49 protein-coding genes, 1 tRNA gene and 1 pseudogene are annotated in these 55,135 nt (G+C 67.4%); 32 read left to right on the forward strand and 19 right to left on the reverse strand.

From position 1 onward, the window contains the following. The 3 genes and pseudogenes from ABZW74_RS11625 to ABZW74_RS11635 all read left to right on the forward strand — a co-directional run. Positions 1-549, forward strand: a pseudogene (locus ABZW74_RS11625) (F420-dependent methylene-tetrahydromethanopterin reductase); the annotation flags it as partial. Positions 550-640: 91 nt separating this feature from the next. After that, complete coding sequence (locus ABZW74_RS11630) at positions 641-1,087, forward strand: DUF350 domain-containing protein (RefSeq protein ID WP_240859905.1); 447 nt, start codon at positions 641-643, stop codon at positions 1,085-1,087. 75 nt (positions 1,088-1,162) lie between these two features. After that, complete coding sequence (locus ABZW74_RS11635; RefSeq protein WP_240859869.1) at positions 1,163-1,621, forward strand: SRPBCC family protein; 459 nt, start codon at positions 1,163-1,165, stop codon at positions 1,619-1,621. A 373-nt stretch (positions 1,622-1,994) separates the two neighbouring features. Here the strand turns inward: ABZW74_RS11635 and ABZW74_RS11640 are convergent, their stop codons facing one another. Continuing rightward, positions 1,995-2,792, reverse strand: a complete 798-nt coding sequence (locus ABZW74_RS11640) for an HAD-IIA family hydrolase (RefSeq protein WP_240859871.1) — start codon at positions 2,790-2,792, stop codon at positions 1,995-1,997. Between the two features lie 51 nt (positions 2,793-2,843). Beyond that, entirely contained in the window at positions 2,844-4,064 is a 1,221-nt protein-coding gene (glp, locus tag ABZW74_RS11645) for a gephyrin-like molybdotransferase Glp (RefSeq protein ID WP_355276328.1), read from the reverse strand. 95 nt (positions 4,065-4,159) lie between these two features. On the opposite strand from glp, the gene ABZW74_RS11650 reads away from it, so the two are divergent. Genes ABZW74_RS11650 through ABZW74_RS11660 form a run of 3 tightly spaced genes read left to right on the forward strand, consistent with a single transcriptional unit; the run spans position 4,160 to position 8,192 of the window. After that, positions 4,160-4,903 (forward strand): phosphatidylserine decarboxylase, encoded by a 744-nt coding sequence (locus tag ABZW74_RS11650; RefSeq protein WP_240859874.1) that lies wholly within the window; start codon positions 4,160-4,162, stop codon positions 4,901-4,903. A 38-nt stretch (positions 4,904-4,941) separates the two neighbouring features. Beyond that, positions 4,942-5,970: a phosphatidylcholine/phosphatidylserine synthase gene (locus ABZW74_RS11655; protein WP_355276330.1), complete on the forward strand. Its 1,029-nt coding sequence runs from the start codon at positions 4,942-4,944 to the stop codon at positions 5,968-5,970. Beyond that, positions 5,967-8,192, forward strand: a complete 2,226-nt coding sequence (locus tag ABZW74_RS11660; RefSeq protein ID WP_355276332.1) for an AAA family ATPase — start codon at positions 5,967-5,969, stop codon at positions 8,190-8,192. The genes ABZW74_RS11655 and ABZW74_RS11660 overlap by 4 nt, the downstream gene beginning before the upstream one ends. Before the next feature lie 28 nt (positions 8,193-8,220). Here ABZW74_RS11660 and mbtM read toward each other — a convergent pair whose 3' ends face one another. The 3 genes from mbtM to ABZW74_RS11675 all read right to left on the reverse strand — a co-directional run bounded on the left by mbtM (position 8,221) and on the right by ABZW74_RS11675 (position 10,973). Further along, positions 8,221-9,834 carry a long-chain-fatty acid--ACP ligase MbtM gene (gene mbtM / locus ABZW74_RS11665; RefSeq protein WP_355276375.1) on the reverse strand — a complete coding sequence of 538 codons (1,614 nt, stop codon included), beginning with the start codon at positions 9,832-9,834 and terminating at the stop codon, positions 8,221-8,223. A gap of 148 nt (positions 9,835-9,982) precedes the next feature. Then, the gene (locus ABZW74_RS11670; protein WP_355276334.1) at positions 9,983-10,393 is read right to left on the reverse strand and encodes a hypothetical protein; all 411 of its coding nucleotides are present in this window, start codon (positions 10,391-10,393) and stop codon (positions 9,983-9,985) included. A 151-nt stretch (positions 10,394-10,544) separates the two neighbouring features. Continuing rightward, a complete protein-coding gene (locus ABZW74_RS11675) occupies positions 10,545-10,973 on the reverse strand; it encodes a hypothetical protein (RefSeq protein WP_240859885.1) in 429 nt (142 codons plus the stop codon). A 74-nt stretch (positions 10,974-11,047) separates the two neighbouring features. On the opposite strand from ABZW74_RS11675, the gene ABZW74_RS11680 reads away from it, so the two are divergent. The 8 genes from ABZW74_RS11680 (at position 11,048) to ABZW74_RS11715 (ending at position 19,131) form a co-directional block, all read left to right on the forward strand. After that, a complete protein-coding gene (locus ABZW74_RS11680) occupies positions 11,048-13,966 on the forward strand; it encodes a Na+/H+ antiporter subunit A (RefSeq protein WP_355276336.1) in 2,919 nt (972 codons plus the stop codon). Beyond that, positions 13,963-14,577: a Na(+)/H(+) antiporter subunit C gene (locus ABZW74_RS11685; RefSeq protein ID WP_355276338.1), complete on the forward strand. Its 615-nt coding sequence runs from the start codon at positions 13,963-13,965 to the stop codon at positions 14,575-14,577. Before ABZW74_RS11680 ends, ABZW74_RS11685 begins: the two co-directional genes overlap by 4 nt. Continuing rightward, the gene (locus tag ABZW74_RS11690; RefSeq protein WP_240859892.1) at positions 14,574-16,187 is read left to right on the forward strand and encodes a Na+/H+ antiporter subunit D; all 1,614 of its coding nucleotides are present in this window, start codon (positions 14,574-14,576) and stop codon (positions 16,185-16,187) included. The genes ABZW74_RS11685 and ABZW74_RS11690 overlap by 4 nt, the downstream gene beginning before the upstream one ends. Continuing rightward, positions 16,184-16,954, forward strand: a complete 771-nt coding sequence (locus ABZW74_RS11695) for a Na+/H+ antiporter subunit E (RefSeq protein ID WP_355276340.1) — start codon at positions 16,184-16,186, stop codon at positions 16,952-16,954. Before ABZW74_RS11690 ends, ABZW74_RS11695 begins: the two co-directional genes overlap by 4 nt. Beyond that, positions 16,951-17,214 (forward strand): monovalent cation/H+ antiporter complex subunit F, encoded by a 264-nt coding sequence (locus ABZW74_RS11700; protein ID WP_240859895.1) that lies wholly within the window; start codon positions 16,951-16,953, stop codon positions 17,212-17,214. The genes ABZW74_RS11695 and ABZW74_RS11700 overlap by 4 nt, the downstream gene beginning before the upstream one ends. Further along, positions 17,211-17,543 (forward strand): monovalent cation/H(+) antiporter subunit G, encoded by a 333-nt coding sequence (mnhG, locus tag ABZW74_RS11705; RefSeq protein ID WP_240859897.1) that lies wholly within the window; start codon positions 17,211-17,213, stop codon positions 17,541-17,543. Before ABZW74_RS11700 ends, mnhG begins: the two co-directional genes overlap by 4 nt. A 279-nt stretch (positions 17,544-17,822) precedes the next feature. Continuing rightward, positions 17,823-18,092 carry a hypothetical protein gene (locus ABZW74_RS11710; RefSeq protein WP_355276343.1) on the forward strand — a complete coding sequence of 90 codons (270 nt, stop codon included), beginning with the start codon at positions 17,823-17,825 and terminating at the stop codon, positions 18,090-18,092. Between the two features lie 145 nt (positions 18,093-18,237). Next, positions 18,238-19,131, forward strand: coding sequence for a DUF222 domain-containing protein (locus ABZW74_RS11715; protein ID WP_355276345.1), 894 nt, complete (start codon positions 18,238-18,240; stop codon positions 19,129-19,131). A gap of 140 nt (positions 19,132-19,271) precedes the next feature. Here ABZW74_RS11715 and ABZW74_RS11720 read toward each other — a convergent pair whose 3' ends face one another. Both ABZW74_RS11720 and ABZW74_RS11725 read right to left on the reverse strand, forming a co-directional pair. Next, positions 19,272-20,279: an NAD(P)/FAD-dependent oxidoreductase gene (locus tag ABZW74_RS11720; protein WP_355276347.1), complete on the reverse strand. Its 1,008-nt coding sequence runs from the start codon at positions 20,277-20,279 to the stop codon at positions 19,272-19,274. Then, positions 20,276-21,154 (reverse strand): class I SAM-dependent methyltransferase, encoded by an 879-nt coding sequence (locus tag ABZW74_RS11725; protein ID WP_240861967.1) that lies wholly within the window; start codon positions 21,152-21,154, stop codon positions 20,276-20,278. The genes ABZW74_RS11720 and ABZW74_RS11725 overlap by 4 nt, the downstream gene beginning before the upstream one ends. Before the next feature lie 47 nt (positions 21,155-21,201). Here ABZW74_RS11725 and ABZW74_RS11730 point away from each other — a divergent pair, with 47 nt between their 5' ends. After that, positions 21,202-21,780 (forward strand): XRE family transcriptional regulator, encoded by a 579-nt coding sequence (locus ABZW74_RS11730; protein ID WP_240861969.1) that lies wholly within the window; start codon positions 21,202-21,204, stop codon positions 21,778-21,780. A 32-nt stretch (positions 21,781-21,812) separates the two neighbouring features. After that, positions 21,813-23,078: an Ig-like domain-containing protein gene (locus tag ABZW74_RS11735; RefSeq protein ID WP_355276349.1), complete on the forward strand. Its 1,266-nt coding sequence runs from the start codon at positions 21,813-21,815 to the stop codon at positions 23,076-23,078. Positions 23,079-23,203: 125 nt separating this feature from the next. Here the strand turns inward: ABZW74_RS11735 and ABZW74_RS11740 are convergent, their stop codons facing one another. Next, positions 23,204-23,980, reverse strand: coding sequence for an SDR family NAD(P)-dependent oxidoreductase (locus ABZW74_RS11740; RefSeq protein WP_355276351.1), 777 nt, complete (start codon positions 23,978-23,980; stop codon positions 23,204-23,206). Between the two features lie 65 nt (positions 23,981-24,045). On the opposite strand from ABZW74_RS11740, the gene ABZW74_RS11745 reads away from it, so the two are divergent. The 3 genes from ABZW74_RS11745 (at position 24,046) to ABZW74_RS11755 (ending at position 27,182) form a co-directional block, all read left to right on the forward strand. Continuing rightward, the gene (locus ABZW74_RS11745) at positions 24,046-25,170 is read left to right on the forward strand and encodes an ROK family transcriptional regulator (protein ID WP_240861975.1); all 1,125 of its coding nucleotides are present in this window, start codon (positions 24,046-24,048) and stop codon (positions 25,168-25,170) included. Positions 25,171-25,238: 68 nt separating this feature from the next. Continuing rightward, on the forward strand, positions 25,239-26,048 hold the full coding sequence (locus ABZW74_RS11750; RefSeq protein WP_355276353.1) for a transglutaminase family protein: 810 nt from the start codon (positions 25,239-25,241) through the stop codon (positions 26,046-26,048). Between the two features lie 21 nt (positions 26,049-26,069). Then, complete coding sequence (locus ABZW74_RS11755) at positions 26,070-27,182, forward strand: putative zinc-binding metallopeptidase (RefSeq protein WP_355276355.1); 1,113 nt, start codon at positions 26,070-26,072, stop codon at positions 27,180-27,182. Between the two features lie 267 nt (positions 27,183-27,449). Here ABZW74_RS11755 and ABZW74_RS11760 read toward each other — a convergent pair whose 3' ends face one another. The 5 genes from ABZW74_RS11760 to ABZW74_RS11780 all read right to left on the reverse strand — a co-directional run bounded on the left by ABZW74_RS11760 (position 27,450) and on the right by ABZW74_RS11780 (position 32,879). Further along, on the reverse strand, positions 27,450-28,685 hold the full coding sequence (locus ABZW74_RS11760) for a DUF4185 domain-containing protein (protein ID WP_240861981.1): 1,236 nt from the start codon (positions 28,683-28,685) through the stop codon (positions 27,450-27,452). A gap of 15 nt (positions 28,686-28,700) precedes the next feature. After that, on the reverse strand, positions 28,701-29,486 hold the full coding sequence (gene otsB, locus ABZW74_RS11765; protein WP_355276357.1) for a trehalose-phosphatase: 786 nt from the start codon (positions 29,484-29,486) through the stop codon (positions 28,701-28,703). After that, positions 29,483-31,036, reverse strand: coding sequence for a trehalose-6-phosphate synthase (locus tag ABZW74_RS11770; protein WP_240862037.1), 1,554 nt, complete (start codon positions 31,034-31,036; stop codon positions 29,483-29,485). The genes otsB and ABZW74_RS11770 overlap by 4 nt, the downstream gene beginning before the upstream one ends. A 121-nt stretch (positions 31,037-31,157) precedes the next feature. Then, positions 31,158-31,319 (reverse strand): hypothetical protein, encoded by a 162-nt coding sequence (locus tag ABZW74_RS11775; RefSeq protein WP_240861986.1) that lies wholly within the window; start codon positions 31,317-31,319, stop codon positions 31,158-31,160. A 123-nt stretch (positions 31,320-31,442) separates the two neighbouring features. Next, positions 31,443-32,879, reverse strand: coding sequence for a threonine/serine exporter family protein (locus ABZW74_RS11780; protein ID WP_240861988.1), 1,437 nt, complete (start codon positions 32,877-32,879; stop codon positions 31,443-31,445). A 4-nt stretch (positions 32,880-32,883) separates the two neighbouring features. On the opposite strand from ABZW74_RS11780, the gene ABZW74_RS11785 reads away from it, so the two are divergent. Next, positions 32,884-32,958: transfer RNA gene (locus ABZW74_RS11785), tRNA-Thr, on the forward strand. A gap of 90 nt (positions 32,959-33,048) precedes the next feature. Further along, positions 33,049-33,408 (forward strand): hypothetical protein, encoded by a 360-nt coding sequence (locus ABZW74_RS11790; RefSeq protein WP_355276360.1) that lies wholly within the window; start codon positions 33,049-33,051, stop codon positions 33,406-33,408. Here the strand turns inward: ABZW74_RS11790 and ABZW74_RS11795 are convergent. Next, positions 33,379-34,236 (reverse strand): formylglycine-generating enzyme family protein, encoded by an 858-nt coding sequence (locus ABZW74_RS11795; protein ID WP_240862038.1) that lies wholly within the window; start codon positions 34,234-34,236, stop codon positions 33,379-33,381. The genes ABZW74_RS11790 and ABZW74_RS11795 overlap by 30 nt on opposite strands. Before the next feature lie 192 nt (positions 34,237-34,428). Here ABZW74_RS11795 and ABZW74_RS11800 point away from each other — a divergent pair, with 192 nt between their 5' ends. The 3 genes from ABZW74_RS11800 to ABZW74_RS11810 all read left to right on the forward strand — a co-directional run bounded on the left by ABZW74_RS11800 (position 34,429) and on the right by ABZW74_RS11810 (position 38,656). Beyond that, a complete protein-coding gene (locus ABZW74_RS11800; protein WP_355276362.1) occupies positions 34,429-36,018 on the forward strand; it encodes a carboxylesterase/lipase family protein in 1,590 nt (529 codons plus the stop codon). Between the two features lie 200 nt (positions 36,019-36,218). Further along, positions 36,219-37,043, forward strand: coding sequence for a hypothetical protein (locus ABZW74_RS11805; RefSeq protein ID WP_240861994.1), 825 nt, complete (start codon positions 36,219-36,221; stop codon positions 37,041-37,043). Between the two features lie 290 nt (positions 37,044-37,333). Then, positions 37,334-38,656 carry a lipase family protein gene (locus tag ABZW74_RS11810; protein WP_355276378.1) on the forward strand — a complete coding sequence of 441 codons (1,323 nt, stop codon included), beginning with the start codon at positions 37,334-37,336 and terminating at the stop codon, positions 38,654-38,656. A 247-nt stretch (positions 38,657-38,903) separates the two neighbouring features. Here ABZW74_RS11810 and ABZW74_RS11815 read toward each other — a convergent pair whose 3' ends face one another. Further along, on the reverse strand, positions 38,904-42,677 hold the full coding sequence (locus ABZW74_RS11815; RefSeq protein WP_240861995.1) for a hypothetical protein: 3,774 nt from the start codon (positions 42,675-42,677) through the stop codon (positions 38,904-38,906). Between the two features lie 458 nt (positions 42,678-43,135). Here ABZW74_RS11815 and ABZW74_RS11820 point away from each other — a divergent pair, with 458 nt between their 5' ends. The 5 genes from ABZW74_RS11820 to ABZW74_RS11840 all read left to right on the forward strand — a co-directional run bounded on the left by ABZW74_RS11820 (position 43,136) and on the right by ABZW74_RS11840 (position 47,801). Next, positions 43,136-43,582, forward strand: a complete 447-nt coding sequence (locus tag ABZW74_RS11820; protein ID WP_240861998.1) for a RidA family protein — start codon at positions 43,136-43,138, stop codon at positions 43,580-43,582. Then, positions 43,579-44,778 (forward strand): winged helix DNA-binding domain-containing protein, encoded by a 1,200-nt coding sequence (locus ABZW74_RS11825; protein ID WP_355276365.1) that lies wholly within the window; start codon positions 43,579-43,581, stop codon positions 44,776-44,778. Before ABZW74_RS11820 ends, ABZW74_RS11825 begins: the two co-directional genes overlap by 4 nt. A 63-nt stretch (positions 44,779-44,841) precedes the next feature. After that, complete coding sequence (locus ABZW74_RS11830) at positions 44,842-45,519, forward strand: DUF899 family protein (RefSeq protein ID WP_355276367.1); 678 nt, start codon at positions 44,842-44,844, stop codon at positions 45,517-45,519. Between the two features lie 87 nt (positions 45,520-45,606). Next, positions 45,607-46,338: a response regulator transcription factor gene (locus ABZW74_RS11835; protein ID WP_240862005.1), complete on the forward strand. Its 732-nt coding sequence runs from the start codon at positions 45,607-45,609 to the stop codon at positions 46,336-46,338. Beyond that, positions 46,338-47,801, forward strand: a complete 1,464-nt coding sequence (locus ABZW74_RS11840) for a HAMP domain-containing sensor histidine kinase (RefSeq protein WP_355276369.1) — start codon at positions 46,338-46,340, stop codon at positions 47,799-47,801. Before ABZW74_RS11835 ends, ABZW74_RS11840 begins: the two co-directional genes overlap by 1 nt. 282 nt (positions 47,802-48,083) lie before the next feature. On the opposite strand, the gene ABZW74_RS11845 is transcribed toward ABZW74_RS11840, so the two are convergent. Together ABZW74_RS11845 and ABZW74_RS11850 are read right to left on the reverse strand one after the other, a co-directional pair. Further along, positions 48,084-48,923, reverse strand: coding sequence for a hypothetical protein (locus tag ABZW74_RS11845; protein ID WP_240862010.1), 840 nt, complete (start codon positions 48,921-48,923; stop codon positions 48,084-48,086). 12 nt (positions 48,924-48,935) lie between these two features. Beyond that, positions 48,936-49,934, reverse strand: a complete 999-nt coding sequence (locus ABZW74_RS11850) for a DNA adenine methylase (protein WP_308221086.1) — start codon at positions 49,932-49,934, stop codon at positions 48,936-48,938. 185 nt (positions 49,935-50,119) lie between these two features. Between ABZW74_RS11850 and ABZW74_RS11855 the strand changes: the two genes are divergently transcribed. Further along, positions 50,120-50,548, forward strand: a complete 429-nt coding sequence (locus ABZW74_RS11855; protein ID WP_240862014.1) for an HIT family protein — start codon at positions 50,120-50,122, stop codon at positions 50,546-50,548. Between the two features lie 5 nt (positions 50,549-50,553). Here ABZW74_RS11855 and ABZW74_RS11860 read toward each other — a convergent pair whose 3' ends face one another. Next, positions 50,554-51,411 carry an alpha/beta fold hydrolase gene (locus ABZW74_RS11860; protein ID WP_240862016.1) on the reverse strand — a complete coding sequence of 286 codons (858 nt, stop codon included), beginning with the start codon at positions 51,409-51,411 and terminating at the stop codon, positions 50,554-50,556. A gap of 69 nt (positions 51,412-51,480) precedes the next feature. Between ABZW74_RS11860 and ABZW74_RS11865 the strand changes: the two genes are divergently transcribed. Beyond that, complete coding sequence (locus ABZW74_RS11865) at positions 51,481-52,071, forward strand: TetR family transcriptional regulator (RefSeq protein ID WP_240862017.1); 591 nt, start codon at positions 51,481-51,483, stop codon at positions 52,069-52,071. Positions 52,072-52,085: 14 nt separating this feature from the next. Here ABZW74_RS11865 and ABZW74_RS11870 read toward each other — a convergent pair whose 3' ends face one another. Then, complete coding sequence (locus ABZW74_RS11870) at positions 52,086-54,197, reverse strand: DEAD/DEAH box helicase (protein WP_240862019.1); 2,112 nt, start codon at positions 54,195-54,197, stop codon at positions 52,086-52,088. 146 nt (positions 54,198-54,343) lie between these two features. Between ABZW74_RS11870 and ABZW74_RS11875 the strand changes: the two genes are divergently transcribed. After that, the coding region (locus ABZW74_RS11875) for a glycosyltransferase (protein ID WP_355276373.1) at positions 54,344-55,135 on the forward strand (792 nt) is incomplete at its 3' end.

Below are 55,135 nucleotides of genomic sequence, written 5' to 3' on the forward strand. Positions count from 1 at the left end.
CTGCTGATCCTCCCGGCGGCCACCTTCGTTCTCGGCGACACGGACGCCGAGGCCGCCGAGCTCGCACACGAGGTGCGCCTCGCGCAGGTGAGCGGGCAGACCGCGATCAAGTTCCTCGAGCAGCTGTGGAACCGCGACCTCTCCGACCACGATCCGGACGGCCCGCTACCCACCGTCGACCCGCTACCGGGCGAGAACACCGTCGCCAAAGGTCGTGCGAGCGTGCGGATTCACCGCGACCCGCGCGACGTCGCCAATGAGTGGCGCGATCTCGCCGCCGCCAAGAACCTCACCACCCGCGAGGTGATCATCGAGGTGACGGGCCGCCAGGCGTTTGTCGGGTCGCCGACCACCGTCGCACACGCGATCAACGACTTCGTACAGGCGGATGCGAGCGACGGATTCATTCTCGTCCCGCACATCACGCCCGGCGGACTCGACAGATTTGTCGCCGACGTCGTCCCCGTGCTGCAGGAACTCGGCGTCTATCGGCGCGAGTACCCCGGTTCGACGCTGCGGGATAATCTCGAACTCCCCTTGCTCGCCTGACGCGGCACGCCCATCGGCGGCAAAGCATCCCGTCGGCGTTCCATGCTCGATAGGGTTCTAGAGTCCGCCCTACCGCATGGGAGAGATCGACATGGTCGCATTGCTGCGCGACAACCTCGGCCACGCCGCCGCGTTCAGCCTCGCGGGCATCGTCGCGCTGATCATCGGGTTCCTCGCGCTCGATCTCGTCACCCCCGGACGCCTGCGCAATCTGGTGTGGCTCGACCACAACCGCAACGCCGTGATCCTGACGACGTCGATGGTGATCTCGGTGTCGGTGGTGATGATCTGTGCGGTGGTCGACACCGCCGACCTCATCCTGTGGCGGGCCGTGCTCTACACCGCTGCCTACGCGGTCCTCGCGATCGCCGTGATGATGTGGTCGTTCGTCCTCATCGACTGGCTCACCCCCGGCAAACTCGGCACGCTGCTGCTCGAGGGCGGAACCCACCGCGGCGACGACCATCCGGCCGGCTGGATCACCGCGGCCGTGTTCGTCGGGATCGGCGCGGTCATCGGGGCGACCCTGCTCGTCTGACGTCACCCGCTTATTGACGGTTAGACAGTAGGCCCATAGGGTGACCACAAATCGCACCCAATGGAGGGGAACAGCATGCCTGCAGAACTCATCGAGGAATCCGTCGACATCGACGCCACGCCGGAGAAGGTGTGGGCGGTGATCTCCGACCTCAAGCGGATGGGCGAGTGGAGCCCGCAGTGCGTGAAGATGATCATCCGCGGCGGCGACGTCGACCTCGACACCAAGACGATCAACATCAACCGGCGCGGCGCGCTCGTCTGGCCGACCACCTCGAAGGTCGTGCGCTTCGAGCCGAACAAGACCATCGGCTGGCGTATCACCGAGAACAACACCGTGTGGAGCTACTCCATCACACCGTCGGAGAATGGCGTCAAGCTCACCGAACGGCGCGAAGCACCGGGCGGCAAGACCAGCAAGATCTCGTTCACGCTCGTCGAGCGCTTCATGGGCGGCAACGACAACTTCGACGTCGAACTCAAGGCCGGCATGGCCGAGACGCTCGGGAAGATCAAGAAGGCCGCAGAGGCCTGACCCGAACAGTACTGCCTTGGGCCTCCTGACCTGCGGTAACGCGTTCGACGCCCTCCGCTCCCGGAGGTGCCCGAGGCGCTAGCCGACTGCCTCGAAGGGCTGGTGAGACCACAATGTCAGTTCGCCTGGCCTTCGAGGCTCGCTCCGCTCGCACCTCAGGCAGCGTGGGGTGGCTCTTCCCGCGTCCATGACGTCGGCAACGCCGACGGAGGGACGCTGACTCGAGAGTTACGGGACCACCGCGCTGACCTGGGGAGATGCAGTCTGCCGCGGAGGCGCTCCGGACACTCTGTGTCCTGTCGGAGAGTCTGTGTGCTGCAGCACCCAGTTGACCCGATTCGACACAGGGTGTGGGCGGGCCGGGGTGCGGTGGCTATCCGCTGATCTTGTCCAGCAACGCCGGGAGATCGGCGAGCGAGTCGATGATGTGGTCAGGCACCGGACCGAATTCGTCGCGCTGCAATGCCCGGAGCGCTTCCTCGCGAAACTTGCCGGTCTTCACGAGCACCCCGATCAGCGCCGACGCCTGGGCGCCGAGGACGTCGTTGTGCATGTCGTCGCCGACCATCACCACCTGGGTCGGTTCGAGCGCCATCAGTTCCACAGCGGCCCGAAAGCCGAGGGGCGACGGTTTGCCGATCGCCTTGATCTTGCGGCCGACCGCTTTCTCGAGGCCTTCGAGGTACACGCCGGTGTCGATCTTGAGGCCGTCGGCGGTCGACCACGTCATCGACCGGTGCATGGCGATCGCCGGCACGCCGTCCATCATCATCTCCAGCACCTTCGACAACGCGTCGTGGCTGAAGACCGGACCGGCGCCGCCGAGCACGATCACCTCCGCGGCGGACGGGTCGTCGGTGAGTTCGACGTCGGACATGTCCTCGGCGATCGGACCTTGGTTGAGCACCCACACGCGTTTGCCGGGGAAGGTCGACGACACGTATTCGGCGGTCAGCTTGGCCGCTGTGAGGATCTCCTTCGCGTCGACCTCGAACCCGCACTCACCGAGCGCCTCGGCGATCTCCCCGCGCGACCGGGACGTGGTGTTGGTCAAGAACATTCGCGGGATGCCGCGGTCGGCGAGTTCGGCCACCGCGTCGACAGCGCCGGGCAGCGCCTTCCACGAGGTGACCATCACCCCGTCGATGTCGAGCAATATGCCCAAAGCCATGGCACCGAATGTAGTGCGACGCCCGGGGAGTTGCAGCGCGGCGGACGGAGCTCACCCCAGCCGGAGGACCTCGACGTCGTCGTCGGGAGCCAGCTCGGTCACCTCGGGAGGAATGTCGATCAGCGCGTCGGCCGCTGCGAGATAGCGGAGATGATGCGACGCCGGCGGACCGATCGGATCGATGATCGGCGCAGCGCCGTCGTCCGAGCGGATCACCCCGCGCAGGAACTGCCGCTTGCCCGGCGTCGAGCGCACCGCCGAGCCGAGCCGAGCATGCACGCGCGGTCGGTGTGGTGACATCTCCGCGGCCGCCCGCAGCGGAGGCCGGATGAACACCTCGAACGACACGAGCGCGCTGACCGGGTTGCCGGGCAGCGTGACGATCGGCACCCGACGTCCACCTGGCGCGGCGATGTGACCACAGCCCTGGGGCATGCCGGGCTGCATCGCGACCTTCACGAACTCGACGTCCGGGTTGCGTGACAGCGCATCCTTGACCACCTCGAACGCGCCCGCACTGACGCCACCGGAGGTGATGATCGCGTCGGCGTCGTCGGCGACGGTGTCGAGCCGGGCGAGGAAATCGTCGACGTCGTCCGGGACGAAATGCAGATGACGCGCGATGGCCCCCGCCTCGGTCACCGCGGCCGTGAGCATCGCGCCGTTGGATTCGTAGATCTGTCCGTGCTCGAGTTCGGTTCCGGGAGCGACGAGTTCGGACCCGGTGGACAGCACCACGACCCGGAGTCGCCGAGCCACCGTCACCTCGGCGATCCCGAGCGCAGAAAGCAGCCCCACCTGCGACGCTCCGATCACGGTGCCGCTCGGCAGTGCTCGTTCGCCGTGCAGGATGTCGGAGCCCGCAGCTCGAATGTGCTTGCCGACCTCGACAGCAGCGGTGATCGACACCGTGCTGGTCGAGCCGTCGGTGAGCTCGACCGGTACCACCGCATCCGCCCCCTCGGGCAGCGGCGCACCGGTCATGATCCGATGTGCGGTGCCGGGCGCGAGGACCAGCGAGTCGGTGCGGCCGGCAGGGATGTCGTGGGCCACCGGTAGTGCGACAGGATGCTCTGGGGTGGCCGACGCGATCTCTGCAGCACGGACGGCGTAACCGTCCATCGCGGAGTTGTCGAAACCGGGAAGCGAGATGGGCGCATGAACGTCGCCCATCGTGACCAGACCCAAGGCATCGGGCGTGGGCAGGCGGACCGCTTCCGGAGCCGGAAACAGTGCCGCGACGACAGCTTGGTGCTCGACGACCGAACGCATGATGCTCAGCATGCCACCCCGCCCCGCGGACACCCACGGGATCTAAGCTGTAGCCGTGCCCGTTGGCACATTCATCGACGCAACAGGAGGCAGTGGTGGCCAGACGTCCGCGACCGGACGGATCGACCAACAGCCCGGCGGGTGAGATCAACCCGTTCGCCCACCTGCTCGACCTGGCACGCGAGACGATCCCGCCGATTCATCGCGCCGGACTGCCCTTCGTTCTCGGACCCGCTGCGGTGGCGCTGCTCGGGCGGCGACATCCCTGGATCGCTCGGCCCGCCGCCCTGACCGCGGGGGCGTGCGCCGCGTTCTTCCGGCATCCGAGTCGGGTGCCGCCGACCGGGAACGGCATCGTCGTGGCACCCGCCGACGGAACGATAGCGCTGGTCGACGAAGCGGTGCCGCCCGCCGAGGCCGACCTGGGGACCGAACCGCTGCCCCGGGTCTCGACCTTCCTCTCGATCTTCGACGTCCATGTCCAGCGCGCCCCGATCGCGGGCACCGTCACGTCGGTCACCCACACTCCCGGCGCCTTCCTGTCCGCGGACCTCCCGGAGGCGAGTTCGGACAACGAACGAACCACGATGACCCTGCGCTGCGCCGACGCGACCGGCGGTGAAACGGAGATCGCGGTCGTGCAGATCGCCGGGCTCATCGCGCGTCGGATCGTCTGCGAGCCGGGGGTCGGGGATCAGCTCGCGATCGGTGCGACCTACGGCCTGATCCGGTTCGGCTCCCGGGTCGACGTCTACTTCCCGCGCGGCACTCGACCCCTGGTGTCGGTGGGCCAGCGCGCGGTCGGCGGCGAAACCCCACTCGCCGTCCTGGCGGGATGACGCGGACGCGATGACGACTACACGATGACGATTTCACGATGACGGGCCCCAAGCCGGATCGCACCAAACGGTCGTCCCGCACGCCGACCAGCCGTTCCGCCGGTCGCGCGGCGCGCTCGACCACCAAGGTCACCGGCGGGCCGACCCCGGCCGAACGCAACCGGCTACGACGACAGGCCGCGGCCGGCCGCATGTTCGTGCCGTCGGCCCTGACGATCCTGGCGATCTGCGCAGGCCTGACCGCGATGCGCGCAGCGACCACCGGCGACATCAACGCGGCCATGGGTCTCGTCGTCGCGGCTGCACTGCTCGACGGACTCGACGGTCGGGTCGCGCGGATGATGGGCGCGACCACCCGCATCGGCGCCGAGATCGACTCGCTGGCCGACGCGATCAACTTCGGCGTCGTACCGGCCATGATCGTGTATTTCCACCTCATGGACGGGCAGGATCTCGGTTGGGCGCTGGCCCTGATCTATTGCTGCGCGATCGTGCTGCGGCTGGCCCGGTTCAACACCCTGCTCGACGACGACGAAGCGCCCGCCTACACACGCGACTTCTTCGTCGGCGTTCCGGCGCCCGCCGCGGCCATCTGTGCGCTGCTCCCCATCGGTCTGGCGCAGCAGTTCGGCGACGGGTGGTGGACCTCGCTGCCCGCGGTCGGCGGGTGGCTGGTGCTGGTCGCGTTCCTCGCGGTCAGTCGCATCCCGACCGCATCGCTCAAGGCCGCGTCGGTTCCTCCGCGTGCGCTGGCAGCTGTGCTCATCCTGGTCGCCATCGGCGCTGCTCTCCTGCTGACCTTCCCGTACGTGCTGATGATGATCGCGATCGCCGGGTACGCCGCACACATCCCGTTCGCCTGGCGGTCCCGACGCTGGGTGGCGTCGCGGCCCGAGTTCTGGGAGGACCGTCCGGCCGAGCGACGCGCACAACGTCGGGCCATCCGCGCGACCGGCGGTCGTCGGCGTCGACCGGCGATCAGGAAGTCGCAGGCACGGCTCGGGCTGAACCGACCGACGGCACCGGCACCCGCCCAGGCGCCGACCGATGCGGGTGAGACGCCGTGAGCGCACCGAACGGCCTCACCCTCACCGCGCGCCTGAACACCTCGGCAGCCGATTCCCGCCGCGGTCTCGTGCGCGTACACCCCGAAGTGCTGACCGCGCTGGCGCTGCGCGAATGGGATGCGGTGTCGATCATCGGTGCCCGAGTCACCGCGGCAGTGATCGCGGCGACCGAGTCGAGCACCCCGACCGGCGTCGCGCTCCTCGACGACATCACGTTCTCCAACGCCGGGGTCAAAGAAGACGCTCCCGTGGTGCTCTCACGAGTGATCGTGCACGGCGCAAGTCGCGTGGTGGTCACCGGTTCGGCGCTGGCGACGCGGTCGGTCGACGAGGCGACGCTGCGCCGGGCGCTACTGGGCAAGGTGCTGTCGGTCGGCGACGCGGTGTCGTTGCTGCCGCGCGATCTCGGCCCGGAACTCGCCGCCACCGAGGCGACCCGATCGCTGGCTCGCTCGGTCGGCATCACGTGGACCAACGAGTTGCTGACGGTGTCGGGCACCGACCCCGCGTCGCCCGTCAGCGTGCAGCCCAACACCGCGGTGCTGTGGTCCACCGGTTCGGAAGTGCCGGATACACAAGGCTTTTCGCCGAGCATCCCGGGTCTGGGCATAGTTCCAGCGGGTTCGACACAGCGCGCGGCGACCGCGCCTGCCGACCGCGTGCCGGTGCGTCCGGTGTCCGAACTCGTCGGCGTCGACATCCAGATCGGCAAACTCACCGAATGGCTGCAGATCACCCTCGACGAGCCCGAGGTCCTGCGCACACTCGGCGCGGCACCCCGACTCGGCGTGCTGATCTCCGGGCCGGCCGGCGCAGGTAAGGCGACAATGGTGCGTTCCGTATGCGCCGACCGCCCGCTCGTCAGCGTCGACGGTCCGACGACCGGCGCCATGGAGTCCAACGCCCGACTCCGTGTGGTGACCGACGCCCTCGCACAGGTCCGCGGCGGCGGTGGCGTACTGCTCATCACCGACGTCGACGCCCTGCTGCCCGCCGAACCCGACCCGGTGGCGACGCTGATCCTCGACGCGTTGCGGTCGGGCATCGCCGACGGGGCGGTCGCGCTGATCGCGACGACCGCCGAACCCGCTCGCCTCGACGTCCGACTCCGCGACCCCGACCTCTGCGACCGCGAACTCATCGTCGGCCTGCCCGACGCGGCGACCCGCGCCCGTCTGCTGTCCGCGATACTCAAAGGCGTTCCCACCGACGGCGATCTGGATCTGGCCGCCGTCGCCGCCCGCGCCCCCGGCTTCGTCGCCGGTGATCTCGCGGCGCTCACCCGCGAGGCCGCGTTGCGTGCGGCGGCCCGCGCAAGCAACGACAAGTCGTCGCCCGCCCTGCGCACCGACGACCTCCTCGGCGCTCTGTCCGTGATCCGGCCGGTGTCGCGCGGCGATTCGCCGGAGGTCGCGCTGGGGTCCATCACGCTCGACGACGTCGGCGACATGGTCGAGACCAAACAGGCCCTCACCGAGGCCGTGCTGTGGCCGTTGCAGCATCCCGACACCTTTGCCCGGCTCGGTGTCGAACCTCCGCGCGGCGTGCTGCTGTTCGGCCCACCCGGGTGCGGCAAGACCTTCGTCGTGCGGGCCCTCGCCGCGTCGGGCCGGCTGTCGGTGCACACGGTCAAGGGCGCCGAACTCATGGACAAGTGGGTCGGTGCTTCGGAGAAGGCCGTTCGTGATCTGTTCGCGCGCGCACGGGAATCTGCGCCGTCGCTGATCTTCCTCGACGAGGTCGACGCCCTGGCTCCGCGTCGCGGTCAGTCCACCGACTCCGGGGTCGCCGACCGGGTGGTTGCGTCGCTGCTCACCGAGCTCGACGGTGTCGAACCCCTGCAGGACGTGGTGGTCCTCGGCGCCACCAACCGTCCCGACCTCATCGACCCGGCGCTGCTGCGGCCGGGTCGTCTCGAACGACTGGTGTTCGTCCCGCCGCCGGATGCCGCGGCGCGCGCCGACATCCTGCGCGCCACCGGTAAGAACGTCCCGCTCGACGGCATCGACATCGACGACCTCGCCGCCGACCTCGACGGCTACTCCGCAGCCGACTGTTCGGCATTGCTCCGCGAGGCAGCGCTGTCGGCGATGCGCCGCGACATCGACACCGCGACCGTCACCGCCGACGACGTCACCGAGGCCCGTAGCCGGGTGCGGCCGTCGCTGGACGCCGCCCAGGTGGAGAACCTCCGCGCCTACGCCGAGCGTCGCGTGGAGTAGGCGGCGCTCCAGCGCCGAGCGGGTCGCGTCAGCCCCAGGTCCCCGACTCCAGCAATTCCTTGGCCTCGAGTCGGCGGAGTTTGCCCGACGTGGTTCGGGGCAAGGTTCCGGGGTCGACGAACACCACGTCGGTCGGCAGCACCCCGCACTCTGCGGCCACGGCGGTACCGACGTCGGCCCGTGCCGCGTCGGCATCCCGGCCGCGGAACTCGGCGATCACCACAAGCCCTGGGCGCGAAGATGATTCCGCGCGGGCCACGGCGACGACACCACCACTGCGCACGCCCTTCACCGTCGCAGCTGCCCGTTCGACCTCCACCGGATACAGATTGCGGCCGGCCACGATGATGATCTCCTTGGACCGCCCACAGATCACCAGTCGCCCGTCGATCAGATAGCCGAGATCGCCGGTCGCGAACCACTCGCCCGGTCGCAGCGGTGGCTGACCGAGGTACCCCGACATCATCGATGTCCCGCGGATCTCGACGGAACCGACGTCGCGTCCGGCGATCGCCTGGACCGCCACATCCGCCGTCACCACCCGAATCTCCATGCCGGGCAAGGGCTCACCGAGGATCGCGTAGCGTCGTCGAATTGCCTCACCACCGCCCGGCGGTGTGACGAGGACGTCGTCGTAGTTGGCTCCCTCACCCGCCGACGGCATGGTGACCGCGCACGCCGATTCAGCCATCCCGAACGCGGGAGTGGCGGCAGCAGGGTCGAACCCGACCTTGGCCGCCTCCGCGAGGAACTTGTCGAAGGCGTCCGGATCGATGGGTTCGCCGCCGCTGATCGCCACCCGCAAATGCGACAGGTCGGCATCGCGCAGAAGACGCCCGTAGCGGCCGAGCAGGTCGTAAGCGAAGTTGGGTGCTCCGGTGACCGTTGCGCGGGTCTCGGTGAGCCATTTCGGCCAACTGAACGGCGATGCCGCGAACGCCGTGTTGGGGACGACGAAGATGGGTCCGCCGACCCCCATCGAGCCGAGCAGGAACATCAGGCCCATGTCGTGGTAGAGCGGCAACCAGCTGAACCCGACGTCATGCTCGGCACTCAGTCCCAGCCGTTCACCCATCTCGACGGCATTGGTGAGGGCCGCGGCCCGCGAGATGACCGCGGTCTTGGGCTCGCCGGTCGAACCAGCGGTGCCCTGCAGGATCGCGGGATCCTCAGGGGAGGCGGGGACCGGTTCGAAATCGGCGGCATCCGCGTCGACGCCGTAGGTTCGTGCATCGGTCACCCGCAGCGTCCCGTCGATCTCCGAGAGTTGGGCGAGTTCGGTGCCGCCACCGAGGACGGTGGTCACCCCCACGCCGACGAACCTCTCGTAGGTGGTTTCCGCCCAACGGTCGCGGTCCGCTCCACGCACCGGACCGGGCAGGATCGACACCGCGACCCCCGCGAGGAAGGCGCCCTGAATTGCTGCGATGAGATCAATCGTCGGGTCGCCGATGAGGCCGAGGGCACCGGGTCGCGCCGGGCCGGTCGCTGCCGACGACGCATCGTCGAGCAGTTGCTTTGCGATCTGCGCCGAGCGGGAATGTACCTGCCGCCAGGTTCGCACTTCCCATTGCTTGCACTCGCCGTCCAGCACCGACACCTCCGCGACCGATCGCATCGCGTCGCGGAAGTGCCGTGCCAGCTTGTCGGTATCGGTGAGGCTGTCAGTATCGGCGAAGTTGGGGCTTGTCTGAGTCACGCTCGGTCCTCCGGTGGGTGGTCGAAGGTCGAGCCCTCAACTGCTTTGGCAAGCCTCACTTTACCCGTGGGAAATACGCACTGCGAACTGATTAGTTGGCTGCCGTCGGCGCCTGCGGCTGGTTCTGGCCTCCGGATTGTTGCCCGTTGGGCATCTGACCCTGACCCATCTGACCATTCGGCATCTGACCCGGCCCCATCTGACCGTTCATGCCACCCGGCCCCATCTGGCCATTCATGCCACCCCGGCCGCCCGGTCCGTTCATCTGGTTCGAGTTGCTCGAACTGTTGTCGCCGACGATGTAACCCGCCCCGAATCCGAGCAGGCCGGCGAGCACGGCGATGCCCACCCCGCCCGCGACGATCGCGTTCTTGACCTTCGACGGCAGATTCACACCGCCGCGATCGACGGGTTCGGTGGGCTGTGGTGTAACCGGCGCCGGTTCGGTCAGCGTTGCCGTCGCAGCGGTGCCGGTGTCGTGCGTAGGTGTGGTGTCGGACATCGGTGTCGATCTCACTTTCTCAGTGGCCCGACGATCGCCGGGCTCGGTGAATGTGAGACCACGGTGCCCGCGGGCGCTATGTCCGGACTGCCGGGCGCCTGCCAATCGGCTGTGAGCACAGAGTCCGGGCGTCAGAAGCCGGCGGCCGGGGTCAGGCAGCGGTGACCTGGTAGATCACCGACGACGCCCCTGCAGCGGCCTGCGGCGAGGTCCCGACCGTCACCACGTACTTGGTGCCGTCCTTGTCCGCGGACAGGATCACCACCATCTGGCCGCCGACGGAGTTGCGCGACGATTCGACGTACCCGTCGTCGGTGAGCTTCTTCACGGCCACGTCGAGTTGATTGCCACCGTTGGCCGGGCCCTGGATCGTCACCGTCCAGCCCTGCTCCTGGGTGCCCGACGCACTGAGCACGGTCCCGTCGAGGAGGGGCACCTGGTCTTTGGGGAAGTCACCCGGCAGGGCGACCCCGTCGGGCGCCGACTCCTCGGCGGTTCCGCAAGCACCGAGAACACCGATCGCGGTGGCCATCGCGGCGATCGCGAGAGCGGTACGAACGAGCCACCCGAACCTGAACATGGGAGCAACGGTAAGCTAGGTCGCGCGGGCAGACGTCCGTGACACCCCGCCGATCGAGAAGACGGAGTGCCCTTTTGATTTCTGTGTTGGCCGCGCTGGCAGTGTGTGCTGTCGTCGCACCCGCAGTGATCCACGCGATGGGCACCAAGGGTTTCTACGTTCTCGCCCTCGCCCCCGCCGGAGCACTCGCCTGGGTCGTCGCCGAATGGCCGGACGCCGACCCCGCACAAGCGCGCACCGAAACGCTCGAGTGGGTTCCGTCGCTGCAGATGGACATCACCACCCGGTTCGACACACTCGCCGCCATCATGTCGGTGCTCATCCTCGGCGTCGGCGCGCTGGTGCTCTGCTACTGCGCCCACTACTTCGACGACGCTCGTCCGCGGGTCGCCATCTTCGGTGGCGAGATGATCGCGTTCGCCGCCGCGATGTTCGGTCTGGTCGTCTCCGACAACATGCTCGTGCTCTACGTGTTCTGGGAGCTCACGACCGTCCTGTCGTTCATGCTGGTCGGCTTCTACGCGGTACGTGCGACGTCACGCCGCGCAGCGACGCAGGCCCTGCTGGTGACCACCGCGGGCGGCCTGGCGATGCTGGTCGGGATCATCATGCTCGGCGAACGCAGCGGCACGTACCTGCTCTCCGAGATCATCGCGAACCCACCCGCGTCGGGGTCCTACGTCGACGTCGCGGTGGTGCTGCTGCTGATCGGCGCCCTGACCAAATCCGCGATCGTCCCGTTCCACTTCTGGTTGCCCGGCGCGATGGCGGCGCCCACCCCCGTCAGCGCGTATCTGCACGCGGCCGCGATGGTGAAGGCCGGCATCTACCTCATCGCCCGACTGGCCCCGGCGTTCGCGACGACGATGAGCTGGCACGTGGCGGTCGTCGTGCTCGGGTGCGTGACGATGGTGATGGGCGGTTGGCGTTCGCTACGTGAACTCGACCTGAAGCTGATCCTCGCGTTCGGCACGGTGTCGCAGCTCGGTTTCATGGCCGTCCTGGTCGGCATCGGCGACGCGAACGTCGCGATGGCCGGTCTGACGATGCTGGTCGCGCACGCCATGTTCAAGGCGTCGCTGTTCATGGTGGTCGGCATCATCGACCACTCCACCGGTACGCGCGACATCCGCAAACTCGCTCGACTCGGCCATCGGCTGCCGGCGTTGGCCTTGATCGCGGCGATCGCGGGCGCAAGCATGGCCGGACTCCCGTTCACCTTCGGTTTCGTCGGCAAGGAGACGGCCTTCGGTTCGGTGTGGACCACCGGATCGTTCACGTCGTGGCAGGCCGAGACCATCGACATCGTCCTGCTGGTCGGCTCGATCATCACCTTCGCCTACACGTGCCGATTCCTGTGGGGTGCCTTCGGCCGCAAGGTCCGTGCGACGCCGAGTCCGGCGGTCGCCAAGATGCATCCGCCCGCCACCCTGTTCTTCCTGTCTCCAGTTGTGCTTGCCATCGGCGGTATCGTCGCCGCGCTGGTCAGCCCGCAGATCGGCAACCTCTTCGAACCGTACGCCGAGACCCTGCCCACCTACGGTCACGAGCTCGAGCACCTCGCGATGTGGCACGGTTTCGGGCTGCCGGTGGTGTTCTCGATCGTCGTCGTCGTCGCGGGTGCCGGAGTCTTCCTGGTGGCCCGGCAGCTGCGCGGACGCCTGTTCCGCTACCGCCAGCCGGTCAACGCCGACCGCATCTACGACGCCACGCTGCGCGGCGCCGACACCCTGTCGCTGATGCTGACCCGCAACACCCAGCGCGGATCGCTGCCGGTGACCCAGGGTGTGATCCTCGCGACGTCGATCCTGCTGCCGGTCGTGGTGCTGTTCCTGGGCGCCCGCAACAGTCTGGACATCGACGGCCTCGGGTCGCCGCCACAGGTGGTGATCGGCGGGATCATGATCGCGTCGGCGCTGGCAGCGACCGTCTTGCGCAACCGTCTTGCCGGCACGCTGATCGTCGGCGTCACCGGCTACGGCTGCGGCATGCTCTTCGCGCTCTACGGCGCACCCGACCTCGCACTCACCCAGTTCCTCGTCGAGACCCTCACGCTGGTCATCTTCGTGCTGGTGCTGCGCAAGCTGCCCGCCGAACCCGAACCGCGGCATGCCACCGGCTTCAAGCCATTGCGCGCGCTGATCGGCGTGGCCTTCGGCGCGATGCTCGTGGCCGTCGGCTTGTTCGCCGCGGCAGCACGTTCCACGCAGCCACTGCACGTCGACATCCCGGAAGCCGCCTACAAGTTCGGCCACGGCGCGAACGCGGTGAACGTCCTGCTCGTCGACATCCGCGCGTGGGACACGCTCGGCGAGGTGTCGGTGCTCATCGTCGCCGCGACCGGCGTGGCGTCGATGGTGTTCCGCAACCGCCGGTTCGGTGCCGCACCCCGCGTCGCCGACGCCGCCCGACTCAACGGCAACACCCTCAACGGACACACCGACACCGCCGAGGACGACGATCCGATCCCGCCCGACCGCACCACCTGGTTGCTCGGCAGCGGCCTGCGCGATCCGCGACACCGGTCGATGGTGCTCGAGGCCACCACCCGCCTGATCTTCCCGACCATGGTGGTGCTGTCGGTCTACTTCTTCTATGCCGGCCACAACGCGCCGGGCGGTGGTTTCGCCGGCGGCCTCACCATGGGGTTGGCGCTGGTGCTGCGCTACCTCGCCGGCGGACGCTACGAACTCGGCGAGGCGCTGCCCGTGGAGCCGGGCCGCATCCTGGGTGCCGGTCTCGCGATCTCGGCGACCACCGCGGTCGTCTCGCTGTTCCTGGGGGCGCCCGCGCTCTCGTCGGCGGTCTTCACCATCACGCTCCCCGTACTCGGCGACATCAAGCTGGTCACCGCCCTGTTCTTCGACCTGGGCATCTACCTCATCGTCGTCGGGCTGGTGCTCGACGTGCTACGCAGCCTGGGCGCACGCCTGGATGTCGAGACCGCCGTCGAGGCGAATCAGCCGCTATCGGATCAGCGGGTGAGCCGATGAGCGTCAACCTGTTCCTACTGATCGTCGTCGGCTCGATGGCGGCCTGCGGCGCGTATCTGCTGATGGAACGCAGCGTGGTCCGGATGCTGCTCGGACTGCTGCTCTGCGGCAACGCCATCAACCTGCTGATCATCACGATCTCGGGTGGCATGGGCAATCCGCCCATCATGGGACGGTCGTCGGACAACCGGCCGGCCGACGCCGACCCCCTCGCCCAGGCGATGGTGCTGACCGCCATCGTGATCACCATGGGTGTGGCGGCGTTTGTGCTCGCCATGGTGTACCGCTTGTTCGTCCTCAACCGCGACGACGACGACCTCGACGACGACACGGAGGACGTCAAGATCCAGTCGACGACGCTCGACACCGCACCCGACCGCGACCGCACCGACGACCCGGTCACCCACGCCGACACCAAGGCCGGCGACTTCTTCGACGACGACGGCAACCCCCTGACCGCAGAAGAAGCGGCCGCCCGACACCGGGAGCTGCTCGAGACCGACATCATGCCCGAGGAAGCCGACGTCATCGACGAGATCGGCGACGACACGGACGGTGACGACACAGACAGCGATGCCAACCCGGTGACGACTGGGGGTGATGGCCGATGACACCGCAGGAGTCCTGGTTCCCGGTCCTGATCGTCCTCCCGACTCTGGTCCCGATGATCGCGGCGGCACTGACGCTGCTGCAGAGCCGTAGCCCGCGCTTCCAGCGCGCGGTGACGACCGGCGCGATCGGCACCGCGTTCGTCGCGTCGTGCCTGCTGCTCTACCTCACCAACCGCTATGGCACCTGGTCGCTCACCATCGGCGGGTGGGGCGACAAGGGTTACCCCAACGGACCTCTCGGCATCACCCTGGTCGTCGACCAGCTCGCCGCGCTGATGCTGGTGGTGTCGACGAGCGTGCTGCTGTGCGTCGTCGTCTACGCGATCGGACAGGGTATCCGGGACGGCACCGAGCAGCAGCCGGTCTCGATCTTCCTGCCCACCTATCTGATCCTGACCGCGGGTGTGTGCAACGCCTTCCTCGCCGGCGACCTGTTCAACCTGTACGTCTCCTTCGAGGTGCTGCTGGCCGCGAGCTTCGTGCTGCTCACCCTGGGTGCCAGCGCCGAACGCGTGCGGGCCGGTGCGTCATACGTGATGGTCTCGATGGTGTCGTCGCTGATCTTCCTGGCGGGCATCGCCTTCGCCTACGCGACCACCGGCACGCTGAATCTCGCGGAGATGGCCCTTCGGCTCGACGACGTCCCTAGCGGCACCCGCAACGCGCTCTATGCCGTCCTGCTGGTGGCCTTCGGCATCAAGGCCGCGGTGTTCCCACTCTCGACGTGGCTGCCCGACTCCTACCCGACCGCGCCTGCCCCGGTGACCGCGGTGTTCGCCGGTTTGTTGACCAAGGTCGGTGTGTACGCGATCATCCGCGCGCATTCGCTGCTGTTCCCTGGCGGGTCAATGGACAACATGCTCCTCGTAGCCGGGCTGCTGACCATGCTGGTGGGCATCTTCGGTGCCATCGCCCAGTCCGACATCAAACGTCTGTTGTCGTTCACCCTGGTCAGTCACATCGGCTACATGATCTTCGGTATCGCATTGTCGTCGGAGATCGGGATGTCGGCGGCCATCTTCTACGTGGCACACCACATCCTCGTGCAGACGACGCTGTTCCTGGTGGTCGGGCTGATCGAGCGGCAGGCCGGGTCGGCGTCGCTGCGACGGCTCGGTGGCCTGATCGCCAGCCCGGTGCTGGCGGCCCTGTTCCTCATCCCGGCGCTGAATCTGGGTGGTATTCCGCCGTTCTCCGGGTTCATCGGCAAGGTCGCGTTGCTCGAGGCGGGCGTGCAGGACGGTTCGGTGCTGGCCTGGGCGCTCGTCGCCGGGTCGGTGGTCACCAGCCTGCTCACCCTGTATGTGGTGGCCCGCGTCTGGACCAAGGGCTTCTGGCGACCGCGCGCCGACGCCCCCGAGGGTGACATGGCCGATCGCGGGCCGTCTGCGCTGATCGACGAGAGCTCCGACATCGCCTTCGACGACCGTCCCGACGTCGGCCGCATGCCGATCACCATGGTGGTCCCCACCGCACTCATGGTCGCCGCCGGATTGGTCCTCACCCTGTGGGCCGGTCCCATCCTGGGCTTCACCGATCGCGCGGCCACCGACATCGTCGATCGCAATGTGTACGTCGAAGCCGTGCTGGGAGAAGGTGCCGCGAGATGAGTTCAGAATCGCGGCCACGCGCGCCGGTGGTCTCCACGAAGGGACCGGTGCGCTCTTTCATCATCAACGCGTGGCGCGTCTCGCTGCTGTTCATCTTCTGGCACTTCGTCGGAGCCCTCGTCTGGGTTCGCGGTCACGTGCGCGTACCGCGCTGGTTCGGCACCGACAGCCGCGAGGTCGCGGTGCGGCTCTGGACCATCGCATGGCTGACGTTTGTGTGGGTCCTGTTGTGGGGCACCATTTCCTGGGCCAACATCCTGGCCGGACTCCTTCTCGCGGTACTGATCCTCACCGTTCTGCCGTTGCCGCGGGTACCGGTGGAGGGCCGCATCCACCCGCTTTCGCTGCTGCGCCTGCTGATCAGCCTGTTCTTCGACTTCTTCGTGTCCAGCGCGCAGGTCGCCTGGATGGCCATCCGACCGGGACCACCGCCGCTCGGTGCGGTCATGCGGGTGCGGGTGGCGATCAAGTCCGACATGGTGCTCACGCTGGCCGTCGACTATCTCAACCTCGTGCCCGGCACCATGGTGGTTGAGATCGATCACCGGCGCCGAATGCTCTACATCCACGTCTTCGACGTGCGCACCGAGAAGCAGGTGCGCGCCTTCTACGACCAGATCGCTTATGTCGAGCGCATGTTCGTCAAGGCGTTCGAGCGCGACAGCGAGTGGCATCCGAGCCCGTATCACGGCATCGACGACGATTTCCACGGCGTTCGGTTCGCCGACCGGGAACGGGTCATGGATGTGAAGCGAGGTGAATCGTGACGGTTGTCTGGTTGTTGTGCGCGGGCATGCTGCTGATCTCGGCGGTACTGACGACGATCCGCGTCCTCCGCGGTCCCACCACCCTCGACCGGCTGGTGGCGCTCGACGTCATCATCGCCCTGTGCATGTGCGGCCTCGGCCTGTGGGCTGCCTACAGCCTTGATTCGACGGTGGTCCCGGCGATCGTCGCGCTCTCGCTGCTGAGCTTCACCGGTTCGGTGGCCATCGCCCGTTTCCGAGTCCGGGACGACCAGACATGATCATCGACATCGTCAGCGGCGTACTGATGTTCCTCGGAAGCGCGCTGGCGCTCACCGCCGCCATCGGCATCCTCCGCTTCCCCGACACACTCAGCCGCATGCACGCCGCCACCAAGCCGCAAACCTTGGGCCTGCTCCTTTTGCTCCTCGGTGCGATGCTCCGTCTCGGCCACAACGTCGACGTCGGAATGCTCATCCTCGCAAGCCTTTTCGCCCTGATGACCGCGCCGGTGGTCGCACATCGCATCGGCCGCCTCGTATACCAGGAACAACGCGCACGGGACGGCCTGATGGACCGTGCGGACATGGAAGCGGGAGATCGGGACTGAGCCCAGCTTCCGCCGCCGCCTTCCGCTGATCGAGCCGACTCCGAGCCCCCCGTCACGCTGATCGAGCCGACACCGAACCCCACGCTGGTCGAGCCCACCGCCGGCCTCGTCACGCTGATCGAGCCGGTACCGAGCCCCCTGGGGCGAGGCACCGTGTCGAGATCCGCCGGATCGAGCCGGTACCGAGCCCCCTGGGGCGAGGCACCGTGTCGAGATCACTGTTGATAACCAGAACCGCCGACAACACTTCTTGTCGTACCCCTCTGAGATAGTGGACACATGTTCGAACCGGGGCGGGACACCAGCGAGGCCACACTGGCCGACGCGGGTGAAACCGATCTGGCCACAGCAGCTTCGGCGTTCACGCATATCGAGTTCGAGGTGATGGCCCGCAAAGTCCTGGCCGCCTACCACCTGGGCCGCAAAGTGTTCGACCGCGTCCAGGCCGCCGACTCCGACCGCTACCGCAAACGCATGCCCGACAAAGCCGCCCTGCGCGAAGTCTCCCTGCATTTCGCCGTGCCCCGGCCACCGCCGGACGGTGGATGACCCTGGGCGCCCTGCTGCAAGACCTGCCGGCGGTGCGGGCAGCGTTTCTGGCCGGGGATCTCTCCGAGTCGCGGGCATCGCTGGTGGCGCACGCGGTGTGCGGCGTGGATGCCGAGCAACGCGCCGCCGCCGAAGAGGCCGCTTCATGTTGGCCGCCGATGCGTCGACGAATGCGGTGCTGTCGGACAAGTTGGATGAACTGGTGATCGCGCTGGATCCCTTGGCGGCGGCAGAAGTCCGGGAAGAGTTCGCCGAACGCTACCAGGACGTCCGATTCGGCAAAGCCCCCTACGGACAGGTCTCCGTGTCAGCGACGTTGGGGTTGGGGGATGCGCGGTATCTGCAATCCCGGATCACCGGGCTGATCAATCACTTCCTCTGCTCTGAGGATCCACGCCTGCCCGGCCAGCAACGCGCGGATGCGCTGGTCGCGATCACCCGCGGTCGCACCGAGTTGGACTGCCGGTGCGGATCAGACACCTGCGGCGCCCCGGCGAACCAGACCCCCGACCCCGAACCCGACGAGGGTGACGACGACACCGACCTCGACGCCGAGGTGGCGCCCAAGCCGGACGCTGCACCCGCGAAACCCTCCACGGCGCTGGTGCCGACCAAGGCTGCCGTCGTCGTTGTGACCGATGCGCCCACGCTGGCAGGGTTGACCGGGGAGATGGTGCCGTTCGTGCCCGGGTACGGGGTCATCGACCCCGCCCACGCGCGTGCACTCGCCGAAGATGCCACCTGGACCGGCATGTACCGCGAAAGCCAACGGTTTCTGCATCGCAGCGATCCCACCGACACCGACCCGGACGGTCGGGTCAGCATGTTGCGCGCCGGACGACCCCGCAAGGCCGGCCGTGTTCAGTACCCGCCCACCTGGCCGGCAGCTCGCAGACGGGTTCGGCGCTGGTCCGGGTGCTCTCCCGCCCACCCAACCCGGCGCCGATCGACCCCACCGGACACGGTGGGCTACCTGTACCCCCGGTCGGGGCGTTGGACTACGAACCAACAGACGCACAGCGGCGCGCGATCGCGCTGACTGATCACCACTGCCGCGGACCCTACTGCGGCCGACCCGCGGAACAGTGCCAACTCGACCACGTCACGCCCTACAACCATGCCCACCCCATCGACGGCGGCTGGACCAACGCTCGCAAGCTCGCTCCTCAGGGCGGCGCCTCAGGGAGCGGTGGTGGTTCGCGGGTGGTGCTGCCTGAGTGAGCGGGTGGAGGTCCAGCCGGCAGCGGCAGCTGCGACCGCGCGCTCGGTGTCCTCGGCCACCAGATCGGCATTCACGGCGGCCCCGGCCTGAACGCCCGCACCCATCGCGACGGTGACCATCGCCGAGAGGTCGGAGGTGTTGCCGGCCGCCCACACGCCGGGGACCGCGGTCTGGCCCATGATCCCGGTCTCGATGAACACGCCACCCATCGGATGCGGGGAGGGTGTGCCGCCGAGCTGCTCGTAGAGGTCCGTCCGAGCGATGAATCGAGGCGCAACAACCACCGCGTCGGCCTCGACGACCGAACCGTCGGCGAGCTCGACGCCGTCGAGGTGGTGGGTGCCGTCGGCGTCGGTGCTCACGGCGAGCCGCCGCACCTGTGCGTCGACGACGTCAATCCCACGGGCGCGCAGTCGTTCCGAGTCGGCCGGCTCCAGCGCGGGCATGTTGTGGGTGAGCACGGTGACCTGGTCGGACAACTGCCGGAACAGCATCGCCTGATGGGTCGACATCGCGCTCGTGCCGAGCACCACGATCCGCTTGCCGCGCACCTCGTAGCCGTGGCAGTACGGGCAGTGCAGGACGTCGTGTCCCCATAGCTCGGCGACACCGGGAATGTCGGGAAGTTCGTCGACGAGACCGGTGGCGAGAATGAGTCGGCGGGCCTGGACAACCTCGCCCGACGCGAGATCCAGAGTGAAGCCGGAATCGTCGCGCGTGGCGGTGAGTACCGAATCGGTGCGGATGACGCCGCCGTAGGCCTCGAGGTCTTTGCGACCCGCGGCCAGGATGTCCAGTGGCGGCACACCCTCGTGGCCGAGGACATTGTGGGCGCCGTCGGCGGGGGCGTTGCGGGGCGTGCCGGCGTCGATGACCACGACCGAGCGCAACGACCGTGCCAACGCGATGGCCGCGCTGAGTCCGGCCGGACCGCCGCCGATGACGGCGACATCGATGATGTTCATGAAAGATTCCTTTCGGTTGCCGGGCGCGCGATCCACACGATGCGACCGGCGCGGAAGGTCAGGTCACCGCGACGGTGGAATGCGAGCGGCGAATCGTCGGACAGGAGAACGTCGAGGGCGGCGAGATCGTCGGCGTCGAGGACCTCGGCGAGGCCGACGCGGAGTCGGCTGTACCACTGCACGGCGTACTCGACGGTCTGCGGCGGCAGCGGATCGGGCTCGACGCGGATCCTTCGGTGCGCCACCACGTCGAACCCGGCTGACTGGAGGTGAGTTGTCCAGTCGGGGAACGAATTCCATCCGTTGGCCGACATCGCGGACTGGCAGCGGCCCTCGAGTCCCGACAGCCCGACACCCGGGTCGTCCGGGAGAAACTTTGGTGCACCGGCGAGTTCGATCACCGCGAGGATGCCGTCGTCGGTGAGTGCCGTGCGTGCTGCCGCGAGGAAACGGTCCGGGTCGGCGATGTGGTGCAGCGACGACGACGCCCACACCACGTCGGGATTCGACACCTCTGGATTCGACACCTCTGCCGGCCACCCGTCGTCGAGGTTCGCGAGAACTGTGCGCAGCCGGTCCGCGTATCCGGCTGCGGCAGCACGCTCGGTCAGCAACTCCGCGAGTTCGGGGGAGTGGTCGACGGCGATGATCTCTGCGGCGTCGAAACGCGCGGCGAGCCGGTCCGTGCCGGTGCCGGTGCCAGATCCGATGTCGACGACGATCTTCGGTTCGCGCGGCAGGGCGTCGCGGATCAGGTCGATCGCGTCGTCGATGTATCCACCGGCGACGGCGGCGTCGAGATCGAGCACGCTCGCCATCTGGTGATCCTGGGGATGCTCGCCGTGATTGTGGTGGTGGTGATGCGACTGGGCCATGACTCGACGGTAGCGCGGAAATGCGCGAGGGGCATACACTCTTGCGTATGACGCAAGAACTCGATGTGGTGGTCCGGCAGCGCATCCGCGGACTTCGCATCGCCAAGGGCTGGACGCTCGATGCGCTGGCCGCACGGTGCTTCCTCAGTCCGTCGACGCTGAGCCGCATCGAGACCGGTCATCGGCGCGTCGCCCTCGACCAACTCGTGCCGATCGCTCGCGCGCTCGGAACCACCCTCGATCAGTTGGTGGAACCCGCCGACGACGCCGACGTCGTGATCCGCCCCGAACCGCACACCCGCGACGGGGTCACGGTGTGGATGCTGTCGCGGGAAGGCGCACCTCAGGGGGTCACCGTCGCGAAGATGCGCATCGATGTCGACCACCCGAACGACCCCGATCACCTGGGCGTTCACCCCGGCCGCGAGTGGTTCACCGTGCTCTCCGGCACGGTGCGGCTGCTGCTCGGTGAGCGCACCATCCTCGTTCCCCAAGGTGACGCCGCGGAGTTCTCGACGATGGTGCCGCATTCGATCGGCGCGCACGGCGGACCGGTAGAGATTCTGTCGATCTTCGACCACGACGGTGAGCGAGCACACCTTCCCGGAGCGGTCGCGGCCCGCTGACCGGGCGATTCGATCGGTACAGTGGGTAGGCGATGAACACCCAGCCCCTACTCAACCGGCGCACGATGCTCGCCGCGGCCGGCGTCGGCGTCCTCGGCGCGACCCTCGCCGCGTGCAGCGGCTCGTCGTCGGACCCCGGCAAGGCCAAGGAGCCGGAAGCGCCCGTCGTCGACATCACGTTCACTCCGGCACTCGACGCCGACGACCCGAACCCGACCACGGACTTCTCCGTCAAGGTGTCCAACGGCGTCCTGAATCCCGACGTCAAACTGGTCAATCCGCGTGGCAGGGCGGTCGCGGGCAAGCTCTCCGACGACCGCACCACCTTCACCGTCTCCGAGCCGCTCGGCTATGGGACGAAATACACGTGGAGCGGCAGCGCGACCGGCACCGATCGCAAGACGAAGAACATCGAGGGCAGCTTCACCACACTGGCACCCAAGAGCCAGCTCAATGTCGTCGTCAACATCGGCGACGGCCAGGAAGTGGGCATCGCCGCGCCGATCATCCTGAAGTTCGACGGAACGGTCGAGGACAAGGCTGCCGTCGAGCGCGCACTGACCGTGACCACGACGCCGCGGACCGAGGGCTCCTGGGCGTGGCTGGGCGAGGACAACGGCTCACGCGTGCACTGGCGCACGAAGAACTACTACAAGCCGGGCACCAAGGTGCACATGTCGGCCAAGCTCTACGGCCTCGACCATGGCGAAGGTGCCTACGGTGCCGCGGACGTCACCAGCGACTTCACCATCGGGCGGGCGCAGGTCGTCAATGCGGAGGCGTCGTCGCACCAGATCGTGGTGGTTCGCGGCGGTGAGACGCTGATGACCCTGCCGTCCAGCTACGGCGGCGGCGACCTCGACCGCAACGTCACCCGGTCGGGCATCCACGTGGTGAGCGAGAAGTACGAAGACTTCTACATGAGCAACCCGGCCGCCGGATACTTCAACGTCCGCGAGCGCTATGCGGTGCGTATCTCCAACAACGGCGAGTTCATCCACGCGAACCCGGAGACCGTCGGCGTGCAGGGATCGTCGAACGTCACCAACGGCTGCATCAACCTGTCGCTGGAGAACGCGCAACGCTACTTCGAGACCGCCATCTACGGCGACCCCGTCGAGGTGACCGGCACGCGGATCGCGTTGTCGGAGGCCGACGGCGACATCTACGACTGGACCTTCGACTGGAGCGCCTGGAAGGGGATGTCGGCGATCGACGGCGAGGCCCGCGACACCACCGCACGCGCGACACCGAGCGGCGCCCCGACCCCCGACGCGACCACGCCTGCCCCGCGCTGATCCTCCGCTCCCTGAGGTGCGAGCGGAGCGAGCCTCGAAGGGTGCTGGTGAGCCGACAATGTCCTCTCACCAGGGGCATCGAGGCTCGCAGGCTCGCACCTCGGCTGGCGGGTGGTCGCTGATTCCTAACCCGTCTTGACGTTCCGCCGCGCCGACGCCTGATCGCGCGGCTTGAGCACGATCTGGTCGAGATTCACATGCGGTGGGCGTGAGGCGACGAACCCGATGACCTCGGCGACGTCGTCGGCCGTGAGCGGCGTCAGGCCCTGGTAGACGGCGTCGGCGCGTTCCTGGTCGCCGTCGAAGCGCACCAGTGAGAAGTCGGTCTCGACCATGCCGGGCGCGATCTCGGTCAGGCGGACCGGTTTGCCGAGCAGTTCGTAGCGCAGCGTGCGGTGGGTGACCGCCTGTGCGTGTTTGGCCGAGGTGTAGCCGGCGCCGTTGTCGTAGGCCTCGATCGCAGCAATCGACGTGATCGAAACGATCAGACCGTCGCCCGACGCGATGAGCGCCGGGATCAGGGCCTTGGTGATGCGCAGACTGCCGAGCACGTTGGTCTCCCACATCCAGCGCCAGTCGTCGAGGTCGGCGTTCGCCACCGGGTCGAGGCCCTTGGCGCCGCCGGCGTTGTTCACCAGAACGTTCACCGAGTCGAGACCGTCCACGAACTGGGCCACCGAGTCCTCGTCGGTGACGTCGAGTTGTCTTCCGGTACCACCGATTTCGTCGGCGAGCGCCTTGACACGGTCGACGCGGCGTGCTCCGAGCACCACGTGGTAGCCCTGTTTGGCGAGCTGTCGTGCGGTGGCCGCGCCGATCCCGGAACTGGCACCGGTCACCACCGCGATCTTCGACGAGTCATTCGGTTGCTGCGCTGAGAAGTCGGTGTGCTCGCTGGTCATGGAACTCAGCTTACGACCCTCGACTCACGACGGATCCAGGGTCGAGTGCCTGCTAGATTCACTCCATGGTTGGGGTGGTGCCGGCGACATTGCAGGTCACCTCTGCCGCTGCGGCCGCCGTGCTGCACGCGATCCGGGTGGGTGGCCCGGTCACGCGCGATCACATCACGTCGACGACGGGCTTGTCCGCGGCCACCGTCAACCGCCAGGTACACGCTCTTGCGGCGCACGGACTCGTCGTCGAACGACCCGACCTGATCGACCCCGGCGCCATCGGTAGGCCCAAGAACCCGCTCACCATCGATCGCGACAAGCTGTGTGTGGCCGGGATGCACGTCGGTGCACGTCGCACGGTCCTGGCGATCGCCGATCTCGGCGGTCGCACGCTCTACAGCCACGCGGTGCTCACGCCGTCCGGCGACCCACGGGCCGCGGTGGCGCAACTGTGCGGGCTGCTTGCCGAACTGGCGGGGCGATTCAGCGGACGACGGCTGCTATGGGCGGGCGTCGCGATCGGCGGAGCGGTCGACATCGAGACCGGAGTGGTCAGCCACCCGGTGCTGGGGTGGCGGCAGCAGGCGCTGGGCGCGACCCTCGCCGATGCGCTCGGCGTCCCGGTGTCGGTGTGCGAGCATGTCGAGGCGATGGCCGCGGCCGAACTGTTGCTGACCTATCCGCGGGCCGAAGCCGGGTCGGGGCTGTTCTTCTACGCCCGCGAAACCGCCGGTATGGCAATGACTCTCGACGGTCGGGTGCACGTGCCCGAACGAGGTGCGGGCACCATCGCGCACTTGCCGGTCCATGCGCCGGTGCTCGTCGGAGGTGATGGGGCCGGTCGGTTGCAGGACGTGATCGGCGATGAGGCCGCCGAGTCTGCGGCGGGCCGGCTGGGTGTACAGTCCGACGACCCGGCCATCCTCGACGAACGTGCGCGGGTACTCGGCCGGGCGGTCGCGATGATCCGGGACGTGATCAATCCGGATTCGATCGTGGTCTCCGGCGATGCGTTCGCCGCGCACCCGGCGGGGCTCGCCCCCGTCCAGGCGGCCTTCGACGACGCGACCTCCATCGGCTGGCCCCTGGAGATCTCGCCGTCGAGATTCGGTGTGCGCGTTCAGGAAGCGTCTGCGATCGTGGTCGCGCTCAGCGTGATCTATGCTGATCCGGTGGTTGCGGTGGCGTCGACATGAGATGGCCGCGTCGGAAACGACGCGACCGCGATGTGCCGCACGCGGCCGATTCCCTTACGGTGGAGTCCATGACCCTCCCACGCGATGTCTCTGCGAAGCTCGAGGTCTTTGTCGGGGCACCCACCGAACTAGAGATGCAGATCACGGTCGCCAAGCTGCCCGGACTCGAGCTGACCGAAGAACTCAAAGTCGAGATCGACGGTGTGGCGATCACCCCTGAGGAGATCGTCGACGAACACGGCTCGCGCATCCACCGCTTCGAGGTCGAAGGCGGACTCATCGCCATCGACTACGCCGCATCGGTGACCAAGCCGGCCGACCCGATTCCGGTGGCCCTCACCGACCGCTCGAAGTACCTGCGGCCCAGCCGATATGCCGAGTGCGACAAGTTCTTCGGCTTCGCCGCCGGACAGTTCGACGCGACGCTGCCCGAAGGTGAACTGCTCAACGCGGTGACCGCCTTCGTCGAAGAGCGGCTCAGCTACATCCCCGGCGCGAGTGACCCCATCGACGGCGCGGCCGACACCCTGCTGGCCGGCGCCGGCGTCTGCCGCGACTACGCCCACCTCGTGGTCGCACTGCTGCGCGCATTGAACATCCCGGCCCGACTGGTCGCGGTCTATGCGCCCGGTTGCGACCCGATGGACTTCCACGCCGTCGCCGAAGCCATCATCGACGGCGAGTGGGTGGTCGTCGATGCGACCCGTCTGGCGCCGCGGCAGAGTCTGGTCCGGATCGCGACCGGCCGCGACGCCGCCGACACGGCCTTCCTCGACAACCACCGCGGATCGATCACGCTCAACACCTACGAGGTGACCGCAACCGTGCGCGGAGACTTGCCGGTCGACGACGGAACCCAACGCATTCGCATTGGGTGATGAGTGACATAGGCTGAGCGCGTGCATGCGCTCACCTGCCCGGTCTGCAACGCCCTCTCGGGATTCGACAATCTGGAATGCCCGTCCTGCGGAACCGCGGTCGGCATCCACCTCCCCACCCAATCCCTGGCCGTGGTGTCCGATGCCGGCGTGGACATCGACGGTCGTCGGTGGGTCCGATGCTCGAACTGGCAGAACCACAACTGCAACTGGCTGACGCTCGCCGAGGTGGAGCAGCGCGACATCGGGCTGCGCGGCCGGTGCTTTCCCGGATCGCTGGTCCGACGGCAACCCGACGCCGAGGACACGCTCGCGCTGGAAAAGCTGCCGACGGCGCTGCGCGATCTGCGGATGCTCGTGTACCAGCTCGTCGACCTGGGTCTGCCGGTCGAGCCGTTCTGGCGTTCCGAAGGGGGCCTGGCCTTCGACCTGCTGTCGAGTCAGACCCTGGGCACGCCGGTGATGATCGGCCACGCCAACGGTGTGGTGACCATCGACCTGGCCGAAACCCAGGACGCGTACCGCGAACGGCTCCGCGTCGATCTCGGTGAGGCCTATCGGACGATGCTCGGGCACTTCCGCCACGAGGTCGGCCACTACTACGAGCACATCCTTGTCGAAACCGGACCGGGTGCCGACCTCTACCTCGACGAATGTCGCGAGCTGTTCGGCGACGAACGTGCCAGCTACTCCGACGCCATCGAGCGGCACTACAAGTTCGGCCCACCCCGCAACTGGCAGGACTCCTTCATCTCGGAGTATGCGACGATGCACCCGTGGGAGGACTTCGCCGAATGCTTCGCCCACTACCTGCACATCACCGGAACCATCGACACCGCAAGGGAATCCGGGCTCATGCTGGAGAGCGATCAGGTTCGTTTCACCATGGACCGCGACATCGTGCCGCTGCGGTCATACGCCGACCAGTCCATCGAACGGTTGCTCTACGACTGGAAGTGGTTGTCCACCATGTTCAATCGGGTGAACTCGGCGATGGGTCGTCGCCCGCTGTACCCGTTCGACATCCCGAAACCCGTTGTGCGCAAACTCGGATTCGTCCACCGCGTGATCCGCGAATCGGCCCGGAGGAATCCGGCCACCGATCCGCTCGTCACCGCCGCCGCCGACGTGTGAGCTCAGCTGCCTGAGGCGCGACGAGCCCTATCCGCCCCCCGCTGCCTGAGGTGCGAGGAGCGCTAGCCGCCGGGCTGAGGAGCCCCTGCGAGGTACGAGCATGGAGCGTCTCGAAGTCGACGAGCCTCGAAGGCCTGGCGACCATCACTACCCGGTCGACCAATTGGCTTGTCTCACCGGCCCTTCGAGGCTCTCGGCTTGCGCCTCGAGCACCTCAGGGAGCGGTAGGCGGCTCGGAGCGGTGGACGGCTCGGGGTGGTGGGCGGCTCAGGCGTCGGTGGAGCCGTCTATCGCTCGACGCAGTCGGTCCAGGGCGCGGTCGGCCTCGACGGCCAGGTCGGCGAGATCATCCTGCGCTTTGACGGATTCCAGTGTCGTCTGCCAATCACCGACGCGTTGCGCCAGTCGGGCGTGCGGGGCGGATCGGGCCGGCGGCGAGTGCAGGGTGGTCTGGAACTGCATCACCCGGTACGGCCAGTGGGTTCGGGTGTTCCACTGCGACACCGCGATACCGATACCGTTGGGGACGTCCAGCGTCGACCCGGGAATGATGTAGCCGCCGTACGCTTGTGCGACCCGACCGCCCGGATGGTCCTCGACCGACCAGTCCGACAGCTCGGAGATCGGCATCGTCTTGACGCGAGAACCCACGTCGTCGGTGGGGCGCTCGAGTACCCGGTAGGAGAGTCCGCGGTCGGAGATGCAGAAGCCGCCGAGTACCCAGCCCACCCCGTGCTCACCCCGCAGACGACGAAAGGTGGTCTCCCGCCACAGCTCTCCGGGTGGCGTGATCACCGTCGGCGGAACGCCCCAGGCCCACCGGCCATCCTGGAATCCCCAGGTGACGTAGCGATCGCGGTCGCCGATGTCGGCGGGACGCACACGTCGCAGGATCATTCCCGAACCCGCCTGGAACACCGTCGAGATCACGTACACCCAACCGTCGTCGGGGTCGTAGTCCCAGGTCCACGACTGTGCCAAACCGTCGTGGAGGCCGGCGGCGAAGCCCGCATGCCGTCCCATGTGGCCCCACGTGACGCCGTTGTCGGACGACCGCCAGATCTCCGACCACGCCACCCGCGGGAATCCCTTTATCACCATGGCGTGCAGGAACAGGTCGTCGCCGACGCGCAGCACGTCACTGGGGATCACCGTGGAGAATCCGCCGCGGCGCCAGGGCGGGGAATCGTGGGTGTAGGGCCACAATTGGCGCGCGTAGTCGGGGTCGGGGCCGCCCGCGTGCTCCCATACCAGCTCGCCGCCGGGATCACGGTGGCCGACCAGGATGACCGGAGACCGCCAATCCGGTGATCCGGCCCGCGCATCACGGTAGGTGTCACCGAAAACGGCGACGATCTTGCCGTTTGGCGCCTGCACCATGGCACCCAGATCCGCTGCGCCCACACCGAAGTCATCGGAACATCCCGGACCTGTCAGGTTGGCGACCTTCATTCCCCCGATCGCGGAGTTCGCGGCCGGACTCTCACGACGCCAGAAAGCCATCGGACCCGATCGGCGTCAGGTGCCGGTGCCCGACGGTTGACGATGCGTGGCGACGAAGTCGAGAACCGTTGCGACGTCGTCGGTGTCGTCGACGCGGTAGCCGGCGATGGTGTCGCCGGTGCCGACCTTGATACCGACGTCGCCGTCGGCGGGCCGCAGGTGAGCGAATGCCTTCTCGTCGGTCACATCGTCGCCGATGTAGATCACCACATCGGCATCGTGTTGCTTGCGAAGCACATCGAGCGCGTGGCCCTTGCTGGTCTCGATGACGGCAAGTTCGATGATGGCCTTGCCCTCGGTCACCTGAACGCCGCTCCACGACGCCGGGCCGCGGCGCACCCGATCCAGCGCGTCGTCGGCGTCCTGCTCGACGTTACGCACGTGCAAGGTGGTGCTGGCCGGTTTGGTCTCGACCATCGCTCCGGGGTAATCGCTTGCAATGGACCGCAGTTCGGCGATCAGGCGATCGAGTAGGGCCGCGCGCTCCGGGGTGATCTCCTCGGCGAAGCCGGACTCGAACTCGCTGCCGTGACTGCCCACCAGGATGGCCGGGGCATGCAGACCGGACAGCTGGGCCAACACGGCGAGCTCACGGCCCGAGATGACCGCGACAAACGTATCGGGAAGAGCGGCAACGTGTTCGATCGCCGTGATCGACGCCGGATTGGGGACGGCATCTTCAGGCCGCGACACGATCGGCGAGATACAGCCGTCGTAGTCCGATGCGACCAACAGTCGGCCCCGACCTGCCGCTGCCGTGAGTGCTTCGGTCAGGTCCCCGGGGATTCCGTTGGCGCTCATGTGTTCTGAACACTCCGCTCGTCCGACTCCAACACGGCCTCCGCGTCGGACTCGCTGACCAGGTGGACACCACGATTGGCCGACGACGCGGTCTCCGCTGTCGCCGACAACGCACCCAGGAAGGCCTCCGCCCACTTGGCGACGTCGTGCGTCAGGACCTGCCTGCGCAGGGCTCGCATGCGGCGTCGGCCCTCGTTCGGAGTCTGGTCGACGGCAGCCGCGATCGCGTCCTTCACGCCGTCCAGATCGTACGGGTTGGCCTGGTAGGCAGAGCGCAATTCCGCTGCAGCCCCAGTGAATTCGCTGAGAACCAGCGCACCGCCGAGATCGCTGCGGCAGGCCACATACTCCTTGGCCACCAGGTTCATGCCGTCGCGTAGCGGCGTGACGAGCATGACGTCGGCAGCCACAAAGAACGCGATGAGTTCGTCGCGCGGGACCGGGCGATGCAGGTACTGGATCACCGGCTGCCCGACCGCCCCGTAACTGCCGTTGATGTTGCCGACCAATTGCTCGATACCGGCCCGCATCTTCACGTAGCTGTCGACGCGTTCGCGGCTGGGCGTCGCGAGCTGCACCATCACCGTCTCGTGCGGGTCGATGCGTTCTTCTGCGAGCAATTCGGAGAGCGCGCGGAGCCGCACGTCGATGCCCTTGGTGTAATCGAGGCGATCGACCCCGAGCAAGATCGTCTTCGGATTGCCGAGTTCCTTGCGGATCTCCGCGGCCCGCTTACGGACCTCCTTCGACCGCGCCTTCGCGTCGAGCTCACCGGAATCGATGGAGATTGGGAACGCGCCGACACGGACCGTGCGGAAACCTACCTGCACGACGCCGAAGCGGGAACGAACACCGACCGAGCCCTTGCTGGTGGCCTGCCCGGCCAGTCGTCGGGCCAGATACAGGAAGTTCTGTGCGCCGCCGGGCAGATGAAATCCGATCAGATCGGCACCGAGAAGACCTTCGACGATCTCCGTCCGCCACGGCATCTGCATGAACAGCTCGACCGGCGGGAAGGGAATGTGCAGGAAGAACCCGATACGCAGGTCCGGGCGCAGCATCCGCAGCATCTTCGGGACCAGCTGCAGTTGATAGTCCTGAATCCACACCACCGCGCCCTCGCCGGCGGCCTTCGAGGTCTCCTCCGCGAACCGGCGGTTCACCTCGACATAGGTGTTCCACCACTCGCGGTGGTACTCGGGCTTGACGATGACGTCGTGATAGAGCGGCCACAGCGTGGCGTTGGAGAAGCCTTCGTAATACTCGGCGATCTCGCGGGTCGACAGCGGCACCGCGTGAATGTCGATGCCCTCGATGTCGGGGTTGTCGTAGGAATCGGCGATCCCCGACCACCCCACCCAGGCGCCGGTGTGCGACCGCAGGATCGGTTCGAGCGCGGTGACCAACCCACCGGGGCTGCGCTTCCAGCGCACCGTCCCGTCGGGCAGGACCTCCTTGTCCACGGGCAACCGATTCGCGACAACCACAAACTCGGCATTGCCAGCGCCGGTCACATTCGGCCCGCTCGCTTCGCTCCCGGCGCCGGTCACATTCGGCCCGCTCGCTTCGCTCCCGGCGCCGGTCACATTCGGCCCGCTCGCTTCGCTCCCGGCGCCGGTCACACTCGGCCCGCTCTGGCCAATTGGGTCGCCCGCTTCCGGCGTCACCGTTCTAGGCGTTCTCGCCCGGTGCGATACCCAACATGGACAGCAGCATCCGGCACTCGTCGGCGTCGGTGGCGTAAGCCGCAACGACGCGTCGCGCCGAATTGGCGGTCTCGTCGGCTACCGGCTCGAGCTCTTCGTCGGCGATGTCGGTGGTCTTCGCGGGCATCTCGTCCCCTCGTTGTGCAGTCGCTGGTCTGGGCGCGCTGCCGAGAAGTGGCAGCGCTGCGCCCTGATCGATTCTACCTGGCCGTGATTGCGCTCATACCCGACACCGGTCGGGCGGACGGTTTCACCGACGTTGGCGGTACTCGCGCGCGCCGAGTCGGCGCCGCAGCAACCATTCGGGTCTGGTCGACAACTGGGGTCGGCGCAGCGACCGTGCGACGAACTCGCCGAGCGTCACCCCCGCGGCAAGTGCACAGCCGACGCCGAGCGCCGCGGCCACCCAGGTGAAACCGTCGAGGGTCTGGTCGTTGAGGATTCCGTAGAGCCCGCGATAGACGGCGAGGCCGGGCAGCAGCGGTGTGATGCCCGCGACCGCGACGACCAGTGGTGGCGTCAGTGCTCGGCGCGCCAGCAGGCCACCGATGAGCCCGACGCAGGCGGCTGCGGTGCCGTTGGCGATCACGTCACCAACCTGCAGGAAATACGTGACGCCTGCGACCACGCCGGAGCCGATCAGGCCGCCGAGGAAGGCGACCGGCAAGGCCCGCTTCTCCGCGTAGCTGGCCAGCGCATAGGCACATGACGCGACCGCTCCGGCGATCACGCGTGAGGGGATCTCGACCGCGTCGAAGCTGGTCGACGTGGTGATGGTCGGCAGGTAGATGCCGGTGAGTTCGAGGATGCGGATGGCGATGCCGACCCCCGCGATGATGCCGCCGGTCATCAGCAGCAGTTCGAAGAACCGCGCCACCCCGGTGATCGGGGCGCCGGTGATGGCGTCCTGCACCGACCCGACGAGCGACAAACCGGACAGCAGCACGACGATGCCCGCCGCGATGACCTGCGACGGCGCGATCGTCACCCCGAGGGCCTCGGCGTTGCCGAAGACCACCGCGGCCGGCACGACGGCGATGAATCCACCCGCAACCTGCTGGAAGAACACCGGGGTGCCGATCCGGTTGAGCCTGCGGTTGACCGTGACGGTGACGACGGTCGTCAGGAACGCGAGAAGGCCGACGAGAACATGTCCGCCGAGCAGGACCGCGATCCCCGACGCCATGACGCCCCAGGCGACGGTGGCAACCGCATGCGGGTACGGATGCGGCGCGGCGATGATGTTGTCGACCATCTGGTGGGCCGTCGACGGAGTGATCCCGGTGTCCCGAATCCGACGGATCAGCTTGTCCACTTGTGCGAGACGGGTGAAGTCCATCGAGCGGTAGTAGACCTGCTCCATCGTCGTGATCGGTGGGAGGGTGGCGCCGCGTCGGGCGCTGACCACGATCGTGTTGTAGGTGACATCGACGTCGATGTCGGCCAGCCCGTAGGCGCCGGCGACGAACTTGATCTGGCTCTGGGTGTCGATGGCGGCAGTGCCCGAATCCAGGAGTACCGCACCGATCTTGGTGGCGAGGTCGAGCACCTCGGTGATCGCCGCGACGTCGAACCGATCGATCGGTTTTCGCGGCGACACCATGATGCTGCCGGGTTCGATGGTGTCGATCGTCGCCTGGCTGGTGCCGGTGAGGCGACGCAACGCACTGCCGATATACTCGCGCACGCAGGCCTCCTTAGCTCAGTGGTAGAGCACTCGCCTTGTAAGCGAGCGGTCGTCAGTTCAATCCTGACAGGGGGCTCCACGCACGTTTTGGGCCCCGACGACAACGGACGTCGGGGCCCCGCGTGTTCCTGAGTGTGACGAGACTCATCCGGCTATATGGTCGGAAAGCGTGGCGCACATTCGGTTCGCACTGATGGGTCTGGCTTGTGTCATCGCGGCATGCATCATCGGCTTCACCCGGCCAGCGCTCACCCAGGACGCGTATCCGAATCCCATCATCTGCTCGGCGGCGTGGCACAAGAGCGTCATGCGTGACACCGCCGCCGCTGCGGAGTCGAGTTGCGCGGCCCTGACCTCGGAACGATTCGTGTGGGCGACGACGTTGGGCGCGGTCGGCGGCGGACTGCTGCTCTGCGCACTTCCCTGGCAGTTGATCTGGCGCCGGCCACCCAAGTCGTCTGAGTCACCCGAGTCGTCTGAGTCACCTGAGTCACCCGAGTCACCCGACGCAGCGAAACCCGAGGTGTGAGGTCGCGGAGTCGTCGGACTGCGCGGAGCGCGCGGCCGGCCGGTAGCGCCGGCAATATTCGGGCGCGCAGATGAACGATCCGCCCTTGGTGACCCTCATGACCTGCGGTGATGTGGTCGGTGCCAGGAGGTCGGGTCGACCGTCGGCCTCGACATGAAATTCGCCGACGTGTACCGCGTCGGGCACGACGTGGCGCGGTGTGAAGACGTCGGAGGTTCGTTCCCACACGTTGCCGATCATGTCGACGAGGCCGTACCCATTCGGGGGGTAGGTGCCGATCGGCGACGTGGTGCCCCAACCGTCGCTTTGGAACGGGAACCGGCCCTTCCACGTGTTGGCGAGATCGGCGCCACCGGGATGGAGTTCATCGCCCCACGCATACTCCCGACCCTCCAGACCGCCCCGCGCCGCGTACTCCCACTCCGCCTCGGTGGGGAGTCGGCGTCCGGCCCACCGCGCGTAGGCCGCGGCATCGCGATAGGCGACGTGGACGACGGGATGGTCGGGCACAGCTCCGACGCTGGACTCCGGCCCGTCCGGATGACGCCAGCACGCACCGGGCTGCCAGCGCCACCACTGTCGCCAGTCGGCCAGGTTCACCGGGTGAGTGGTCGGGGTGAACACCAGGGCACCCGGCACCAGCGCGGCCGGGTCGGCGTCGGGGAAGTCTGCCGGGTCGATGGGCTCCTCGGCGACGGTGACATAGCCGGTGTCGGCGACGAACTCCGCGTACTGGGCGTTGGTCACCGGGTGACGTTCGATCGCGAACGCCCCGACCGTCCGCTCATGTGCCGGCCGTTCCTCGGGGTAGTGGCGGTCCGAACCCATCCGGAACGTGCCGCCGGGCAGGTCGACGAGTTCGGTGAGGGCCACATGGTCGAGGCTATCGCCCCACCCCGTTGACCGTGCGTCCCAAATCGTTGACTGGGCGGCCCGAATCGTTGAGTGGGCTCCCACGTGGTCGTTGTACTTTGCGGCGCAATTTCGGACACCGCCTCAGATTCGCGGCATGATTGGGACATGGCAGAAGACAACGACGTCGACGCCGAGGTACCCCGCCCCGTCGTGACCACCCACCTCGGGCCCGTGCGCGGGCGCCGAGCGGAATCGACGGAAGGTGCCGTCAACGTCTGGCGCGGCATGCCGTTCGCGGCGGCCCCGGTCGGCGAATTGCGTTGGCGCCGTGCGCAACCACCCGTTCCGTACGAGAATGAATTCGATGCGGGCGCCAACGGACCGGTGTGTCCGCAAGAGAAGAATCCGGCGATCGCTCTCGGTCCCGGAACCGAGATGTCCGAGGACTGCCTGAGGCTCAACGTATGGGCGCCTGCCGGCGCCACGCCGGAATCCAAACTCCCGGTGATGGTCTGGATTCACGGTGGCGCATACGTTTTCGGCTCCGGGACGCAGCCGCTCTACGACGGAACGCAGCTCGCGGCGACCGGTGACGTGGTGGTCGTGACCTTCAACTACCGACTCGGCGCACTGGGTTTCGCGGACCTGTCGACGCTCGGCGAGCAGTTCGAGACCAACACGGCCCTCAGTGACGTACTCGCCGCGCTGCGGTGGGTGCAGGAGACGATCGAGGCGTTCGGGGGCGACCCGGCAAACGTGACGGTGTTCGGCGAGTCCGCCGGCGGCGGCATCGTCACCACTCTGCTCACCATGCCGGTCGCCGAGGGGCTGTTCCATCGGGCCATCGCGCAGAGTTCACCGGCAACCTCGATGTACGACCACGACCGAGCCCGACGCGTGACCCGTTCCTTCCTCCGCGCGCTCGGCGTCGGCGCCCCGGATGGCGAAACTCCCACTCCGGAAGCATTGTTCGATCCCGATCCTGCTGCGATCGTGGCCGCGTCGATGCGGGTTTTCGCCGACGTCCCTGCGGACAGCCCCGGCACCATCGCCTTCGCGCCGGTCATCGACGGCGACCTCGTGCAACGGCACCCGATCGACGTCTACCGCGACGGGTCGTCGCTGCCGGTGCCACTGCTCATCGGTACCAACCGCGACGAGGCGAACCTCTTCAAGTGGATGAAGTCACCACTCATGCCGATCACACCCCACGACATCACTCGCATGTTCGCCGACATTGCGCGCGAGTACCCGCACGTCACCCTGCCCGCCCGCGCCGAGATCATCGCCGCGTACTCGGGATTGAAGCCGAAGGTCGCCGGCCTCGGCGTCGCCCGCGACGTCGCGTTCCGGATGCCGACGCTGTGGGTGGCCGACGCGCACTCCACGCGAGCACCCGTGTTCGTCTATCGCTTCGACTGGGCGACGCGAATGCTGCGGGCACTACGACTTGGTGCGGCACATGCAACCGAATTGCCTTATGTCTGGGGCAATCTCGTTGCCGGATCTCGTGACATCACCTTTCTTCTCGGTGGTCGTGCCGATGGTGCTGACGTGTCTCGGCGTCTGATGAGACGCTGGACATCTTTCGCCAGGACCGGTGTGCCGCACACCGACGAGGTCCATCCGGAATGGCCGGGATATCACACGGGCACGCGCTCGGTCCTCGTTGTCGACGCCCAGGATCGCGTGGTCGACGACCTCGACGCGGACCTCCGCCGCACCTGGGGCGACGAGGTGTTGGGCTTCCGTTGATGTGCGATTGTCAATTTCGTTTCTGAACAGACATGTTGGGCCCCAGTCACTCTGAAGGCCGGATGCGATCTCCGTCACATGGCGACTGCTCGCGTTAGCCAATCGTGATCATCGATCGTAGATTGAGGTTGCCGTCTGGCAAGAAGATTTCAACTGAATGAATGGAAGGTCCAATGGGTCGGGAAAACATGGGATTGGACATGTCCGCGGGGGGCTCGGCGACGCTGTCGCTCGGCGCCGACGCCGGGCGTCGTCGTTGGATGAATCGTACGGTGGGGGCCGGTCTCGCGGGTGTCGCGATGGCCAGTGCCCTTGCGATGGCCACACCGTCGGCCAGTGCCGGCGTGACCGGCGCGCAGTCGGTCGCGGCACCGTCGGTGGCCATCTCGCAGGTCGCCGCGCACGTGGCGCCGCGGATCGCGATGACGCCGATCACCCCGGAGAACGTTGCAGGACCGAATGTCCTTCGCCTGGTGGCGATTCCGTCGTCGGCGGTCCTCAACAACGCCGGGGTCCTGAAGGATGTACCGGGACGTCATGAGGCCGCCTCGCCGGAGGCCATCGGCACTTCGACGATCGTCGGTGCCATCGCCGGTGGCGCCATCGGCTTCGGTATCGGATTCTTGGCGGCGCCACTTGTCGGCACCATCGCGTCGGCGGCGGCCACTGCGATCGTCGCAGCGACTGGCGCGGGCGCTCCTGTTGCTCCGTTCGTCCTCGCAGTCGCGTGGCCGCTTGCGGTCATCGCCACTCCGCTCGTCGGCATGGGCATCGGCGCTGCGATCGGTGCCGGTGTGGGTGCGGCCATCGGCGCCACCTACGTGTCGGCTCCTGCTCAGGTTCCGGCGCCGGAACGCGTTGCGGCACAGGCTCCTGTGCCTGCCGTCGTGCCCGCCCCGGTTGCCGAGGTCACCGAGAACCCGACCGTGCAGAACATTGTCACGGCGGTCGATCGTGCCATCGACGCGAACCCGCAGCTCGGCCCGGTCGGCGATCTCGCCCGGTCCTTCCTGCCGAAGCACTGAGTCTGCTTCTCGCACAACAATGCAAAGCGCTCCGCGGGTCGTCGGATTCTCGTCGAACTGCGGAGCGCTTTCGTTGCGTCGCCGCCCGCGAGTCGGCCGAAGTGACCTGCGCCACGATGATTTGCGGCCGAGCTGAGACGCAATCTAGAGTTCGTCTCGTTGTCAATGAGCAATGTTGTCAATGACCAATGACGAAGTCGCCTGGGTCGGGGGTCTCCCGGTGACGTCCTGACGCAAAGGCTGCAGCAGTGACCCATGCCCGGACTTCGACTCTCGACACCAGCGCAAAGGTGTGGAGGCGTACCACGATCGCGTTCGTTCTCGCCGCGTGTGCACTGCTCACCTCGGTGCCGTCGGCCGACGCCGCACCCAACCGGACGCCCGGTCTGAACGAGATCTTCAACGGCTACGTCCTCGGCACCTTCACCGACGGACGAGTGGCGTCACCGCAGGAGATCTTCACGCCTCTCGTGTCGAACGACCCGTTCTTCCGCGAACCCCGCCTGCGGGGCGACGAGGCGCCCGGAAAGATCGTCAAGGCACGCCGAGTCGCGGTGCAGTTCACCGGTTTTCGTCCAGGAAATCTCGACGCATACCAGCTGATGTACGTGACGCGTGGCCTCAACGGTGAGGCCGAGATCAGCACGGGCATTCTCATGGTCCCGGTCGACGGTCGGTCCGACGCCACTCGTCCGGTGATCGGGTATCAGTTCGCCAACGACAGCGTCGGCGCCTACTGCCATCCGTCGACGATGTGGACGGGGAAAGATCCGATGGACGGTGCGTCGTGGTCGGCGTTGGGGCCACTGGCGATGATGTTCGGCAAGGGGTACGCCGTGATGGTCAGCGACGTCGGCAACAACGCGGATCCGCGGCCGCACGGAGTATTTGCCGGAAAGTTCGGAGCCAACGCACTGCTCGACGGCCTGCGTGCCGCGCTGGCTCACCGTCCGGCGAAACTCTCTGCCCGCGCACCTATTTCGATGTTCGGCATCGCCGGCGGTGGCGTGGGCGCGGCCTTCGCCGCCGAGCGGGCCGCGGACTACGCCCCGGAACTCAACATCAAGGGCACGGTGCTCGAGGGGATGGCCGTCGATCAGCGCAACTTCATTCGCACGTCGTCGGGGTCCATCGGTTCGGGCTTCGCCTTCGCGACTCTGCTCGGCCTCGAACCGCGCTACCCCGAGATGAAGATCGACGAGAAGCTCTCTCCGGCAGGCAAGGCCCTCGCCGACGTCTTCCGGACCCAATGCCAGACCCCTGCGTACTTCGCGACCCCGTTCCTGCCGTTGCAGGCACTGTTCAAGAACGGTCAGCATCCCGCCGACATCCCCGACTTCCAGCGCGCCTATCGCGACAACGTGCTCGGCCACCAGGCACCGAAGGCGCCGGTCCTCATCGCGTCCTGCGTCGCCGACGACTCGTTCATGTCGATCGTTCCGGCTGCCGACGCGCGCAATCTGACGAGGCAATACCGGCTCGGCGGAACCCGGGTGGACTATCACCCGACCAACTGCAGCATGGTCAACTTCCTGACCAACATGTACGGCTGGGGCACCGACCTCTTCGGCATGCAGACGATCGACTGGATGGCGGCACGTCTGAAGGCCTGAGCCGAAGAGTTCGGTGACCGGTCCTCTGACCTGGGAGAATGCGCTTGCGTAGTGCCGAAAAATCTAGGGGAAGAACTTCCTCCCCTAAGTTCCAAGCCGTCCCCGCGAAATTTTGTGGGGAGGACTCCAAGGGTAGGGGAAGAAGTTTCTTCCCCTACTTTCTTGTGTGGCCTTCGGCCGGACGACCACCCCTCGTTCGAGCGCGCGTCGGTGTGTCGCGAATCCAGAAAGCGAGCGCTGATCTCGCTCAGCAACCCGCCTTGATCTCGGTGTGCGGGAGGTACGCCTCCTGCTGGCCGTCGGTGAGTGGGGGCGTGCTGTTGCAGATCCAGTGTTGGGCATCTTCGACGCGCATTGTCTGCTGGTAGACCGCGCCGGTGGTGTCGCCGCCGGTGACGATCATGTCGTCGGCGGTCGTCAGCGGCGGGAACTGCCACGTCGTGGTGGAGTCGGTGGTCGCGAGCAGCGGAAGCACCGATTGCTGATCGGACAGTTTGCCGTCGGCGCTGATGGCGAAGCTCATGAGTTCGTGGGTGGAGGTGCCCACGATCACCCGGGACGGGGCAAGCGACAGCGTCGACACATGCATGTCGGTGCGCCGGTCGATCGGCGTCGCCGGGCCCTCGCCACGGGGCAGATGCCAGGTGCTCAGATCCTTGGAGGCGACCACGAGCACATTGCCGTCGTCGGAGAACACGGCCGCGGTGACCGGTGCGACGTCGTCGATGATCGCGATCGGCTCCGCCCGCTGTGCGGCGACGTCGTAGATGTAGACGCGTTTGTCGTCGGAGGTGACGGCGAGGCGATCGCCCTGCGGGCTGAACGCGATACCGCGGATCAGGTCGGACGGGCCGCGCAGCACCGGCCCGAACGGCGTCGGCCGGTTGGGGTCGCCAGTGGTCCAGAGACGAACACTGAAATCGTCGGCGCCGGTCGCCAGGATGCCGCCACCCTCGAGGCCGGTCGGCGCGAAGGCGACCGGTGACGAATACCGGGTACCGATCTCGAGTTTGGCTGCGGCACGCGGACGCGACGGGTTGCGAATGTCCCACAACTCGACCACGCCACCGTTGTTGTTGGCCGTGGCGACTTGTGTGCCGGTGGCGTTGACGCTCACCCGCGGATGGTCGTTGACGCGACGCTGGATCGGGGTGCGCGACCGAAACGTCAGCACACCGGCATCGTTGGTCCACACGTTGAGGGTGGTGTCGACCCCGACCGTCGCCAGAATGCGGGCGTCCGCGCTCTGGCCGATACCGGTGATGGTGCCGCCGTGGTCGGGGTGTGTGGTCGACGGCAGGCTCCACACGTCGAGCGTGCCGTCGGATCTGCCGGACACCAACTCCGACCCGTCCGGACTGAACTGCGCGGAGAACGTGCGCACCGAGCCCTGTTCCGACGCGGTTTGCAGCGCCCACTGCGTGATCGGCGTGGTCGGGTTGGCGGTGTTCCACACGGTGACCGTCCCGTCGGCCCGTGCTGAGGCGAGCTGATTGCCTGCCGGACTGAAATCGATCGACCACGAGCCGGCAGTGGTGTTGGGCAACGACGTGCTGACCGGGACCGGTCGCTGCGGGTCAGCGACATTCCAGATCTGGGCGTTCGGGCTGTCGCCGGTCACCGCGAGTTGCCGGCTGTCGGGGCCGAACGTCACCGAATGGGTGATGCTCGGGAACCCGGCGATCGGGGCGCCGACGGGCACCGGCGTGGGGCCCGTTGTCCAGAGTCGCACCACCCGGTCGTCGCCGCCGCTGGCGAGCAGTCGCCCGTCCGGGCTGTACGCGAGGGTGCGCGCCGCCGCGGAATGTCCCCGCAAGACGGCCGTCTCGACCGGGGCGCCGACCGCCGGCACCGAGAAGATGGTGATGGTTCCGTCGTCCGACGACGCGGCCAGCGTGGTGCCGTCGGTCGCGAACCGCACCATGTAGACCGTCCCGTGTCCCGGCGACATCGTCGCGGCCAGCCGCGGTGCCGACGGTGTGGAGATGTCCCACAGCCGGACCGTCCCGTCCCCGCTGCCGGAGGCCAGCAGCGGCCGGGTGGGGTGAAAACTCACCGATGTCACGTACTGCCCGAACCCCGTCATCACCGCTTGCTGACGGTATCCGGCGGCGTCGGCGCTGCGTTGCCAGAGCCGAACCTCTCGATCACCGCCGGCCGACGCCAGGAACCGGCCGTCGCTGTTGAAGGCGAGGTCGTAGACCGGTCCGGTGTGGCCGGTCAGTGGGTAGGCCAGCGGGCTGGTCGCCGCGCCGCGGACGCGGCTCGTCACCGTCGGGTCGTCGGGGTAGAGGTTGTGCGCGACGAGGAGCAGTCGCGCGGCCAGCGACGGATTGGTCTGCTGCATGCTGTCGATGTGGGACAGGAGCGCTGCCCGCTCGGCCGCGTTGCGCTGCAGGGTGAGGTCGTGGGCCTGCCGCAGTCCGATGGCGGCCGTGATGGTCGACGCGACCGCCAGACCGGCGACGATGACGGCCGCGACGATCAGGAGCAGACGTCGGCGGCGCTGCTGGGCGGCCGCGGCGTCGAGGAACTCGTCGTTCTCCTTACTCAGGAGGTGCTGGTACGTGCGCCGCAACGATGTCCGATGGTGACGTGCGTCGTCCAACCGCGAGCCGGTGTAGAGGAACGACCGGCTACGACCCGAACTCACCCACGACTCGGTGTCGGCGTCGAGTTGCTGGCGCCACAGATGGGTGCCGGAGTCCGCGGCGATCCACTCCGCCAGACGCGGCCAGGCGGTGAGGACGACGTCATGTACCAACATCACCGAGTCCGTGGACACGGTCAGCAGGCGAGCCTGGGCGAAGATGTCGATGACCGACGAGACCGTCGGCGGGAAGCGGCTCGCGATCGTCGCCGGGGCGAGCGGCACGCGCAACGCGATTCCGGCCGGGCCGACGTGCACCAGACCGAGCAGCAAGGCGCGGGCCAGGTCCTGGTCACCCAGGTCGAGTGCGGCCCAGGCGGCCTCGGCGGTATCGGCGACGGCACGCGCGATGCCGCCGGTCGCGCGGTAGGCCGACAGGGTCATCCGGTTCCCGGATCGGCGCGTCCAGGTCGCCTGGAGGACGTGGGCGAGCAGCGGTAGTCGTCCGGCCCGGTCGCTGACCGTCGACGCCTCGTACAGGTCGGTGATCATCACGTCGGCCAGGCCGGATTCGATGCGGCCGCCGGCGATACGCACCGGACCGGTGATGACCTCGCGCAACTGGTTGCGCGTCATCTCGGAGACGATGACGCACCGCGACTGCCAGGCGTCGGCGAGCAACGGGAACTCCACGCACTGTTCGAAGAAGTCGGCCCGGATGCCGAGCACCACCACGGAGTCGCGCGCCAGCCTTTCCACCTCCAGCAAGGTGGAGGTCAGTGCGTCCGGTTCCAGAGAGAAGGCGTTCTCGAACTGGTCGATCACGATCACGGCCGGGCTGTCGCCGGAGTCGGCGTCGGTGGGGTCGAGGCGAATGCCCGCGGGCCCGACGGTCGCGTGACTCGGTGTCTCGAGGCGCCGGTCGCGTGCCAGGCCCGCGCGCAGGAGCGACGACTTGCCCGAACCCGACACCCCGGTGACCACGACGATCCGTGCCCCGGGACCCCGATCCGTCGCACCGCCGGGTGCCGGCTCGCAGGCAGCCGCCAAGATCGTGTCGACGAGCGTCGTGACCAGATCGTCCCGGCCGAAGAACAGAGAACTGTCCGCGGCGGTGAGCGTCGCCAGACCGGCATACGGTCGGGTGACCGGTGCGGTGGTCGCGTCGGTGTCGAGGGCCTCCTCGAGGTGACGGTCCCAGAGTTCCCGCCACTGCGGGATGCTCAGGACATCGGCCTCGCCGGCCGCGACCGCACGCGACGTCAGCCAGAGGAGAAGCGGCTCGACGGTAGCGAAGTCGCGCGGCAGGTGACGCCCATTGCGCCAGTCGCTGATGCGTTGGGCGGACGCCTTCGCGCGGGAGGCAGCAGCGCGGAGCGTGGGTCGTCCAGCTTGGACGAACAGGCGCGCCAACGCCTCACCGAAATCCACTGACCATCACCCACGACCCCGACCAACCGAACACCTGAAACTTGCAGGCTCAATCATCCGGTACGTGTCGGCGCGACGCCAATGCAGGTGACCCCGGCCACGTGGTGAGGCTGTCCTTAGTGGTGCCGATACCAGGTCAAATGACCTGATTTTGTCCGGATCCGGAACACATGCTGTCCGGTCCGGATTCTCTAATCACGTCCTGACCAGCAGCTTCATCGGGTTATCCGAGGGTGGACTGGAGACGGCCGGATGTTTGGGGTGAGCTTATGGAGCGCGTCGGGGGAGGCGCTGCGGAGGACGGACGAACGGACGACACACGGAGGTGCTTGCACCGCCTGTCGGGGGTTGTGTGTCGCACGTCGACCGCATCCGCAATGGGGGTACCGGGGCCGGAGCCGATGGGGGTCGGCCCGGTCCCGGACCACCCGCCTGCCGCACGACACTAGTCTCGAGGCATGAATTCCGAGTCGCCCGAATCCGCATCGGTAGGCCGGGTCCGCAGGCACGCATCGGCCGCACTTCCCGACGGTGGGTTCCCGTACAGCGCGACGGTCGACGCGGGACCGCTTCTCTTCACCGCCGGGATCTCTCCGTTCGACCTTTCCTTGCCAGAAGCAGCGATCGATTCACCCGGGGACGTGGTCGCCCAGACCCGTCGGTGCCTGTCGAATCTGGACGCCGTTCTCACCGAGCGGGGTGCCGGATTCGCCGACATCGCGAAACTCACCGTCTATGTCGCCGAGCATCTGCAAGCCGACCTCGCCGTCGCGTGGAACGCCGTCGTCGAGGCCTTCGGTGGTGATGTGCCACCCGCCATGATCGTGGGGGTGACCGTGCTGCCCTACGACGGTCAGGTGGTGGAGGTCGACGCCGTCGCCGCGCTCGGTGCGCGTCAGCCGTGACGTCCCGACCGCACATCGACGACGCCGAGCGTCGAACCCGGCTCATGCGTCGGCACCGACTCGCCGCGGAGAACCCGGCGGGCGGGGTGGTCGACGCCGCGGACGCGATAGTCGGGCTACACGCGACCACACCGTCGACCGTCTACCTGTCGGCGTGGGCGCGCATCCCCGACTTCGATCCGGACGACATGACCGCGGCCCTCTATACCGATCGAGTCCTCGTCAAGCAGCTCGCGATGCGGCGGACTCTGTTCGTCTTCAGCCGGCCGACGCTAGCCGACGCCATCGGCGCTGTCGGGCCACGGGTGACCGCGTCGGAGCGCACCAACATGCTGCGCGACCTCCGCCGCAGCGACAGCCCGGACGGTCCCGACCACTACGACGATCCCGACGGCTGGATCGACAAAGCGCGAGCGGCGGTGCTCGACGAGCTCGGGACGGAACCGGCACTCACGTCGACCCAACTCCGCGAGCGGCGCTCCGAGCTGGACGGCTACATCGTTCACGGCGCCGGCACGAAGTGGGCGGGCCGGGCGCCGATGGGGCCGCGAGTGCTCAACATGATGAGCGCCGCCGGCGAGATCGTGCGCGGTCCCAACGCGGCCGGCTGGCACCTGTCCCGACCGTCGTGGGTCCTCATGTCCCGATGGCTCGGCGCGCCCTTGGAGCCTGTCGACCCGGCACAAGGGCATCGCGCGATGATCGACCGTTGGTTACGCGCGTTCGGCCCGGAAACCGAGACCGATCTGGTGTGGTGGCTCGGGTCCACCAAGACCGCGGTGCGCGCCGCGCTTGCCGACCTCGATGTGGTGACCGTCGATCTCGACGGCGGTCGCGTCGGATACGTCCACGCCGACGACCTTGACCCCGACCACCCCGTCGAGCCGTGCGCGCTGCTGCTCCCGGAACTCGACCCGACCACCATGGGCCACAAGGAGCGGGACTTCTACGTCGGCGACCATGCCGCGCACGTCTTCGACACCAACGGCAATGGCGGCCAGACCGCCTGGTGGGACGGTCGGATCGTGGGCGGGTGGTCGCAGAACCCGGACGGCGCGGTCGAGGTGCATCTCCTCGAGAAGCTGCCGGCAAGCGCCCGCCGCGCCCTGGGTGAGCGCGCGGACGAACTCGCCACCTGGCTCGGCGAGGTCCGGCCGAAACCGGGCTATCCGGCGCCGTTCATGCGCAAGCGATGAGTTGGGCGTCTGCGGCTGGTCGACCACCAAGGGACCGGAAACCACTCATCGAGAGGACCCGACATGTCTGACGGAATACCCGAGGTCGTCGACCAGGAGACCTGGGCCGCGCAACTCGCCGAGTTACGTGCTCGCGAGAAGTCCGCGACCCGCGAACTGGACGCGATCGCAGCGCAACGACGCAAGATGCCGATGGTCGAGATGCCCGACTACACGCTCGTCGGCGCCGACGGTCCGGCGCGGCTCGCCGATGTCTTCGAGGGTCGTTCGCAGCTCATCGTCTACAACCACATGTGGTCGGACGGTGCCGAATTCCAATGCGGCGGTTGCACCGGCTTCACCTCACAATTCACGCGCCTCGACTTCCTCGACAACTACGACGCCCGGTTCGTCATCGTGACGGGCGGTCCGATCGATGAGGCGTTGGCGTACAAGCGCAAGGTCGGGAACCAGATGGACTGGTACTCGTCGGCCGACAGCCCGTTCGGGTCCGACGTCGATGCCGCGCCGGGTGAGGGCTTCGCAGTCAACGTGTTCCTCCGGGACGGCGACACCGTCTACCGCACCTGGCACACCTCCGGCCGCGGGACCGAGCAGCTCAGCCACAGTTTCGCGCTGATCGACGTCCTGCCGTGGGGCCGCCAGGAGGAATGGCAGGATTCGCCCGACGGCTGGCCGCAACGGCCCACCTACTCGGGCTGGCTCGACTCACCCGACGTCGCGCGACTGTACGGCACCTGACTCCAGCGACTGCATCGTCGCAGGTCAACATTCACAGGGTTCTGCCAGAGTGTCGCCAGGGCAGTGGCAGGCTCATGGGGGAGTGTGATGGATGTGAGTGAACCGGGTAGTGAGCAGCATGCAGGCAAGGGCGCCAAGATCCTCGTGGTCGACGACGAGGAGAACATTCGGCAGCTGCTGTCGGTCTCGCTGAAGTTCCAGGGCTACGAGGTCGAGACTGCCGAGAACGGTCCCGCCGCGATCGACCGGTGCCGCACCTTCAAACCCGACGCCCTCATCCTCGACGTGATGATGCCCGGCATGGACGGCTTCGGCCTCCTGCGTCGTCTCCGTGCGGATGGAATTGCCGCGCCCGCCCTGTTCCTGTCGGCCCGCGACTCGGTCGAGGACAAGATCAACGGGCTGACCATCGGCGGCGACGACTACGTGACCAAACCGTTCAGTCTCGAAGAGGTCGTCGCGCGGCTGCAGGTACTGTTGCGCCGCAGCGGGTTCGACGCCACCGAGAAGCAGGCGTCGCGAATCACCTTCGCCGACATCGAACTCGATGACGAAACCCACGAGGTGTTCAAGGCGGGCAAGCTCGTTGCGCTTTCGCCGACGGAGTTCACCCTGTTGCGGTATTTCATGGTGAATGCGGGCACGGTGTTGTCCAAGCCGCGCATCCTCGACCATGTCTGGAACTACGACTTCGGTGGTGAGGTCAACGTGGTCGAGTCCTACGTGTCCTACCTGCGCCGCAAACTCGACACCGGCGACAAACGACTGATCCACACGCTGCGCGGCGTCGGATACGTCATGCGCGAGCCGCGCGACTGATGGCCGGATCGTCGGCGGCGTCGCCCGCCCCGCTGGATGCCATTGCGGCTCGGCGGGTGCCCAAACATGGTGTTCCGCTGCGTTTCTCGTTGGTCGGGCTGATGCTCGTACTCGTTGTTCTCGGTCTTCTCGCCTCCGGTGTCGCCGTCACATCCGCGATGAAGCAAGATCTCATCGACCGCACCGACACCGGTTTGCAGAACGCCGTCAACACCTGGGCCAAACCTCGCAACCGCGAGGGTAATCCGACACCGGGACCGCCGCCCGGTCCGCGTCGTCCACCATCTCCGTACTTCGTGGTCTCCACGACGCCCGACGGAGATATCTTGTCCAGCAACGACTTCAACGACGAGCCGCAACTGAACGGCCTGCCGGACGGCAACGTCGGACCCATCACGGTCGATTCGGCCGACGGTGACGGTCCGGAATGGCGGCTGATCAAACACACCAATCCGTACGGCGAATCCATCGTTGCGATACCGCTGTCCGACGTTGATGCGACCATCTCCAGGCTCGTTGGCCTACAGCTGGCGATCGGGGCGGTCGTCGTCGTGGTCCTGGGTGTGGCCAGTTATCTGCTGGTTCGCTCGAGTCTGCGTCCGCTGCGCCGGGTCGAGGAGACGGCGCACGCCATCGCGGCCGGGAACCTGAACATGCGGGTGCCGCCTGCCGCGTCCAACACCGAGGTGGGCAGCCTGTCGGCGTCGCTGAACACGATGCTCGGCCAGATCCAGCATGCCTTCGCCGCCACCGCGGCTTCCGAACAGCAGGCCCGCGCGTCGGAGGAGAAGATGCGCAGATTCGTGGCCGACGCGAGTCATGAACTGCGCACACCCCTCACCTCGATCAAGGGATTCGCCGAACTGTACCGACAGGGCGGTGTGCCCGACGCGACAGACGCCATGCGGCGCATCGACGATGAGGCCGGCCGCATGACGCTGCTCGTGCAGGATCTGTTGGTGCTCGCGCGCCTCGACGCGCAGCGACCACTCGACGCCCAACCGGTCGACTGTCTTGCACTGGCCGCCGACGCTGTGCAAGCCGCGCGAGTGGCGGCGCCGAACCGCGACATCCGAATGCAGGTGGACGTGTCCGACGCGCCACCCATGGTGCTCGGTGACGCCCCGCGACTCGTCCAGGTGGTGCGCAACCTCGTCAACAATGCGGTGGTGCACACCCCCGACGACGCATCGATCACGGTCGGCGTCGCAGTGGACGGCGACGACGTCGTGTTGCGCGTCGCCGACACCGGCCAGGGTCTGAGCGCCGACGAGACGGGCCACGTCTTCGAGCGGTTCTACCGCGGCGACAGTTCCCGCTCACGTGGGGAAGGCGGCGGCAGTGGGATCGGACTCTCGATCGTCGCCGCACTTGTCGACGCGCATGGCGGGCGTGTTGGTGTCGACTCGGTTCCCGGTGCCGGTGCCACCTTCTGGGTTCGCCTACCTCGCCTCGACGACTGACCGGATCGTGGGCGGCCCTCAGTCTGGATTCGTGGAAGCACATCAAGCGAGTGAGCCGAAACAACTCACACCGCCCCTCCTCCGCTCCCTGAGGTGCTCGTCGAGGTCGAGCCCTACCGATGGCTGAGGTGCGAGCCTGCGAGCCTCGAAGCCCCTGGCGAGGTGAAATTGTCGTCGCGCCAAGCCCTTCGAGGATCTCGGCCAGCGCCTCGATCACCTCAGGGAGCGGAAGGAGGCTGCGTGCGTCGTCCGAGTCGTCCAGGCCCGGGAGCGATGGTGGGCTCAGATGAGTCGACGCAATTGGGCGAACTCGGTGACGTCGGCTCGGAATCGGTCGAGTCCGACGAGGGTGTACATGCCGTCGATCTGCCGGTCGGCCCACAGCTGGTGGATGCGACGAAGGTCGGATTGCCTTGACTTCCAACCGATCCCGTCGATCACGGCGAGAACGAGTTGTTTGGGCAGACGAACTTCGGCCATCTCCTCGATCTCGCGTACGGCGTCGGTGAGTTTACTGCCAGTGGAATCGAATCCCTTTGCTGCGACGACGATGTCGGCGGAATCGGGATCTCCGATGATCAGATCCGCCGGCGCGGTACGACCGTTGCGCCCGGTGAACCGCGACCGGGTGACGTAGTCGAGTCCCAGATCGCGTGCAATGTCTTCGATCTCGTCTTCGATCCGTCGGCCCGACGCGCCGGCCCGGGTCGCCGTGACCCGACTGCCTGCTCGCGCGACGAGGATGTCGGCGAAGGTGTAGGTCTTCGACATCTGGGCGCGCAGCGTTCGCACCAGGTCGAACTCGGCGTCGAGCCACGACACCAGCTCCACCGGTTGTGTGCGTGCGAGCCCGTACCATCCCGTCGTGTCGAAGCGGTCACGCAGCGCGTTCTTGAGCTTCTCCTGCGACAGCCCGACGGCGAGTCCGAGGACCGGGACGTCGGCGGGGTTGTCCCGCACCCACGCGGCCAGTCCGGTCGCATCCGCGTCGAGCAGGCCGCCCAGGCGGTCGACGGCCACCGCGATCCGCTCCGCCTCCGGGGTCGACGTCGTCGGGTCGACATGAGATGTCAACCGGCCCAACGAGTTCAGGTAGTCGGCAAAGTCGCCCGCGTCACTCATGTCGGCTGCCGGTCAGTCCCGTCCGATGAACAGGTATTCGCTGACGTCGCGTCGAGTGGCCGACGCGTGTGTGCCGAAACTGTACTTGTGGTCGATGGCGATCACCTCGACCGACGGTTTCACCTTGCCGAGCAGGTCGACGATGCGGTCGGCGCCGGGCAGGGCATTCGACGAGTAGGACAGCACGATCGCCCCCGCATCCTCGAAATGCTCGAAGGTGCGGGTGAGTGCGTCTTCGATGGTGCGTTTGTAGGCGAACGGCGTGTAGCGCTTGTGGAGCTTCTTGGTCTTGGTGTTCTCCATGATGCTCATGCCCTGCCAGTATGCGGACAGCCCCTCGAGAAAGTGGTAGCGCTTGATGTAGTCGTTGTCGTCGGTCGGTGGCGCGTAGGGCGGATCGAGGTAGACGAGATCCGGTGGCTCCGACCACCCCGTGTCGAGGTCGAAAATGTCCCCACAGACACTGCGGCTGCTGCGGCCGTTGCTGAACACCGTCGAGTTGTATTCCTCCGCGGCCCGCAGGCGGAAGTGGTCGCGCAGGCTCATCGTGAGATCGCGCCGACCGTCGCCGTAGCGCGTCGAGTCGGTGAAGGTGAAGACGCCTCGCGGTTGTTTGCGGGCCGCCGACAGGATCAGAGCCGAGATGGCGAGATCACGGCGATAGCCGCGCAAACGGTCGATGTGCGACCACGCCGAATCGAGAAAGGCGCGGTCGGCCGGCGTGAAATACAGGCCGTCGAAGGTGGTCGAGATGAAGTCGCGGTCGTCGGCGGGCGGCCCGCAGATCTCCTCGACGAGTTCCGGTTCGAGACGGACGCTCGAATTGGCCACGGTCGCACGGGTGATCAGGTGCGGGAAGTTGAGGAAGTCGTTGCTGACCACCTCGAACCCCTGCGCTTTGAGGAGATAGGACACCACCCCGGATCCGGAGAACGCGTCGACCGCCGTCGCGCCGCCGATGTCGGCGAAGGTGCGCTCGAGATGGGCGAGCAGCCGGTACTTGGACCCCATGTAGCGCAGACGCGGAAACCGCTGAGCACGCGCGACGACGTCGCTCGAACTCATGTCCCGTCCGGCGCGGGTGACCCCCCGACGCGTGAACTCTGGCCGACTCACAGGGAAAGAATCTCATGGACCCCCGACAACCTCTTGCGGACAGGCCGGTTCGACGATGCGGCGGTTCTAGACTGTCTCCCATGGCAACCGTCTTCAGCATGATCATCAACGGCGAACTACCCGGACGTTTCGTGTGGAAGGACGGCCAGGCCGTCGCATTCCTGACCATCGAGCCGGTGACGCCGGGGCACGTGCTCATTGTTCCGCGTAAAGAGGTGGACCACTGGGACCTGCTGGACACGGCGGCCTTCACCCATCTCGCCGACGTCGCGCAAACCGTGGGCCGCGCGGTCCGGCAGGCGTTCGACGCGCCGCGAATGGGCTTGCTGATCGCCGGACTCGAGGTGCCCCACGTCCACCTCCATGTGTTCCCCGCGCTCAGCATGGAGATCTTCGACCTCGCCAATGCCGACAAGAACGCAAGTCCCGAATCCCTCGACGAGGCCGCGGAGAAGATCCGCAAGGCGCTGCGCAGTCGCGGGCACGGGGAGTACGTGCCGGAGCACTGACACGCTCAGACGAACCGACGCTCGATCGCTTCTGCAATCGGCTCAGGTGCGGACTCTGTCACAAAGTGTCGTGCGCCCGACAACTCGACGACCTCGATATCGCGGAAGGCGGCGCGAACGCGCGGTAGGCACGACGACGGGCGAAACACCATGTCGCGCATGCCCCACAGCGCGAGAGCGGGCTTGTCGCCGAGCGTTTCAGGGACCGTGCGTTCGAGTTGATGAAGCAGCGGGCCGGCCGCTCGAATCTCTCGCGGCATCACGGCGAGCGCTTCTCGTGCGCCGACGGGCTGCGCGAAACGGTACTGATCGGCCTCGGCGGACGTCAGTGTGGAACCGAGTTCGCCGAGGAGAAACCTCTCGACGAGCAGGTTGTTCTCGAGAATTCGTCGGCGCGCCGGATCGCTCGACATGACGACGCTGAACGCTCTGTTCGGCAGGGCGGTGATCGGCCAGAAAGCGGTGTTGGCCAGCACAATTCCACGCACGCGATCCGCCCGGGCAGTGGCGGCGCCAAGACCGATCGGGCCGCCCCAGTCGTGGCCCATCAGTACGTAACCTTCCAGGTCCAGGTGGTCGACGACCTCGCCGAGAACTCTCGTCAACTCGGAGATGGTGTACCCGAAGTTATCGGGCCGCTCGGAACGACCAAACCCGAGATGATCAACGGCCACGCACCGAAATCTGTCGCGCAGTCTCGTCACGACATGTCGGTACAAGAAGCTCCATGTCGGAGATCCGTGACAGAACAGGATCGTCGGTCCGACACCCTCATCGATGTAGTGGACTGAGCCCGCCGACGACGCGAACCATCGCGAGGTGAACGGATAGAGATTTCGATCGGGTACGAAATCGATGCCCATTGCCACTCCTGACTATCGCTACAGATGTAGTGTTCTCTGCGTGAGACACTACACCTGTAGTATTTGGGGGTGTCCACACGATCTGGTGCCGCCGCACGACGAACGCTCATCGCAGATAGCGCTATCGAGATCATCGCCCGCGACGGCGTGCGCGCTTTGACGCACCGCGCGGTGGACAGAGAAGCTGGGATACCTCAAGGCTCGACCTCATACCATGCGAGAACGCGACGTGCCCTCCTCGAAGTCGTCGTTGGTGCGCTCGCCGAACGAACTCTGGCCGACGCCACTCGATTGGCCAGCTTCCTCGATGCGCGGTTCGAGGACTCGCAGGAGGTGAGCGTAGAGGAGTTGGCGCGCGCGCTTGGCGACCTCGTCGATTCGCTCACCTCTCGACACTCCGATATGAAGGCGCGGTTGGCGTTGATACTCGAGGTCGACGACGATGCCCTGCGCGGGCAACTGTTGGGCGATTCCGAGGTGCAGTCGGTGGGCCGACGGGTGGTCGTAAGCGCGTTGGCGGCGCGCGGTCAGACGGTCGATGACGCTCAGGCCGACGAAGTCGTCTCACTCCTCGACGCGCTTGTCTTTCAACGAACGATCGTCGGTGGAGGAACTTCGGTCGAGGCAATCATCGCGACCTACTTGAAGGGGCTCCTGTAATGCGGGACTGTGAATCACACAGTTCGGTGAATCAGCAACGGTGACACCGCGCTTGCTCCCGCTCGTCGCAGCGCCGCCGCGGCGAGAGTGATGGCCCAGCCGCTCGACGTCGCATCGACCACCAGCAGCACCGCGCGTCCGGTCACCTCGGGTGGCGGCTCACCGATCCGGTCGCGCCAGTGCGCGGCCTCGACGGCTCCGGCCGTATCGGTGGGCGGGTCACCAGGGCCCACCGGCATGACGCCGCCGCCCCGACGACCCACCTCGCGGAGATGCGCGGCGATCTTCTCCGCGAGCGTCGTGCCGGTCAGTCGCAGCGACAGGATCAGATCGGGCCGGATGCCACCCTGGCGCACCCACGACGACAGCGTCGCGACCGCGACATCGCCGAGTTCGGCCAGTGCTGCCTCGTCGCCGGATCGGGCGGCCGCCAGCAGGTCCGCCCACTCGGGAGCGTCGGCGTGGGCGAGCACCCGACCGGGCTCGGCGGCCAGGTCCGCGCTGATTCGACCGCGCGTTCCGAACGCCCCGCCGGGCCACATCTTGCGCGGTTCCAGCTCCAGAGCCGACGATCGCAGCGCGCCGGTGACCGCGCGCAGGGTCTCGGTGGCGACGTCGGCGGTCAGTGGTGAGGTCAGCTCGCCCCGGCACACAGAGCAGCGGCCGCACGCCGTGGCCTCGGGATCGTCGAGCGAGGCGATCAGCAGGCGCATCAGGCAGTCGTCGCCGGTGATGTAGGCGCGCATGATGTCGGCCTCGCGGCGTCGGACGGCGATGATGCCGTCGTAGTGCGGGGCGTCGAACTCCCACGGTTCGCCGGTGGTGCGCCACCCGTCAGTGGTCCGGTCGACCGCGCCGTCGACCGCGAGCTGCTTGAGCATGAGTTCGACGCGGGTGCGCCGGTACCCGGTGACCGCCTCGAGCGCGGGTACCGACATCGGTTCGTCGGACTCACCCAGCGCATCCAGAATCCCGTGCATGCGGGTGGGTTCCGGGATGGTGGCGGTGGCGAAGTGATCCCAGATCCGGTCGTCGGTGCGCGAGGCCAGGAGCATGACCACCGCGTCGTCGAGGGCGCGGCCGGCACGGCCCACCTGCTGGTAGTACGACACCGGCGACGGCGGTGAGCCGACATGCACGACGAAGCCGAGGTCGGGTTTGTCGTAGCCCATCCCGAGCGCCGACGTGGCGACAAGGGCCTTCACCTCGTTGCGCAGGAGTGCGTCCTCGAGCTGATGGCGGCGATCGCCGTCGAGCTTTCCGCTGTACGCCGCAACGGGATATTCCGGGCCGTGGACGGCCTTGATGGCCGTGACGAGGCGGTCGGCGTCGGCGACCGTCAGCACGTACACGATTCCCGAACCGGGCAGGGTGTCGATGTGCTGTGCCACCCAACCGTAGCGGGCGATCGGCGACATTCCGTCGATCACGTTGAGGTGCAAGGACTTACGTGCCAGGGAACCGCGCAGCACCAGGGTCTGGTCGCCGAGTTGGGCGGCGACGTCGTCGGTGACGCGCTGATTGGCGGTGGCGGTGGTGGCCAAGACCGGTGTTCCTGGGTTGAGGGTGCGCAGCACATCGGCGACGCGCCGATAGTCCGGTCGGAAATCGTGACCCCAGTCCGACACCGCATGTGCCTCGTCGATCACCAGCAGACCCAGGTTGCCGGCCAACGCGTCGAGGACCCGACGCCCGAATCCGGGGTTGGCCAGCCGCTCCGGCGAGACGAGCAGGACGTCGAGGTCACCGGCCAGTAGTTGGGTCTCCACTTCCGACCACTCACCGAAGTTCGACGAGTTCAGGGTGGCCGCCGACAACCCGCCACGCTCGGCCGCGGCCACCTGATCGCGCATGAGCGACAGCAGCGGCGACACGATCAGCGTTGGACCGCCGCCGCCGGCACGTATGACCGCGGTCGCCGACCAGTACACCGCCGACTTGCCCCAGCCGGTGGCCTGCACGACGAGGACCCGCGGACCCACCGCACCTTCGGCGGGGCCGGCGAGCGCCGTGACCGCACGCAGCTGGTCCTCCCGCAGGGCAGCGTCGGGTCCGGCGAGGCTGGTGATCACCCGGTCGGCGGCCTGACGCTGCGCGGCGGTGAGGGTTCCGGTCGCTGAGGTCATGGAGCCCAATCTAACGGCCCTCACCGACAGCGCCACCGGCAATCCATCTCCCGCCGACGATCTGTGGACAACTGCGCGAATCGCTCACAGCAAGCTGGCAGGTTCGGCGCAGAGTGGGCGAAGCCTAGGGGTCGAAAGTGGTGACCATGACAGCAGAAGCACTCCCGCGAACGGCTTCGCCAACGACGATCGTGGCCGACAGTTCGTCGCAGTTCCCGACCCTCGACATCGTGGTTCCGGTCTACAACGAGGAAGCCGACGTCGCCGATTCGGTACGACGCCTCGCCGAGCATCTCCGGACCCACGTCCCGTACACCGCCCGCATCACGGTCGCCGACAACGCGAGCACCGACGCGACGCTGGCGATCGCCGCGGCGCTCACCGAGGAGATCGACGGGCTGCGTGTGGTCCACCTCGACGAGAAGGGCCGCGGGCGCGCGCTCAACTCGGTGTGGCGGGGCAGTGACGCCGAGATCGTCGCCTACTGCGACGTCGACCTGTCGACCGACCTGAACGCACTGATGCCGCTGATCGCGCCGCTCATCTCGCGCCACTCCGACATCGCGATCGGCACCCGGCTGGCCCGGACCTCCCGCGTGGTCCGCGGACCCAAGCGCGAGTTCATCTCCCGCTCCTACAACCTGATCCTGCGAACAACGATGCGCGCCAAGTTCTCCGACGCCCAGTGCGGATTCAAGGCGATGCGCACCGACATCGCACGCGAACTGCTGCCCTACGTCGAGGACACCGGCTGGTTCTTCGACACCGAACTGCTGGTGCTCGCCGAGCGCATCGGGCTGCGGATCGCCGAGGTGCCCGTCGACTGGGTCGACGACCCGGACAGCACCGTCGACATCGTGTCCACCGCTGTAGCTGACCTCAAGGGTTGCGCCCGTGTGGGTTACGCGCTGGCCGCGGGACGACTGCCGATCGCCGAC

The organism is Gordonia sp. NPDC003585 (assembly GCF_040610755.1).
In the GTDB taxonomy this organism is placed as follows: domain Bacteria; phylum Actinomycetota; class Actinomycetes; order Mycobacteriales; family Mycobacteriaceae; genus Gordonia.

What these genes read in the sequence shown, in the direction of transcription:
- ABZW74_RS11630 (WP_240859905.1), top strand. Translation starts at nt 641, where the DNA reads ATGGTCGCATTGCTGCGCGACAACCTCGGCCACGCCGCCGCGTTCAGC.
- ABZW74_RS11635 (WP_240859869.1), top strand. Translation starts at nt 1,163, where the DNA reads ATGCCTGCAGAACTCATCGAGGAATCCGTCGACATCGACGCCACGCCG.
- ABZW74_RS11640 (WP_240859871.1), bottom strand. Translation starts at nt 2,792, where the DNA reads ATGGCTTTGGGCATATTGCTCGACATCGACGGGGTGATGGTCACCTCG.
- glp (WP_355276328.1), bottom strand. Translation starts at nt 4,064, where the DNA reads ATGCGTTCGGTCGTCGAGCACCAAGCTGTCGTCGCGGCACTGTTTCCG.
- ABZW74_RS11655 (WP_355276330.1), top strand. Translation starts at nt 4,942, where the DNA reads ATGACGGGCCCCAAGCCGGATCGCACCAAACGGTCGTCCCGCACGCCG.
- ABZW74_RS11670 (WP_355276334.1), bottom strand. Translation starts at nt 10,393, where the DNA reads ATGTCCGACACCACACCTACGCACGACACCGGCACCGCTGCGACGGCA.
- ABZW74_RS11675 (WP_240859885.1), bottom strand. Translation starts at nt 10,973, where the DNA reads ATGTTCAGGTTCGGGTGGCTCGTTCGTACCGCTCTCGCGATCGCCGCG.
- ABZW74_RS11685 (WP_355276338.1), top strand. Translation starts at nt 13,963, where the DNA reads ATGAGCGTCAACCTGTTCCTACTGATCGTCGTCGGCTCGATGGCGGCC.
- ABZW74_RS11690 (WP_240859892.1), top strand. Translation starts at nt 14,574, where the DNA reads ATGACACCGCAGGAGTCCTGGTTCCCGGTCCTGATCGTCCTCCCGACT.
- ABZW74_RS11695 (WP_355276340.1), top strand. Translation starts at nt 16,184, where the DNA reads ATGAGTTCAGAATCGCGGCCACGCGCGCCGGTGGTCTCCACGAAGGGA.
- mnhG (WP_240859897.1), top strand. Translation starts at nt 17,211, where the DNA reads ATGATCATCGACATCGTCAGCGGCGTACTGATGTTCCTCGGAAGCGCG.
- ABZW74_RS11710 (WP_355276343.1), top strand. Translation starts at nt 17,823, where the DNA reads ATGTTCGAACCGGGGCGGGACACCAGCGAGGCCACACTGGCCGACGCG.
- ABZW74_RS11715 (WP_355276345.1), top strand. Translation starts at nt 18,238, where the DNA reads ATGTTGGCCGCCGATGCGTCGACGAATGCGGTGCTGTCGGACAAGTTG.
- ABZW74_RS11720 (WP_355276347.1), bottom strand. Translation starts at nt 20,279, where the DNA reads ATGAACATCATCGATGTCGCCGTCATCGGCGGCGGTCCGGCCGGACTC.
- ABZW74_RS11725 (WP_240861967.1), bottom strand. Translation starts at nt 21,154, where the DNA reads ATGGCCCAGTCGCATCACCACCACCACAATCACGGCGAGCATCCCCAG.
- ABZW74_RS11730 (WP_240861969.1), top strand. Translation starts at nt 21,202, where the DNA reads ATGACGCAAGAACTCGATGTGGTGGTCCGGCAGCGCATCCGCGGACTT.
- ABZW74_RS11735 (WP_355276349.1), top strand. Translation starts at nt 21,813, where the DNA reads ATGAACACCCAGCCCCTACTCAACCGGCGCACGATGCTCGCCGCGGCC.
- ABZW74_RS11740 (WP_355276351.1), bottom strand. Translation starts at nt 23,980, where the DNA reads ATGACCAGCGAGCACACCGACTTCTCAGCGCAGCAACCGAATGACTCG.
- ABZW74_RS11745 (WP_240861975.1), top strand. Translation starts at nt 24,046, where the DNA reads ATGGTTGGGGTGGTGCCGGCGACATTGCAGGTCACCTCTGCCGCTGCG.
- ABZW74_RS11750 (WP_355276353.1), top strand. Translation starts at nt 25,239, where the DNA reads ATGACCCTCCCACGCGATGTCTCTGCGAAGCTCGAGGTCTTTGTCGGG.
- ABZW74_RS11760 (WP_240861981.1), bottom strand. Translation starts at nt 28,685, where the DNA reads ATGGCTTTCTGGCGTCGTGAGAGTCCGGCCGCGAACTCCGCGATCGGG.
- otsB (WP_355276357.1), bottom strand. Translation starts at nt 29,486, where the DNA reads ATGAGCGCCAACGGAATCCCCGGGGACCTGACCGAAGCACTCACGGCA.
- ABZW74_RS11775 (WP_240861986.1), bottom strand. Translation starts at nt 31,319, where the DNA reads ATGCCCGCGAAGACCACCGACATCGCCGACGAAGAGCTCGAGCCGGTA.
- ABZW74_RS11795 (WP_240862038.1), bottom strand. Translation starts at nt 34,236, where the DNA reads ATGGGTTCGGACCGCCACTACCCCGAGGAACGGCCGGCACATGAGCGG.
- ABZW74_RS11800 (WP_355276362.1), top strand. Translation starts at nt 34,429, where the DNA reads ATGGCAGAAGACAACGACGTCGACGCCGAGGTACCCCGCCCCGTCGTG.
- ABZW74_RS11805 (WP_240861994.1), top strand. Translation starts at nt 36,219, where the DNA reads ATGTCCGCGGGGGGCTCGGCGACGCTGTCGCTCGGCGCCGACGCCGGG.
- ABZW74_RS11820 (WP_240861998.1), top strand. Translation starts at nt 43,136, where the DNA reads ATGAATTCCGAGTCGCCCGAATCCGCATCGGTAGGCCGGGTCCGCAGG.
- ABZW74_RS11830 (WP_355276367.1), top strand. Translation starts at nt 44,842, where the DNA reads ATGTCTGACGGAATACCCGAGGTCGTCGACCAGGAGACCTGGGCCGCG.
- ABZW74_RS11835 (WP_240862005.1), top strand. Translation starts at nt 45,607, where the DNA reads ATGGATGTGAGTGAACCGGGTAGTGAGCAGCATGCAGGCAAGGGCGCC.
- ABZW74_RS11840 (WP_355276369.1), top strand. Translation starts at nt 46,338, where the DNA reads ATGGCCGGATCGTCGGCGGCGTCGCCCGCCCCGCTGGATGCCATTGCG.
- ABZW74_RS11845 (WP_240862010.1), bottom strand. Translation starts at nt 48,923, where the DNA reads ATGAGTGACGCGGGCGACTTTGCCGACTACCTGAACTCGTTGGGCCGG.
- ABZW74_RS11850 (WP_308221086.1), bottom strand. Translation starts at nt 49,934, where the DNA reads ATGGGGTCCAAGTACCGGCTGCTCGCCCATCTCGAGCGCACCTTCGCC.
- ABZW74_RS11855 (WP_240862014.1), top strand. Translation starts at nt 50,120, where the DNA reads ATGGCAACCGTCTTCAGCATGATCATCAACGGCGAACTACCCGGACGT.
- ABZW74_RS11860 (WP_240862016.1), bottom strand. Translation starts at nt 51,411, where the DNA reads ATGGGCATCGATTTCGTACCCGATCGAAATCTCTATCCGTTCACCTCG.
- ABZW74_RS11870 (WP_240862019.1), bottom strand. Translation starts at nt 54,197, where the DNA reads ATGACCTCAGCGACCGGAACCCTCACCGCCGCGCAGCGTCAGGCCGCC.